The 56171-nt window shown below is 72.4% G+C and carries 52 protein-coding genes, 4 tRNA genes and 2 pseudogenes (2 of these 58 only partly in view); 27 read left to right on the top strand and 31 right to left on the bottom strand.

Going from position 1 to position 56171, the window contains the following annotated elements:
* The 3 genes from ACQEVB_RS38520 to ACQEVB_RS38530 all read left to right on the top strand — a co-directional run.
* Positions 1-357 carry the end of an electron transfer flavoprotein subunit alpha/FixB family protein gene (locus ACQEVB_RS38520; protein WP_432984087.1) on the top strand. It extends 591 nt beyond the left edge of the window, so 357 of the gene's 948 nt are visible here — the last part of the coding sequence; the start codon falls outside the window, past its left edge; it ends in the stop codon at positions 355-357.
* 94 nt (positions 358-451) lie between these two features.
* Positions 452-1363: a methylenetetrahydrofolate reductase gene (locus ACQEVB_RS38525; RefSeq protein WP_432984090.1), complete on the top strand. Its 912-nt coding sequence runs from the start codon at positions 452-454 to the stop codon at positions 1361-1363.
* Between the two features lie 12 nt (positions 1364-1375).
* Positions 1376-3073 carry a formate--tetrahydrofolate ligase gene (locus tag ACQEVB_RS38530; RefSeq protein ID WP_432984093.1) on the top strand — a complete coding sequence of 566 codons (1698 nt, stop codon included), beginning with the start codon at positions 1376-1378 and terminating at the stop codon, positions 3071-3073.
* Positions 3074-3083: 10 nt separating this feature from the next.
* Here ACQEVB_RS38530 and ACQEVB_RS38535 read toward each other — a convergent pair whose 3' ends face one another.
* A complete protein-coding gene (locus ACQEVB_RS38535; RefSeq protein ID WP_432984096.1) occupies positions 3084-3728 on the bottom strand; it encodes a DUF3043 domain-containing protein in 645 nt (214 codons plus the stop codon).
* Between the two features lie 61 nt (positions 3729-3789).
* Here ACQEVB_RS38535 and ACQEVB_RS38540 point away from each other — a divergent pair, with 61 nt between their 5' ends.
* The 3 genes from ACQEVB_RS38540 to ACQEVB_RS38550 all read left to right on the top strand — a co-directional run bounded on the left by ACQEVB_RS38540 (position 3790) and on the right by ACQEVB_RS38550 (position 6376).
* Positions 3790-4908, top strand: coding sequence for a glycerate kinase family protein (locus ACQEVB_RS38540; RefSeq protein WP_432984099.1), 1119 nt, complete (start codon positions 3790-3792; stop codon positions 4906-4908).
* 59 nt (positions 4909-4967) lie between these two features.
* On the top strand, positions 4968-5330 hold the full coding sequence (locus tag ACQEVB_RS38545) for a HesB/IscA family protein (protein ID WP_432984102.1): 363 nt from the start codon (positions 4968-4970) through the stop codon (positions 5328-5330).
* A 119-nt stretch (positions 5331-5449) separates the two neighbouring features.
* Positions 5450-6376 (top strand): carbohydrate kinase family protein, encoded by a 927-nt coding sequence (locus ACQEVB_RS38550; RefSeq protein WP_432985505.1) that lies wholly within the window; start codon positions 5450-5452, stop codon positions 6374-6376.
* Here the strand turns inward: ACQEVB_RS38550 and ACQEVB_RS38555 are convergent.
* On the bottom strand, positions 6328-7284 hold the full coding sequence (locus ACQEVB_RS38555; protein WP_432984105.1) for a helix-turn-helix transcriptional regulator: 957 nt from the start codon (positions 7282-7284) through the stop codon (positions 6328-6330). The two genes, ACQEVB_RS38550 and ACQEVB_RS38555, sit on opposite strands and share 49 nt — an antisense overlap.
* 69 nt (positions 7285-7353) lie before the next feature.
* Here ACQEVB_RS38555 and ACQEVB_RS38560 point away from each other — a divergent pair, with 69 nt between their 5' ends.
* Positions 7354-8040 (top strand): class I SAM-dependent methyltransferase, encoded by a 687-nt coding sequence (locus ACQEVB_RS38560; RefSeq protein WP_432984108.1) that lies wholly within the window; start codon positions 7354-7356, stop codon positions 8038-8040.
* A gap of 9 nt (positions 8041-8049) precedes the next feature.
* Here the strand turns inward: ACQEVB_RS38560 and ACQEVB_RS38565 are convergent, their stop codons facing one another.
* A complete protein-coding gene (locus ACQEVB_RS38565) occupies positions 8050-9732 on the bottom strand; it encodes an SAM-dependent methyltransferase (RefSeq protein ID WP_432984111.1) in 1683 nt (560 codons plus the stop codon).
* A 91-nt stretch (positions 9733-9823) separates the two neighbouring features.
* Positions 9824-11740, bottom strand: coding sequence for an asparagine synthase (glutamine-hydrolyzing) (gene asnB / locus ACQEVB_RS38570; RefSeq protein WP_432984114.1), 1917 nt, complete (start codon positions 11738-11740; stop codon positions 9824-9826).
* Positions 11741-11973: 233 nt separating this feature from the next.
* On the opposite strand from asnB, the gene ctaC reads away from it, so the two are divergent.
* From ctaC to ACQEVB_RS38585, 3 genes are all read left to right on the top strand, one after another.
* Positions 11974-12897, top strand: a complete 924-nt coding sequence (ctaC, locus tag ACQEVB_RS38575) for an aa3-type cytochrome oxidase subunit II (protein ID WP_432984117.1) — start codon at positions 11974-11976, stop codon at positions 12895-12897.
* Positions 12898-12906: 9 nt separating this feature from the next.
* A complete protein-coding gene (locus tag ACQEVB_RS38580; RefSeq protein WP_432984120.1) occupies positions 12907-13305 on the top strand; it encodes a cytochrome c oxidase subunit 4 in 399 nt (132 codons plus the stop codon).
* Between the two features lie 119 nt (positions 13306-13424).
* Positions 13425-14849, top strand: a complete 1425-nt coding sequence (locus ACQEVB_RS38585) for a purine-cytosine permease family protein (protein ID WP_432984123.1) — start codon at positions 13425-13427, stop codon at positions 14847-14849.
* Here the strand turns inward: ACQEVB_RS38585 and ACQEVB_RS38590 are convergent.
* The 6 genes and pseudogenes from ACQEVB_RS38590 to ACQEVB_RS38615 form a co-directional block, all read right to left on the bottom strand.
* Entirely contained in the window at positions 14832-15989 is a 1158-nt protein-coding gene (locus ACQEVB_RS38590) for an acyl-CoA dehydrogenase family protein (protein WP_432984126.1), read from the bottom strand. The two genes, ACQEVB_RS38585 and ACQEVB_RS38590, sit on opposite strands and share 18 nt — an antisense overlap.
* Positions 15990-16078: 89 nt before the next feature.
* Positions 16079-17725, bottom strand: coding sequence for a biotin/lipoyl-binding protein (locus ACQEVB_RS38595; protein WP_432984129.1), 1647 nt, complete (start codon positions 17723-17725; stop codon positions 16079-16081).
* A gap of 50 nt (positions 17726-17775) precedes the next feature.
* A complete protein-coding gene (locus ACQEVB_RS38600; protein WP_432984132.1) occupies positions 17776-18996 on the bottom strand; it encodes an ABC transporter permease in 1221 nt (406 codons plus the stop codon).
* Positions 18993-19847, bottom strand: a complete 855-nt coding sequence (locus ACQEVB_RS38605; RefSeq protein WP_432984135.1) for an ABC transporter ATP-binding protein — start codon at positions 19845-19847, stop codon at positions 18993-18995. The genes ACQEVB_RS38600 and ACQEVB_RS38605 overlap by 4 nt, the downstream gene beginning before the upstream one ends.
* Before the next feature lie 283 nt (positions 19848-20130).
* Positions 20131-20586, bottom strand: a complete 456-nt coding sequence (locus tag ACQEVB_RS38610) for a CoA transferase (protein ID WP_432984138.1) — start codon at positions 20584-20586, stop codon at positions 20131-20133.
* An 88-nt stretch (positions 20587-20674) separates the two neighbouring features.
* Positions 20675-21322, bottom strand: a pseudogene (locus tag ACQEVB_RS38615) (CaiB/BaiF CoA transferase family protein); the annotation flags it as partial.
* A 24-nt stretch (positions 21323-21346) separates the two neighbouring features.
* Between ACQEVB_RS38615 and ACQEVB_RS38620 the strand changes: the two are divergent.
* Entirely contained in the window at positions 21347-22150 is an 804-nt protein-coding gene (locus tag ACQEVB_RS38620; RefSeq protein ID WP_432984141.1) for an enoyl-CoA hydratase/isomerase family protein, read from the top strand.
* 14 nt (positions 22151-22164) lie between these two features.
* Positions 22165-22476 (top strand): hypothetical protein, encoded by a 312-nt coding sequence (locus ACQEVB_RS38625; RefSeq protein WP_432984144.1) that lies wholly within the window; start codon positions 22165-22167, stop codon positions 22474-22476.
* Positions 22477-22653: 177 nt separating this feature from the next.
* Here ACQEVB_RS38625 and ACQEVB_RS38630 read toward each other — a convergent pair whose 3' ends face one another.
* Positions 22654-23955, bottom strand: a complete 1302-nt coding sequence (locus tag ACQEVB_RS38630) for a DUF222 domain-containing protein (protein ID WP_432984147.1) — start codon at positions 23953-23955, stop codon at positions 22654-22656.
* 297 nt (positions 23956-24252) lie between these two features.
* On the opposite strand from ACQEVB_RS38630, the gene ACQEVB_RS38635 reads away from it, so the two are divergent.
* Genes ACQEVB_RS38635 through ACQEVB_RS38645 form a run of 3 tightly spaced genes read left to right on the top strand, consistent with a single transcriptional unit; the run spans position 24253 to position 26813 of the window.
* Positions 24253-25548: a sensor histidine kinase gene (locus ACQEVB_RS38635; protein ID WP_432984150.1), complete on the top strand. Its 1296-nt coding sequence runs from the start codon at positions 24253-24255 to the stop codon at positions 25546-25548.
* A gap of 7 nt (positions 25549-25555) precedes the next feature.
* On the top strand, positions 25556-26200 hold the full coding sequence (locus ACQEVB_RS38640) for a response regulator (protein ID WP_432984153.1): 645 nt from the start codon (positions 25556-25558) through the stop codon (positions 26198-26200).
* A 40-nt stretch (positions 26201-26240) separates the two neighbouring features.
* Positions 26241-26813, top strand: coding sequence for a DUF1707 SHOCT-like domain-containing protein (locus ACQEVB_RS38645; protein WP_432984156.1), 573 nt, complete (start codon positions 26241-26243; stop codon positions 26811-26813).
* On the opposite strand, the gene ACQEVB_RS38650 is transcribed toward ACQEVB_RS38645, so the two are convergent.
* Positions 26800-28578: an NHL domain-containing thioredoxin family protein gene (locus ACQEVB_RS38650; protein WP_432984159.1), complete on the bottom strand. Its 1779-nt coding sequence runs from the start codon at positions 28576-28578 to the stop codon at positions 26800-26802. The two genes, ACQEVB_RS38645 and ACQEVB_RS38650, sit on opposite strands and share 14 nt — an antisense overlap.
* A 75-nt stretch (positions 28579-28653) precedes the next feature.
* On the opposite strand from ACQEVB_RS38650, the gene ACQEVB_RS38655 reads away from it, so the two are divergent.
* Positions 28654-29430 carry an Fpg/Nei family DNA glycosylase gene (locus ACQEVB_RS38655; RefSeq protein WP_432984162.1) on the top strand — a complete coding sequence of 259 codons (777 nt, stop codon included), beginning with the start codon at positions 28654-28656 and terminating at the stop codon, positions 29428-29430.
* On the opposite strand, the gene ACQEVB_RS38660 is transcribed toward ACQEVB_RS38655, so the two are convergent.
* Genes ACQEVB_RS38660 through ACQEVB_RS38670 form a run of 3 tightly spaced genes read right to left on the bottom strand, consistent with a single transcriptional unit; the run spans position 29431 to position 32696 of the window.
* On the bottom strand, positions 29431-30174 hold the full coding sequence (locus tag ACQEVB_RS38660) for a phosphatase PAP2 family protein (RefSeq protein WP_432984165.1): 744 nt from the start codon (positions 30172-30174) through the stop codon (positions 29431-29433). It lies immediately after the preceding gene.
* Positions 30175-30190: 16 nt separating this feature from the next.
* Entirely contained in the window at positions 30191-31867 is a 1677-nt protein-coding gene (gene pgi, locus ACQEVB_RS38665; protein WP_432984168.1) for a glucose-6-phosphate isomerase, read from the bottom strand.
* A gap of 40 nt (positions 31868-31907) precedes the next feature.
* Positions 31908-32696 (bottom strand): ROK family protein, encoded by a 789-nt coding sequence (locus tag ACQEVB_RS38670; protein WP_432984171.1) that lies wholly within the window; start codon positions 32694-32696, stop codon positions 31908-31910.
* Between the two features lie 385 nt (positions 32697-33081).
* On the opposite strand from ACQEVB_RS38670, the gene ACQEVB_RS38675 reads away from it, so the two are divergent.
* Both ACQEVB_RS38675 and ACQEVB_RS38680 read left to right on the top strand, forming a co-directional pair.
* Positions 33082-33774: a DoxX family membrane protein gene (locus ACQEVB_RS38675; RefSeq protein ID WP_432984174.1), complete on the top strand. Its 693-nt coding sequence runs from the start codon at positions 33082-33084 to the stop codon at positions 33772-33774.
* 85 nt (positions 33775-33859) lie between these two features.
* Positions 33860-34897: a phosphotransferase family protein gene (locus ACQEVB_RS38680; RefSeq protein ID WP_432984177.1), complete on the top strand. Its 1038-nt coding sequence runs from the start codon at positions 33860-33862 to the stop codon at positions 34895-34897.
* A 40-nt stretch (positions 34898-34937) separates the two neighbouring features.
* Here the strand turns inward: ACQEVB_RS38680 and ACQEVB_RS38685 are convergent, their stop codons facing one another.
* On the bottom strand, positions 34938-36272 hold the full coding sequence (locus ACQEVB_RS38685; protein ID WP_432984180.1) for a cytochrome P450: 1335 nt from the start codon (positions 36270-36272) through the stop codon (positions 34938-34940).
* Between the two features lie 83 nt (positions 36273-36355).
* On the opposite strand from ACQEVB_RS38685, the gene ACQEVB_RS38690 reads away from it, so the two are divergent.
* Positions 36356-37297, top strand: coding sequence for a phosphotransferase family protein (locus ACQEVB_RS38690; protein ID WP_432984183.1), 942 nt, complete (start codon positions 36356-36358; stop codon positions 37295-37297).
* Entirely contained in the window at positions 37294-38154 is an 861-nt protein-coding gene (locus ACQEVB_RS38695) for a metallophosphoesterase family protein (protein ID WP_432984186.1), read from the top strand. Before ACQEVB_RS38690 ends, ACQEVB_RS38695 begins: the two co-directional genes overlap by 4 nt.
* On the opposite strand, the gene ACQEVB_RS38700 is transcribed toward ACQEVB_RS38695, so the two are convergent.
* The 6 genes from ACQEVB_RS38700 to ACQEVB_RS38725 form a co-directional block, all read right to left on the bottom strand.
* Complete coding sequence (locus ACQEVB_RS38700) at positions 38124-38384, bottom strand: type B 50S ribosomal protein L31 (RefSeq protein WP_432984189.1); 261 nt, start codon at positions 38382-38384, stop codon at positions 38124-38126. The genes ACQEVB_RS38695 and ACQEVB_RS38700 overlap by 31 nt on opposite strands.
* 27 nt (positions 38385-38411) lie before the next feature.
* Positions 38412-39182: a putative protein N(5)-glutamine methyltransferase gene (locus ACQEVB_RS38705; RefSeq protein WP_432984192.1), complete on the bottom strand. Its 771-nt coding sequence runs from the start codon at positions 39180-39182 to the stop codon at positions 38412-38414.
* A gap of 147 nt (positions 39183-39329) precedes the next feature.
* Positions 39330-39404 (bottom strand) — tRNA-Val (locus ACQEVB_RS38710).
* 1 nt (position 39405) lies between these two features.
* Positions 39406-39477: transfer RNA gene (locus ACQEVB_RS38715), tRNA-Cys, on the bottom strand.
* Positions 39478-39541: 64 nt separating this feature from the next.
* Positions 39542-39614 (bottom strand) — tRNA-Gly (locus ACQEVB_RS38720).
* 105 nt (positions 39615-39719) lie between these two features.
* Positions 39720-40148 carry an SsgA family sporulation/cell division regulator gene (locus ACQEVB_RS38725; RefSeq protein WP_432984195.1) on the bottom strand — a complete coding sequence of 143 codons (429 nt, stop codon included), beginning with the start codon at positions 40146-40148 and terminating at the stop codon, positions 39720-39722.
* 273 nt (positions 40149-40421) lie between these two features.
* Here ACQEVB_RS38725 and ACQEVB_RS38730 point away from each other — a divergent pair, with 273 nt between their 5' ends.
* Entirely contained in the window at positions 40422-40826 is a 405-nt protein-coding gene (locus ACQEVB_RS38730; protein ID WP_432984198.1) for a TIGR02611 family protein, read from the top strand.
* A gap of 21 nt (positions 40827-40847) precedes the next feature.
* A tRNA-Val gene (locus ACQEVB_RS38735) sits at positions 40848-40919 on the top strand.
* Between the two features lie 250 nt (positions 40920-41169).
* Here ACQEVB_RS38735 and ACQEVB_RS38740 read toward each other — a convergent pair.
* Both ACQEVB_RS38740 and ACQEVB_RS38745 read right to left on the bottom strand, forming a co-directional pair.
* Positions 41170-41766 (bottom strand): hypothetical protein, encoded by a 597-nt coding sequence (locus tag ACQEVB_RS38740; protein ID WP_432984201.1) that lies wholly within the window; start codon positions 41764-41766, stop codon positions 41170-41172.
* A gap of 116 nt (positions 41767-41882) precedes the next feature.
* Positions 41883-42779, bottom strand: a complete 897-nt coding sequence (locus tag ACQEVB_RS38745) for a CPBP family intramembrane glutamic endopeptidase (protein ID WP_432984204.1) — start codon at positions 42777-42779, stop codon at positions 41883-41885.
* Between the two features lie 111 nt (positions 42780-42890).
* Here ACQEVB_RS38745 and ACQEVB_RS38750 point away from each other — a divergent pair, with 111 nt between their 5' ends.
* Together ACQEVB_RS38750 and ACQEVB_RS38755 are read left to right on the top strand one after the other, a co-directional pair.
* Positions 42891-44081 carry a sensor histidine kinase gene (locus ACQEVB_RS38750; RefSeq protein ID WP_432984207.1) on the top strand — a complete coding sequence of 397 codons (1191 nt, stop codon included), beginning with the start codon at positions 42891-42893 and terminating at the stop codon, positions 44079-44081.
* A gap of 4 nt (positions 44082-44085) precedes the next feature.
* Positions 44086-44733, top strand: coding sequence for a response regulator (locus ACQEVB_RS38755; protein WP_432984210.1), 648 nt, complete (start codon positions 44086-44088; stop codon positions 44731-44733).
* A gap of 455 nt (positions 44734-45188) precedes the next feature.
* Here the strand turns inward: ACQEVB_RS38755 and ACQEVB_RS38760 are convergent.
* Positions 45189-45335: pseudogene (locus ACQEVB_RS38760) on the bottom strand (respiratory nitrate reductase subunit gamma); the annotation flags it as partial.
* 404 nt (positions 45336-45739) lie between these two features.
* Between ACQEVB_RS38760 and ACQEVB_RS38765 the strand changes: the two are divergent.
* Positions 45740-46201 (top strand): DUF1003 domain-containing protein, encoded by a 462-nt coding sequence (locus tag ACQEVB_RS38765; protein WP_432984213.1) that lies wholly within the window; start codon positions 45740-45742, stop codon positions 46199-46201.
* Positions 46202-46486: 285 nt separating this feature from the next.
* Here the strand turns inward: ACQEVB_RS38765 and sulP are convergent, their stop codons facing one another.
* Positions 46487-48214, bottom strand: a complete 1728-nt coding sequence (sulP, locus tag ACQEVB_RS38770) for a sulfate permease (RefSeq protein ID WP_432984216.1) — start codon at positions 48212-48214, stop codon at positions 46487-46489.
* 155 nt (positions 48215-48369) lie between these two features.
* A complete protein-coding gene (locus tag ACQEVB_RS38775; RefSeq protein ID WP_432984219.1) occupies positions 48370-49110 on the bottom strand; it encodes an STAS/SEC14 domain-containing protein in 741 nt (246 codons plus the stop codon).
* A gap of 629 nt (positions 49111-49739) precedes the next feature.
* On the opposite strand from ACQEVB_RS38775, the gene ACQEVB_RS38780 reads away from it, so the two are divergent.
* Together ACQEVB_RS38780 and ACQEVB_RS38785 are read left to right on the top strand one after the other, a co-directional pair.
* Positions 49740-49952, top strand: coding sequence for a hypothetical protein (locus tag ACQEVB_RS38780; RefSeq protein ID WP_432984222.1), 213 nt, complete (start codon positions 49740-49742; stop codon positions 49950-49952).
* Positions 49953-50030: 78 nt separating this feature from the next.
* Positions 50031-52424 (top strand): phosphoketolase family protein, encoded by a 2394-nt coding sequence (locus ACQEVB_RS38785; protein WP_432984226.1) that lies wholly within the window; start codon positions 50031-50033, stop codon positions 52422-52424.
* 21 nt (positions 52425-52445) lie between these two features.
* On the opposite strand, the gene ACQEVB_RS38790 is transcribed toward ACQEVB_RS38785, so the two are convergent.
* The 4 genes in view from ACQEVB_RS38790 to ACQEVB_RS38805 are tightly spaced (at most 14 nt apart) and all read right to left on the bottom strand, a layout consistent with a single transcriptional unit that may run on beyond the window.
* Complete coding sequence (locus tag ACQEVB_RS38790) at positions 52446-53954, bottom strand: NADH-quinone oxidoreductase subunit C (protein WP_432984229.1); 1509 nt, start codon at positions 53952-53954, stop codon at positions 52446-52448.
* Positions 53951-55465, bottom strand: a complete 1515-nt coding sequence (locus tag ACQEVB_RS38795; protein ID WP_432984232.1) for a proton-conducting transporter transmembrane domain-containing protein — start codon at positions 55463-55465, stop codon at positions 53951-53953. Before ACQEVB_RS38795 ends, ACQEVB_RS38790 begins: the two co-directional genes overlap by 4 nt.
* Positions 55465-56127, bottom strand: a complete 663-nt coding sequence (locus tag ACQEVB_RS38800; protein ID WP_432984235.1) for a hypothetical protein — start codon at positions 56125-56127, stop codon at positions 55465-55467. The genes ACQEVB_RS38795 and ACQEVB_RS38800 overlap by 1 nt, the downstream gene beginning before the upstream one ends.
* Positions 56128-56141: 14 nt before the next feature.
* Positions 56142-56171: the 3' end of a respiratory chain complex I subunit 1 family protein gene (locus ACQEVB_RS38805; RefSeq protein ID WP_432984238.1), read on the bottom strand. The gene runs 921 nt beyond the window's last position; the window shows 30 of its 951 coding nt (coding positions 922-951); the start codon falls outside the window, past its right edge; it ends in the stop codon at positions 56142-56144.

Genomic DNA, 56171 nt, shown 5'->3' on the forward strand with positions numbered 1-56171 from the left:
GTCGTCGGCGCCGGTCGTGGCGCCGGTGGACCCGACGGGTTCGATGCCGTCGCCGAGCTGGCCCAGTTGCTCGGCGGGGCGCTCGGCGTCTCCCGGGTCGTGACGAGCCTGGGCTGGCGCCCGCACCACGAGCAGATCGGGCAGACCGGCAGCCGGATCTCCCCGGACCTGTACATCCCCTGCGGCATCAGCGGCGCGATCCAGCACTGGGCGGGCTGCGCCAGCTCGAAGACGATCCTCGCGATCAACACCGACCCCGAGGCCCCGATGGTGACGAAGGCGACGTACGCGGTCGTCGGGGACATGCACGAGATCGTCCCGGCAGTGGTGGCCGAACTCCGCCGCCGCCACCCCTGACCCCACCCCCGTCGAGAACGAAGTTGTGGCGGTTCTTAATCGTTTCAATCGACCACAACTTCGTTCTCGACGCCGTACCCGGAGGGACCTTGCGATGCCCCCTGAGTCCGACGAGGCCGTCGGCGCGACGCTGCGCCGGCTCGTGCGTTCGTTCAGCGCGGAGATCACCCCGCGCGAGACCGCCAAGCTCCCGCCGCTCGGCGAGGTGCTGGGCGCCGGAACCGCCGTGTACCTGACGAACCTGGCGCGCGTGCCGTGGGAGCGGACGGTGGAGGCGGCGCGCTGGGTCGCGGACGCCGGGATGCGCCCGGTGCCGCACCTCGCCGCCCGCTACGTGCCCGACCGGGCCGCGCTGCAGCGGATGCTCGCCCCGCTGACCGCGCTCGGCGTGACCGATCTGCTGCTCGTCGCCGGCTCGACGGATCCCGCCGGGGAGTTCCACGAGGTCGCCCAGATCATCGCCTCCGGCTGCCTGGAGGAGGCGGGGATCGAGCGCATCGGCGTCGCCGGGCATCCCGAGGGCCATCCCGATGTCGCCGACGACGTGCTCGACGCCGCCCTGCTCACCAAGGCGGCGCTGGCCCGCGAGCACGGCCTCGCGGCTCACGTCGTCACCCAGTTCGGGTTCGCCGCGGAGCCCGTGGTGGCGTGGGAACGGCGGATCCGCGCCGCCGGCGTCGACCTGCCCGTCCACGTCGGGCTGCCGGGGCTGACCTCGCCGATGAAGCTGCTGAAGTTCGGCCTCTCGTGCGGGGTGGGGCCGTCGCTGTCGGTGCTGCGGCACCAGACCGGCGGCGTGTTCAAGCTCGCCACCTCGCCCGTCCACCACCCGGACGCGCTGCTGCTCGGCCTCGCCGAGGCCGTCACGGCCGACCCGGCGAGCCTGATCGAGAACGTGCACTTCTTCCCGTTCGGCGCGCTCGTCCCCACGGCCGCGTGGGCGTGGGAGATCCGCGAGGGGCGCTTCGCCATGCACGACCGGGCCCGCCTCAGCGTGCCCGCCTGAGGAGGGGGACCGATGACATTCCCGACCGACCTGCAGATCGCCCAGGCCGCAGCGCTCAAACCGCTCGACGAGGTCGCCGACCACATGGGCCTCGCCCCGCACCTGATCGAGGGCTACGGCGAGCACGTCGCCAAGATCAAGCTCTCGGCGATCGACGAGCTGGCCGACCGGCCGCGCGCCAAGTACGTCGTCGTCTCCGCGGTCACGCCGACCCCGCTCGGCGAGGGCAAGACGACCACCACCGTCGGGCTGGGGCAGGCCCTCAACCAGATCGGCAAGCGGGCGACGATCGCGCTGCGGCAGCCGTCGATGGGCCCGACGTTCGGCATCAAGGGCGGCGCGGCGGGCGGCGGCTACAGCCAGGTCGTGCCCATGGACGTGCTCAACCTGCACCTGACGGGCGACTTCCACGCCGTCACCGCCGCGCACAACATGCTCTCGGCCGTGCTGGACAACCACCTCTACCAGGGCAACGCGTCCGGCCTGGACCTGCACGCCATCACCTGGCGGCGCGTGCTCGACGTCAACGACCGGGCGCTGCGCAACATCGTCATCGGGCTGGGCAGCAAGCTGGACGGGGTGCCGCGCCAGACCGGCTTCGACATCACCGCGGCCAGCGAGGTCATGGCGATCTTCGCGCTGAGCCGCTCGCTGCAGGAGATGCGGGAGCGGTTCGGGCGGATCGTCGTCGGCTACACCGGCAGCGGGTCCCCGGTGACCGCCGAGGAGATCGGCGGCGCCGGCGCGATGGCGGCGATCATGCGCGACGCGCTGAAGCCGAACCTGCTGCAGACCCTGGAGAACACGCCCGTCCTCGTGCACGCCGGACCGTTCGGCAACATCGCGCACGGCAACTCGTCGATCGTCGCCGACCTGATCGGCATCCGCGGCGGCGACTTCCTCGTGACGGAGGCCGGGTTCGGCGCCGACATGGGCGCGGAGCGGTTCTTCAACATCAAGTGCCGGGCGTCGGGCCTGGTGCCCGACGCGGCCGTGGTCGTCGTGACGGTCCGGGCGCTCAAGGCGATGTCCGGCCGGCACACGATCGTCCCCGGCAAGCCGCTGCCGCCCGCGCTGCTGGAGGAGAACCCGGACGAGGTGCACCTCGGCGGCGCGAACCTGCGCAAGCAGATCGACAACATCCGCCTGCACGGGATCCCGCTGGTAGTGGCCATCAACGCCTTCCCCGGCGACCACCCGTCCGAGCACGCGGCGATCGCCGAGATCGCGGCGTCGGAAGGCGCGCGCTCGGCCGTCTGCACGCACTTCGCCGATGGCGGCGCCGGAGCGCGCGACCTCGCCGAGGCCGTCGTCGCGGCAGCCGACGAGCCGTCCGACTTCCGGTTCCTCTACCCCGACGAGGCGTCGCTCAAGGAGAAGATCGAGACGATCGCGACGAAGGTCTACGGCGCCGACGGCGTCGACTACGACCCGGCCGCGGCCGCCCAGCTCGCGACGTACGAGCGCAACGGGTTCGGCACCCTGCCCGTCTGCATCGCGAAGACGCACCTGTCGCTCTCGTCCGACCCGTCGCTCAAGGGCGCGCCGACGGGCTGGCGACTGCCGGTGCGCGAGGTGCGCGCGTCGGTCGGGGCCGGGTTCATCTACCCGATCTGCGGCGACATGCGCACGATGCCCGGCCTGAGCGCCACTCCCGCGGCCCACCTGATCGACATCGACGCGGACGGGAACGTGGTCAACCTGTCCTGATCGACGTCGCTCAGACCTGGGCGCCGCGCTTCACGCGCGGCTTCGGCACCCGAAGCCGGCGCAGCTGGCTCGCCCGGGTGAACGCGTACCAGCCGATGGAGAGGCCGCCGATCTGCTCGTCCGGGAACTTGGCCCGGACCTTGCGAGCGGTGGACATCCCCAGCAGCACGCCCTCGGTGATCATCACGAGGAGGGCGACCAGGCTGAACAGGCTCATGTACTGCTGCACGGCGATCACCGGGAACACCGCGGACAGCAGCACCAGCCCGGCGAGCGGCATGAACAGGCCCATGAGGTGCGGCCGGGAGTCCACGACGTCGCGGATGTAGGCCTTGACCGGGCCGCGGTCGCGCGGCAGCAGGACGCGGTCGTCGCCGGCGGCCATGCGGGCGCGGCGCTCGGCGGCGAGGCGGCGGCGCTCGTTCTTGTCGGGGCGGTTGGCCTTCGCGAGCTTCGCCGCCTCCCGCTGCGTCTTCGGCGGGGGCGGGGCGGGGCCCCGCCGCTTGGCCTGGACGTCGCGCCGCTTCGGGGTGGCACGGCCCTTGCCGGCCGTGCGCGACGGGTCGACCTGGGTGGCATCGGGCACCGCGGTGGCGGACTCGTCGGGCGTCGATGAGCCCGAATCTGCGGCGGTGGAGCGGCCCAGGAACCTCACCTCACTAGCCTACGGGAGACCGGGTCCACCGGAACGAACCGGGACGAAAGGGTGGCAGCGCATGCGCGTGGTCGTCGCACCGGACTCCTTCGGGGGCACGCTCAGTGCCACCGAGGCCGCCGCAGCGATAGCGGACGGGTGGCGCCGCGCCGCACCGGCCGACGAGCTGGAGCTGCTGCCGGTCGCCGACGGCGGCACCGGATTCGTCGCCGTCCTGCACGCCGTGCTCGGCGGAACGCTGCACACGCTGCAGGTCACCGGCCCGATGGGAGCGCCGGTGCTGGCCGAGTGGCTGCAGGTCGACGACGTCGCGTACGTCGAGTCGGCGGCGGCGTGCGGGCTGCACCTGGTGCCGCGCGCGGACCGCGTCCCCGCGACGGCGGCCGTGGTCACCAGCCGCGGGGTCGGAGAGCTGCTGGTCGACGCGGTCGCGGCGGGGGTCGCGCGGATCGTCGTCGGGCTGGGCGGCTCGGCCACCACCGACGGCGGGGCCGGGATGCTGGCCGCTCTGGGAGCCCGCGCGGTGGACGCCTCCGGTCGTGAGTTGCCGCACGGTGGCGGAGCGCTCGCCGCGGCCGTGCGGATCGACGGGCGCCCGGAGCTGGGCGGCGTGCGGCTGGTCGCCGCCGCCGACGTCGACAACCCGCTGCTGGGCCCGCACGGCGCCGCCGCGGTGTTCGGCCCGCAGAAGGGCGCCGACGCCGCGATGGTCGCCACGCTGGACGCGGCGCTGGCCCGGTTCGCCGACGTGCTGGCCGCGACGTTCCCGCCCGACGTGCGCGACGAGCCCGGCGCCGGCGCTGCGGGCGGCCTCGGTGCGGCGCTGCTGGCGCTGGGTGCCGAACGGGTGTCGGGGGCCGGGCTGGTGCGCGAGCTGGTTGGGCTCGACGCCGCGCTGGACCGGGCCGGCCTCGCGGTCACCGGGGAGGGCAGCTTCGACTGGCAGTCGCTCCGCGGCAAGCTCGTCACCACCGTCGCGCGGGGCGCGGCCGACCGGGGCGTGCCCTGCATCGTGCTGGCCGGGCAGGTGAGCGTCGGGCGCCGCGAGGCCGCGGCCGCGGGCGTGGAGGCCGCCTACGGGGTCGCCGACGACGCAGGCGGCGTGGAGGCGTCGCTGGCCGACCCGGCCGGCACCCTCTCCGCGCTCGCCGAGCGGGTCGCGCAGCGCTGGAGCCGCTGACGAAGGACTACACTGGTGATGCGGGAATGTCGCAAGAGTCGTTCGTTGTTGGGAGAGTCATGACCGTCGAGAACGCCACGTCCGTCGAGACCGAGACCCACGGCGTCGAGCTCACCGACGCTGCTGCCGTCAAGGCCCGCACCCTGCTGGAACAGGAGGGGCGTGACGACATGCACCTGCGCATCGCCGTGCAGCCCGGTGGCTGCGCAGGCCTGCGCTACCAGCTGTTCTTCGACGACCGCGAGCTCGACGGCGACCTCTACCGCGACTTCCACGGGCTGAAGGTCGGGGTCGACCGCATGAGCGCCCCGTACCTGCAGGGTGCCGTGATCGACTTCGTCGACACGATCGAGAAGCAGGGCTTCACGATCGACAACCCGAACGCGGGCGGCTCCTGCGCCTGCGGCGACTCGTTCAACTGACCTGACGTTCCCGCCGAGACCCTGGCCACACCGGTGGCCAGGGTCTCGTCGTCTCCCAGCCGGTAGGGTTGCGCTCCGTGTCCATCGCCGTGACCGGGTCCATCGCGACCGACCACCTCATGCACTTCCCGGGCAAGTTCCACGAGCTGCTGATGGTGGAGCAGCTCGACCGGATCTCCCTGTCGTTCCTCGTCGACGACCTCGTGATCCACAAGGGTGGTTCGGGCGCGAACATCGCGTTCGGTCTGGGGGTGCTGGGCAGGCGGCCGCTGCTGGTCGGCGCGGTCGGCGGCGACTTCGCCGAGTACCGCCTCTGGTTGGAGGAGCACGGCGTCGACTGCTCGCAGATCCACGTCGCACCGGACGTGCACACGGCCCGGTTCATCTGCACCACGGACGACGCGATGCGCCAGATCGGCTCGTTCTACACGGGCGCGATGGCCCGCTCCGCGGAGATCGACCTGGCCGGGCTGCCGGCGCTCGGGGTGGACCTGACGCTGATCGGCGCCAGTGACCCGGCGGCGATGGTGCAGTACACGAAGCAGTGCCTCGAGCTGGGCATGCCGTTCGCCGCGGACGTGTCGCAGCAGGTCACGCGCATGGACGGCGCCGACATCCGCACGCTCGTCGAGGGCGCCCGCTACCTGATGACCAACGACTACGAGTGGGAGCTCCTGCTCCAGAAGACCGGCTGGACGCCGGCACAGGTGGCGGAGAAGGTCGACATCCGCATCACCACCCTCGGTGAGAACGGCGTGCAGATCGTCGGCCGCGACGGCGAGCTGAAGGTCGGCGTGGTGCCGGAGACCGGCAAGGTCGACCCCACCGGCGTCGGTGACGCGTTCCGGGCCGGGTTCCTGGCGGGCACCGAGCAGGGCCTGTCGCTCGAGCGGTCCGCACAGCTGGGCTCGCTGATCGCCGTGCAGGTGCTGGAGTCGCACGGCGGGCAGGAATGGGTGTGGGACCGCGCAGCGGGTCTCGAGCGGCTCGGCGACGCCTACGGGCCGGACGCGGCCGCGGAGATCGCCGCCATCCTGCCCGCCTGACCACGCCGTCCGCGCCAGCTCGCGGGGCTCACCCCGTGGGCGCGGCGGAACACGCGCGCGAAGTAGCCGGGATCCGCGATGCCGACGGCGGCCGCGACGGCGCCGACCGGCTCATCGGTGGTCGCGAGCAGCCGGCGCGCCTCCAGCATCCGCCGTTCGGTGATCCACTCCAGCACCGTGCGGCCGGTGCGTTCCCGCACGCGAGTGGTGAGGTGCCCCGGTGACATGCCGACGGCGGCGGCCACGTCGCGCAGCGAGAGCGGCTCCGCGAACCGCCGCTCGATGACCGAGAACACCTCGCCGAGCAGCGGTTCCCGGTTGAGCTGCAGGTCGGCCAGCACGTCGCCGCCGTCCGCGCGGTCGCCGAGCCGGGCGACGTCGACCAGCAGCAGCGTGAGGTGCGCGGCCGCCGCGGCGTGGTGACCGCCGCGCCGCGCGCGCAGCTCCTCCTCCAGCGCGCTGATGCGGTCCGCCCAGCGCGGCCGGGCGGACTCGGGCACGACGAGCCGGGCGATGCCGCCGCGGTGCCCACCGACGAACGGGGCGAGCAGCGGGTGCGTGCCCCACGCCAGCGGCGAGGCGGCGGGCTGGGCGCCGAGCACGTCCGCGTCGAACATCACCGTCCAGCCGACGACGCCGCGCAGCCCGTGCTCCGGGAGACCGAGGGCGCGCGCCCCCACCAGGTCGCCGGGAGCGACGACGAGCAAATCGCCTGCGGTGCCGGGGGATCCCGGCTCGGCCTCGGCGATGTAGGTGAGGGCGAAGAAGTCGTGGGTGTGGTCGCCGTGCGGGATCGGGTGGTCGGCGCGGTCCATGCGCAGCACGACGACCCGCGGGCCGGCGGGGTCGGCGCGCAGTCCGTAGACCGGGACGCGCCGGACCGTGGTCGGCAGCCGCACGGTGTTCACCGGAACATCGTCCCATCATCGCCGCAGATCGAACACCTGCACAGCGTGCCGGCCTGCCAACCTGGTGACATGAGCGAAAGAACATCCCAGCACGGGCACGGCCACGGACATGGACACGGCCACCGGCCGTTCCTGCCGGCCATGGGGGAGCGCCGGTCGGTCCGCTTCTACGACGTGTTCGGCCTGCTCGTCGGGGGCCCGCGCATGTACCGCGCGGTGGCGGGCGCCACCCGTCTCGACGACACCCGCGCTCCGGTTGTCCTCGACGTGGGGTGCGGCACCGGGCAACTCCTGCGCCGGGTCGGTCGCGTGCACCCCGACGCGCAGCTCGTGGGCATCGACCCCGACGACCGCATGCTCGACGCGGCCCGACGCAGCGCCGCCCGCAGCCGCGTCCCGGCCATCCGCACGGCCCGCTGGGGGCGCGGCTACGCCCAGGACCTGCCTGCCGGTGACGGCACGGTCGATCGCGTGCTGTCGTCGGTGATGTTCCACCACCTCGACGCGGACGCCCGGGGCGAGATGCTCGCGGAGGTGCGCCGGGTGCTGCGCCCCGACGGTGCGCTGGTGCTGGCCGACTTCGACGGCTCCCCGGGCCGGATCCCGCTGACCCGCCGCATGCGGCACTCGCCCATGGCCGCTTTCGGCCCGGGCGAGGTCGCGGCGCTGCTCACCGCGGCCGGGTTCACCATCCGGTCCCGGGAGCACGTGCAGCTGCTGATCGCGGGTGTGGAGATCCTCTACGCGACCCCGTGAACCCGCTGGTCAGGGCTTCCGGCCCACTCCTCCGAACGCGTCCATCGGCCAGCCCGGTCCGCCGTCGGCGGCGTCCGGCCACCATTCGGTGATGCGGACCAGCCCCGGCTCGAGCAGCTCCAGGCCGGCGAAGCACTCCTGCAGGTCGGCGAGCGAGCTGAGCCGGTAGGGGACGCCCATCACGGTCTGCGTGACCGCCGCCTCGCGGACCGCGGCGCTGGTGTCGGTGCTGTCCCACAGCACGAGGTGGCTGCCGGCCGGGAGCGCCGCCACGACCGAGTGCACCGCGCGGTGCATGGCGGGCACGTCCGCGTGCCCGAGCACGCCCATGAACATCGCCGCGACGGGCTCCTCCAGGTCGAGCGTGGCGGCGGCGCGGGCGACCAGCGTGTCGGGGTCGCGGTAGTCGGCCTCCACGTACGTCACCGCGCCCCCGGCGGCCGCGCTGCCCAACCGGGCTCGCGAGTGGATGAGCACCTGCGGGTCGTTGTCGACGTAGACGACGCGGGCGTCGGGGCGGACGGACTGGGCGATCTCGTGCGTGTTGCGCCCTGCTGGCAGTCCGCTGCCGATGTCGAGGAACTGCCGGACCCCGCTCTCGGCCAGGTGGCGGACGGTGCGGACGAGGAACTCGCGCGAGGCGAGGACGAGGTCGCGCAGGAGCGGGTAGTCCGCGATCACCGCGTCCCCGACGGCGCGGTCGACGGCGAAGTGGTCCTTGCCGCCGAGCCAGTAGTTCCAGACACGGGCCGGGGCGGGCACGTCGGACCGCACCTGCACGGGCGGTGGCGGCCGGCCGTCCAACGCCCCGAACGACCAAGTCGACGTGGTCCGCCCGGCCGGCGTCTCCGGCTCGTGCACCGGCTCCGGGGCGTGCGTCGGCACCCAGTCGGCGGGCAGCCGGGCGACCCCGCCGTAGGCGTCGATGGGTCCGCCGGTGCCGTCCCACCGGGTGTCCTCGTCGGACGGGAGCCACTCGGTCACCGGGACGACCCCGGGCCCGATCATCTCCAGGCCGGCGAACAGCTTCTCGAGCTCACCCGCGGAGCCGAGGTCGTACCCGCCGGTGATGGCGTGGCGCCGGTCGAGGGCGGACTCGTCGGCCCCGCGGCCGGCGACGAGGTCCCAGATGACGAGGAAACTGCCCGGCACCAGTCCGGCCAGCACCTCGTGCACGATGTGCGCGGCCCGCCCGGGGGAGCGCACGTAGCCGAGCACACCGGTGAAGAGCACGGCGACCGGCTTCGCCAGGTCGAGGACGGTCCCGGCCGCGGACAGCACGGCCGACGGGTCGCGGAAGTCGGCGGCCCGGTACACCGAGACCCCCGCCTGCCCGTCCCTCGCAGGCAGCGCCGTGGCCCGCATCAGCACGAACGGGTCGTGGTCGAGGTGGACGACGGTCGCGTCCGGTGCCACGTCCCGCAGCGCGGCGCGCAGGTCGCGGTCGACGGGCAGCCCGGAGCCGACGTCGAGGAACTGCCGGATGCCCTCCTCGCGGGCCAGCTGCCGGACGACGCGCTCGCCGAACTGCAGCGTGGCCCGGACCAGGTGCGGCGCGCCGGGGAGGGACGCGCTGATGGCGTCGGCGTTGTGGCGGTCGGCCGCGTAGTGGTCCTTGCCGCCGAGCCAGTAGTTCCAGATCCGCGCGCGGTTCGGGAGATCGGCAGTTGCGTCGGGACCGGCGTCCGTCACCACTGACCCCCCGTCGGCTGCCCCGCCTGGACCGGGACCCTAAGGCATCCGGGCGCACCTGTGCGACGGCCGTCCGGCCGCACCGGACGGCTCAGATCCGTACGGGGTAGACGGGCTCGGGGATCTCGGGCCGGATGCGGTCCTCGACGAAGATGCCGTGCCACAGCAGGAAGATCAGCAGCGTCCAGATGCGCCGGCTGTGGTCGACGGGCCCGGCCCGGTGCGCCTCGATCAGCGCGCGCACCGCGCCGAGGTCGACCAGGTGGTCGGCCTGCGAGTCGCGCACGATGTCGAGCGCCCACGGGTACATCTCGTCGCGCAGCCAGTGCCGCAGCGGCACCGGGAAGCCCAGCTTGCGACGGTGCAGCACGTGCGCCGGCACGATCCCGTCCAGTGCCTGGCGCAGGGCGAGCTTCGTCGTCCCCTCGCCGATCTTGGACTCCAGCGCCAGGCCGGACGCGACGCCGTAGACCTCCGGGTCGAGGAACGGGACCCGCAGCTCCAGCGAGTTGGCCATCGTCACCTTGTCGGCCTTGACGAGGATGTCGCCGCGCAGCCAGGTGAACAGGTCGACGTGCTGCATCCGGGCGACCGGGTCCCAGCCCGCCGACTCCCGGTAGTACGCGGAGGTGACGTCGGTGTGCGAGCGGCGCGGGTCGTAGCGGCGCAGGACGGCGGCGAGCTGGTCGTCGCGGAAGATGCGGGCGTTGCCGTAGTAGCGCTGCTCCAGCGGCAGCGCGCCGCGGCGCAGCAGGTCCTTGCCGCGCATGCCCTCCGGCAGCCGGGTCGACGCGCGGCCGAGCAGCCGGCGCAGGACACCGGGCACCCGCTCGAACGGCGCGAGCGAGAGGGGTTCGCGGTAGATCGTGTAGCCGCCGAACAGCTCGTCGGCGCCCTCGCCGGAGAGCACGACCTTGACGTGCCGGCGGGCCTCGCGCGCGATGAACCACAGCGGCACCAGCGCCGGATCGGCCACCGGGTCGTCGAGGTACCAGACGATGAGGGGCAGCAGGTCCATCATCTCGTCGGGCTTCACGGTGCGCACGACGTGCCGCACCCCGATCGCGGCGGCGGACTCCGCGGCCACGTCGACCTCGGAGTAGCCCTCGCGCTCGAACCCGGTGGTGAACGTGATCAGGTTCGGGTTGTGCTCCTTGGCCAGCGCGGCGATCGCCGTGGAGTCGATGCCGCCGGACAGGAACGCCCCGACGGTGACGTCGGCGCGCATGTGCTTGGCGACCGAGTCGCGCAGGGCGGTCGCGATCCGGGCGGGCGCACCCGCGGCCGGCGCCGTGCCGGTGAAGGTCGGGTGGAAGTAGCGTTCCTGCTCCACCTCGCCGCCCGGGCGGACGGTGAAGTGGGTGCCCGACTCGATCCGCCGGATCGAGCGGTGCATGCTCGCCGGCTCCGGCACGTACTGCAGGGTCAGGTAGTGCTGCAGCGCGACCGGGTCCAGCGCGGTGGCGGCGGCATCGCCGGCCAGCCCGAGGGTCGGCGCGAGCTGGAGCAGGCACTTCTTCTCACTGGCGAACGCCGCGCCGGCCGTGCCGACCGCGTAGAACAGCGGCTTGATGCCGAACGGGTCGCGCGCACCGAACAGCACCTTCTCCTGCGCGTCCCAGATCAGGAACGCGAACATGCCGCGCAGCCGGGCCACCCCCGCCGGGCCCCAGTAGTGGTAGGCCGCGAGGATCGCCTCGCCGTCGCCCGCCGTCGCGAAGCTCGCGCCGTGCTCACGGGTGAGCTCCTCGCGCAGCTCGAGGTAGTTGTAGATCTCGCCGTTGAACACCATCGAGTAGCGGCCGTCGAGGTAGGACATCGGCTGGTGCGAGTGGTCGATGTCGATGAACGACAGCCGGTTGTGCCCGAACACCACGTCCGCGTCGTGCCAGGCCCGCCCGGGCTCGTCGGGCCCGCGGTGCCGCGCGCACCGCATCGCCTCGACGATCGCGTCGGTCCGGGAGGCCGCGTCGGCCTCCGCCGTCAACAGTCCGAGCAGTCCGCACACAGCGAGCCAGTATGCCGCCGGGCACCGCCGAGGCGGGCGGCGCCACCCGACCCTTCCGCGCGCGTGCGCCTCCGTTAGTCTCTACGCGAAGTCGAAGATGCCCGGTGACCGACCGGGTGATCGATCGTGCGACGACGGGTGGGAGGCGGCGGGCAGTGGGCCGAGCACAGCGAGACGGGCGTCGCGACACCGCGCGCCCACACGGCGACCTCGGTGCCCGCAGGGCGCTGAAGGTGGTTGCCCTCGCCGTCCTGAGCGTGCCGTTCCTGACCTCGTGCGGCATCGAGGACGTGATCCGCTTCGGCTGGCCCGGCGGCGTCACGCCGCAGGCCGAGCAGATGCGCCACCTGTGGACGTGGTCGGCCATCGCCGCCCTCGTCGTCGGTGCCGTGACCTGGGGCGCGATGTTCTGGGCGGTGATCTTCCACCGCAAGAAGAAGGGCGAGAGCGACGAGGTCGTCCCTCGCCAGACGCAGTACAACCTGCCGCTGGAGATCGTCTTCACGGTGATCCCCACGATCATCGTGGCGGTGCTGTTCGGCTTCACCGTGCTGGTGCAGAACTACGTCGAGAAGGACGCGCCGACCCAGCTCACCGTCGACGTCACGGCCAAGCAGTGGAACTGGGACTTCGCCTACCCGGGCAAGAAGACGCCCGACGGCAAGGACGTCGTCACGGTCGGCAGCACCGACACGATCCCGATCCTGGTGCTCCCCACCGAGCGCAGCATCACCTTCTACCAGCACTCGAACGACGTGATCCACTCGTTCTTCATCCCGGAGTTCCTCTTCAAGCGCGACGTCTTCCCGTTGCCGGAGAAGAACGACCAGGACCCGACGTGGGTGATCGACCGCGTCGAGCGTGAGGGCGCGTTCGTCGGCCGCTGCGCCGAGCTGTGCGGCAGCTACCACTCGCAGATGAACTTCGAGGTCCGCGCGCTGTCGCCGACCCGCTACGACCGCTGGATCCAGCTGCGCACCCAGGTGAACCCGGTGACGCAGGCGCCGTACACGGCGGGCGAGGCGCTCGCCGAGCTGGGCCGGCAGGACCCGTCGTGCGGCCAGCTGTGCGCACCCCTCGCCACCACGACCTACCCGTTCGCGAACGACCGCACCCAGCGTTCGGCCTCGTTGCCGCCGAACGCCGCTGGGAGCTGAGAGGCAGCCATGAGGGTCGAAGCCCGGATCTTCTTGATCTGCGCCGGATTCTTCTTCCTGTGCGGCATCGTCTACACCGTCCTCGCGCAGGAATCGGTGGGTGTCGCCGGGCTGTTCCTCACGGGCGGTCTGGCGCTGATCATCGGCACCTACTTCCAGTTCGTCGCCCGACGGCTGGAGGAGCGCCCGGAGGACAACCCCGAGGCCGAGGTGGCCGACGGCGCCGGCGACGTCGGGTTCTTCTCGCCCGGCAGCTACTGGCCGATCGGCCTGGCCGCGGCGGCCGCCCTGACCGGCATCTCGCTGGCGTTCTTCCAGGTGTGGCTGCTCGTGATCGGGCTGGTCCTCGTGCTGTTCGCCGTGGGCGGGCTGGTCTTCGAGTACCACATCCGCCCGTCGGATCACTGATCCGCATCCGCTGAGGGCGCCCGCGGCCGGGTGGCTGGCGCGCCGCCCCGCCACCCGTCATGATCCACGCACGTGGAGAGGGGCGGGACGTGGCCGATCAGGTGGCTGAAGAGTCTCGGTTGAGCGTCGAGACCAACGGCATCAACGTCATCACCGACGGGGAGCGGAAGGGCACGCCGCGCCAGCTGTTCTGGCCCTGGTTCGGGGCGAACGTCTCGGTGCTCGGGATCAGCTACGGCGCGTTCGTGCTGGCGTTCGGGGTCTCGTTCGTCCAGGCCGTGATCGTCGGCGTGATCGGCGTCGTGGTGTCGTTCGTGCTGTGCGGGATCGTCGGCGTGGCGGGGAAGCGCGGCTCGGCGCCGACGATGGTGCTGTCCCGCGCGGCGTTCGGCGTGCGCGGGAACGCGCTGCCCGCGCTGATCTCGTGGCTGCTCACGGTCGGCTGGGAGACCGTGCTGACGATCACCGCCACCCTCGCCACCGCCACGGTGCTGGGTCGCCTCGGTCTGGGTGGCGGCCCGGTGACGATGGTGATCGCGCTGCTCCTGGTGGCCGCGCTGGTGGTCGGGGCCGGGGTCCTCGGCTTCGACGTGATCATGCGGGCGCAGGCGGTGATCACCGTCGTCACGGGCGTGCTGACCGTCGTGTACGTGGTGCTGGTGGCCGGTCAGGTCGACGGTGCCGCGGTGGCGGCGCTGCCGGCCGGGCCGCCGTCGGCGGTGATCGGCGCGCTGGTGCTGGTGCTCACCGGCTTCGGCATGGGGTGGGTGAACCTCGCCGCCGACTACACCCGCTACCTGCCGCGGACGTCGTCGGAACGCGCGATCGTGGGCTGGACGACGTTCGGGGCGTCGATCGCGCCCGTCGCGCTGCTGGTCGTCGGGTTGCTGCTGGCCGGTTCGTCGCCGGAGCTGTCGACCGCGATCGCCGCCGACCCGGTCGGCGCACTGACCGCCGCCCTCCCGACGTGGTTTCTGATCCCGTTCGCCGTGACCGCGGTGCTGGGGCTGGTCGGTGGCGCGGTGCTGGACATCTACTCGTCCGGGCTCGCGCTGCTGTCCCTCGGACTGCCGGCGCCGCGGTGGGTCGCGGCGCTGATCGACGGCGTGCTGATGGTGATCGGCACCGTGTACGTCGTGTTCGTGGCTGGCGAGTTCCTGCCCCAGTTCACCGGCTTCCTCGTCACGCTGGGCGTACCGGTGGCGGCCTGGTGCGGTATCCTGATCGCCGACATCGCGCTGCGCCGCACGTACGCGGACGAGGACCTGTACCGCCCGGACGGTCGGTACGGTGCCGTCAACTGGCCCGCGGTGGTGCTGCTGGTCGCGGCCACCGCGGTCGGCTGGGGCCTGGTGACGAACGCGCAGGTCGCGTGGCTGACCTGGCAGGGTTACCTGCTCGACCTCGGCCTCGGCGGCCGCGAAGGCCCGTGGGCGTACGCGAACCTCGGCGTGCTGGTGGCGCTGGTCCTGTGCTTCCTGATCACGCTGCTGACCAGCGCGTCCACCGTCCGCAGGCAGGAGGTCTCACCCGCGCGCGGCTGACCCCAGCGCGTCCCGGGCGATGATCACCTGCTGGATCTGCGACGTGCCCTCGTAGATGCGGAAGAGGCGGGCGTCGCGGTAGCAGCGCTCCACCGCCACCCCGCGGATGTAGCCGGCGCCGCCGTGGATCTGCACGGCGCGGTCGGCCACCCGGCCCACCATCTCCGACGCGAAGTACTTCGCCGCCGACGGCCCCGCCACCTTGTCGCTGCCGTCGTCGTAGCGGCGCGCCACGTCGAGCACGAGGGCGCGGCCGGCGTAGTGGTCGGTCACCGAGTCCGCGATCAACCCCTGGATCAGCTGGAACGACGCGATCAGCTTGCCGCCCTGCGAGCGGGTCCTCGCGAACTCGACCGACTCGTGCACCAGCCGGTCCGCCATGCCCACGCACAGCGCCGCGATGTGCGCCCGCCCGTGCGCCAGGCACTTCGCGGCCGTGCGGAACCCGGTGTGCAGCCCCGCGTCGCCGCCGACCAGGTGATCCGCCGGCACCCGCACGTCGTCCAGGTAGAGGTCGGAGGTCCAGGTGCCCATCTGGCCCATCTTGTGGTCCCGCTTGCCGAACGACAGCCCCGGCGTACCCGCCGGCACCAGGAACGTCGAGATGCCACGGTTGCCGGGCGCGTCCGGGTCGGTGCGGGCGAACACCATGATCACGTCGGCGACCAGCGCGTTCGTGATGTAGCGCTTCGCGCCGTTGAGCACCCAGTCCGATCCATCCCGGCGCGCCGACGTCGTGAGCGTCGACGGGTCCGACCCTGCGTCGGCCTCGGTGAGCCCGAACGCCGCGGTCACCTCACCCGACGCCAAGCGCGGCAGCCAGCTCGCGCGCTGCTCGTCGGTGCCGCCGGTGATCAGCACCTGGCCGGCGATGCCGTTGTTGGGGCCGAACAGCGACCGCAGCGCCGGCGTCGTCCAGCCCAGCTCGAACGCGAGCTGCGCCTCCTCCACCATCGACAACCCGAGACCGCCGTAGGCCTCCGGGATCGCGAACCCGTACAGGCCCATCTCCTTGCACGCCGCGATGATCGACTCCGGGATGGCGTCCTCGGCGTCGATCTGCTCCTCCAGCGGCACGACGTCGTCGCGGACGAACTTCCGCACCGCGGCCAGCACGTCGTCGAGATCAGCGGGATCCACGGAACCTCCGGTCGGTGCGCAGCAGAGCCACTTCCACGCCAGAATCTCGCGTGAAAGTGGCTCCGCTGCAACCGGGTGGGGCGCTCGGGTCAGCCGCCGCCTCGGCCGCCGCCACGGTTCTCGCTGGTTCCACCGGTAGCCGCGACGTTGGCCTGCGGCAGCACCACGTCCTGGCCGTCCTGCAGACCCGACGTGATCTCGGTGAACTGGTCGCCCTGCAGGCCGGTGGTGACCGGCTGCGGCACCGGCTGCCCGTTCGGCCCGGGGATGCTCACCACGGTGCCGGTCGCTTCCTTCCGGATCGCGTTGGACGGGACGCGCAGCGCGTTCGGCACCGTCTTCGTGATCACGTCGGCCTGCGCGGTCTGGCCGTCCTTGAGCCGCGGATCGGTCTCGTTCAGCACGATCGTGGCGTAGTAGCTGACCACGCCGGAGATCGTGTCGGACGTCGGCGCCACCGACACCACCGTGCCCGGCTTCGTCAGCCCGTCCAGCGCGTCGATGCTGACCTCGACCTGCTGGTTCGCCGCCACCTGCGCGGCGTCGGACTCCTCGAACGGCACGACCAGCTGGAACGAGTCGATGTTCGTCAACGTGATGAACGCGCCGGCCGCCGTGCCCCCGGTCGTCCCCGTGGTGCCGGTGGTGCCGCCGGTCGCGTTGGGCACGCGTGCCGCCACGCCCGGTGCCTGCGGCGTGCCGCCCGTCGAGCCCTGGATGAACTCGCCCACCAGGCCGTTGATGCTCGACACCGTGCCGTCCGCCGGAGCCTTCAGCGTGGCGTTCGCCAGGTCGCGCTGCGCCCCGTCGACGGCGATCTGCGCGTCGCGGCGGACCGCCTCCTGCACCTTCGCGTCGGCGGAGTTGTCCCGGCCGGCGCTCTCCAGGGTGTTCTCCGCGGTGACGACCTGGGCCTGGGCGTTCGCGATGGAGATGCGGCCCTGGGTCGCGGCAGTGTCCTCGGTGTGCTTGGCCGCGTTGTACGCGGTCTCGGACGCGATCACCTGGCGCTGGGCGGCCTGCTTGCCCGCGCAGGTCTGGAAGCCGTCGTCATCGTCGTCGCCGGTCAGCGGGGTGCTGAAGGCGACCGGGCGGACCTCGGTGGTAGCCGGCTGTCCCATGCTGCTGTTGCCGATCAACCCGCCGGAGTTGCGGCTTGAGGTATTGCCGTCGGAGTTGTCGCTCTGCGCTGGCTTGGGCTTCGCAGCAGGGGAGGTCGTGCTAGGCGGATCGCACGGCGTCGTCCGCAGCACTTCCCGGTCGAAGTCCAGCTGCACCTTGGCGCGACGGGTGGCGTCGGCGTTGGCGGCGTTGACCGCGTTGACGTTGCTCTCCGTGGCGTGCAGGACGGCGTTGGCGGCATCCAGCGCGGCCTGGGCACCCTCGACCGTGTAGCTGCCGGTGATCTTGCCCAGAGCTGCGTTCTGCTGGTCGAGCTTCGCCTTGGCCGAGGCCAGCGCCTGCGAGAGGGCGGCGTCGTCGAGGCGGGCGAGCGGCTGCCCCTTGGTGACCTTGTCGCCCACCTTGACCATGATCTCGGCGATCTGGCCGCGGTCGGCGAAGCCCAGGTTCTGCTCGTTGATCGACACCAGCGTCCCGGAGGCCGAGACGGAGGTCGAGACGGGTCCGCGGTCCACCTTGACCGTCGGCGCCGGTGGGGCACCGCCGCCGCATGCCGTGACCAGCACGGCGACTGCCGCGAGGCCTACCCAGTGCAGGTGCCTCGTTCGAGCCATGGTGGATGCCTTTCCGTGGGTGGTGCCGAGGAGCGGGGACGCCGGGGTCGTCACTGGTACCTCAGCGCTTCGATCGGGCGCAGCCGGGCCGCGCGGTTGGCCGGGTAACCGCCCGCGACCAGCCCGATGATGATGCTGATCGTGAACGAGAGGATCACCGAGCCCGTGGACACCACCGGCGCCGGGAAGTCGGGAATCAGTGCCGGTAGGACGAAGCCGGCGGCCAGGGACAGCCCGATGCCGAGCAGGATGCCGATGATCCCGCCGATGCCGGTGAGCATCATCGACTCGATCAGGAACTGCTGCAGGATCGCCCGGCGCCGTGCCCCGATGGCCTTGCGGATGCCGATCTCCCGGGTCCGTTCCGTGACGGTGACCAGCATGATGTTGGCGACGCCGATGCTGCCGACCACCAGCGAGATGCCGGCGACGGCCGCGGTGAAGAGCGTGACGAACGACAGCACCTGCGACGACTGGTCGAGCAGGGCCTGCAGCTTGAGCACGTTGTAGTCGCGGTCCTCGGGGTCGCGGATCTTGTGCCGGTCGTCGAGGATGGCGTGGATCTGCTGCTCGGCCGCGTTGACCGCGGCCACCGACGTGGCGCGGATGGTCAGCGAGTTGACCTTGTCGCCGCCGCCGAGCAGGTAGCTGCGCGCCGCGCCGAGCGGCATGATCACCACGTCGTCGTCCTGGCCGTTGCCCTTGACCACGCCGATCACGCGGAACGACGTGCGCCCGACCCGGATCTCCTTGCCCATCGCCGCGGCCGCGTCGCCGTTGAACAGGCTCGCGACGATGTTGGGGCCGAGCACGGCGACCTTGGCCTTGGTGCGCACGTCCTGGTCGGTGAAGAAGGAGCCGATCACCATCTTGCGGTCGTTCACCACGAGGTAGTCCGCGGTGGTGCCGTTGATCGACCCGCGGACCTGGCTACCGCCGCTCAGCTGGACGTTGGCGCTGCCGCTCACGGTCGGGGTGACCGACAGGATGTCCGGCGCCTTCGTCCTGTTGTTCAGTGCGTCGACGTCGTTGTCGGTGAGGTCCTTCGGCTCGCCGTTGCCGCCCAGGCTGCCCTGGCTCTTGGTGACGTTGATCTGGTTGGCGAGCGGGCCGAACGCGTCGTTGATGAACGTCTGCAGGCCGTTGCCGAACGCGACCAGCAGGATCACCGCCGAGACGCCGATGATGATGCCGAGCATCGTCAGCACCGAACGCATGCGGTTGGACCGCAGACCGCGCAGCGCGATGCGGGCGGCCTCCCAGATGTTCATCGGTCGAGGTCCTTGCGCAGTACGGGTCGGGTCGGCTCGCCGGGATCGACCTCGTCGGCTGCAGCGACGGCGGTAGCGTCGGCAACGTCGAGGGCGTGCTTGGGAGCCGACGGGGGCAGCTCGGTGACGGCGGCGAACACCTCGGTGTGCCCGTCCTCCGGCACGACCTGGTCGCGCTTCTGCTCCTGGCGGACGTCGCTGATGATGTGCCCGTCCCGCAGCGTGATGACGCGCTTGGCGAACGCCGCGACCTCGGGCTCGTGCGTGATCAGCACGACCGTGCGACCCGAGTCGTTGAGCTCGACGAACAGGTTCATGATCTCGATCGTCGACGCGGTGTCGAGGTTTCCGGTGGGCTCGTCGGCGAGGATCATCGTCGGGTCCATGACCAGCGAGCGGGCCACGGCCACGCGCTGCTGCTGACCGCCCGAGAGCTCGTTGGGCATGTGGTACATGCGCTCGCCGAGCCCGACCCGCTGCAGTGCGCGCTCGGCGCGGGCCCGGCGGTCGGAGCCGCCCCCGTACACCATCGGCAGCTCGACGTTGCGGATCGCCGACGTGCGCGGGATCAGGTTGAACGACTGGAAGACGAACCCGATCTTCTTGTTGCGGATGTCGGCCAGCGCGTTCTCCCGCAGGCTGCCGACGTCGATCCCGTCGAGGCGGTAGACGCCCGTGGTGGGCATGTCGAGGCAGCCCAGGATGTTCATCATCGTGCTCTTGCCGGAGCCGGACGCGCCCATGATCGCGACGAGCTCGCCGTCCTCGATGCGGAGATTGGCGTTGTCGAGTGCACGCAGCTCGATGGCTCCGGTCTTGTAGACCTTCGAGACCCACTCCAGCTCGATCATCGTCCCCCTGCCATGCGGTCGACACCCCCGTGTCCGACCACTCGGTTGGCCCAACGAGAATATGTACTCGACGTGACGAGTCTTCCGGTCACCCGTACTGAGGGTTTCTCAGCATCCCATTTGTGCCGCAGACGGGTCCGACCTGCGAGAAGGCAGGAAATAAAACCGTTACCAGCGGCTCGCGCAACCTTCGCGGGCCTCGCGCGTCCGCGCGTGCGACTGGGCCCTTCGGGGAAGAGATTCGTACCCGATCCGGGTGTTGTCGGCAACGCAGCGGAATGGTTCAGCCGGCGATCACCCCGGCCGCGCGCAACGCGTCGATCTCCGTCGTCGGAATCCCCAGCTCCTCCAGGACGGCGACGGTGTGCGCGCCCAATGCGGGCACCGCGTCCATCCGCGGACCCCACGTCGTCGAGTCGATCGGGGGTCGCAGCGCCGGCACCGGCCCGCCCGGGGTGTCGACCTCGGCCCACCGGCCGCGCGCGGCCAGGTGCGGGTGCGCGAGCACGTCGGTGGCGGTGTTGTAGCGCGCGTTGCCGATCCCGGCCCGGTCGGCCGCGTCCTGGACGGTCGGCAGGTCGTGCTCGGCGCACCACGCCGCCACCGCCGCGTCGACCTCCGCACGGCGCGCGAGCCGGCCCTCCGTGCGCAGCAGGCCCGGGTCGTCGGCCAGGTCGGGACGGCCGATCAGGTCCCGGGCGAAGCGCTGCCACTCGGCGTCGTTCGTCGTGCCCAGCACCACGGTCTGCCCGTCCGCGGTCGGGTAGGGCCCCGTACGGCGCCACGGCCGGGGAGCCCATGCCGACCGGCACCTGCTCGACGCCGGTGTGCCGCGTCCAGTGCAGGGTGTAGCCCATCAGCTCGCTCATCACGTCGAGCATCGCGACGTGCGTGGCGGCCGCCGTGCCGCCGCCGCGGCGCTCCCACAGCGCCGCGAGCACCGCGATCGTCGTGTACAGCCCGGTGCTGATGTCGGCCATCGGCGGCCCCGCCTTCGCCGGCGCCCCCGCGGTACCCGTGATCGAGCAGGCCCCGGACTCGGCCTGCACGAGCAGGTCGTACGCGCGCTTGTGCGAGAGCGGCCCGCCCGGGCCGTACCCCGTGATCTCCGCCGACACCAGGTGCGGGTGCCGCTCCTGCAGCTGTGCCGGTGCGACGCCGATCCTTTCCGTGGCACCGGGCGCGAGGTTGGACACGAGCACGTCGGCCCGTGCGAGCAGGGCGTGCAGCAGCTCCCGGCCGCGGGGGTCCTTGAGGTCCAGCGCCACGGACTCCTTGCCGCGGTTGCACCACACGAAGTGCGCCGCCTGCCCCGCCACGACGTCGTCGTAGTGGCGGGCGAAGTCGCCGCCGCGCGGGTTCTCCACCTTGATCACCCGCGCGCCGAGGTCGGCCAGCGTGCGGGTCGCGAGCGGCGCAGACACGGCCTGCTCCACCGTCACGACGGTGATCCCCGCGAGTGGCCCTGGACCCATCCGGCCAGACTAGGGTCCGCTGACGTGCCCACCGACGAGATCTACGCGCCGTTCACCGCGCTGCGCATCGACCGCCCCGAGGACGGCATCCTGCGGATCGTCCTCGACGGCCCCAACCTCAACGCCGTCGGCGCCGACGCCCACCAGCAGCTCTGCGATGTCTGGCCGGTGATCGACCGGGACCCCACCGTGCGCGCGGTGCTCGTGCGCGGCGAGGGGCGCGCGTTCAGCGCAGGCGGCTCGTTCGACCTCGTCGAGAGCATGGTCGAGGACCCGACCGTCCGCACCCGGGTGCTGCGCGAGGCCCGTGACCTCGTCTACAACCTGGTCAACTGCACCACGCCCGTCGTCTCCGCGATCCACGGCCCGTGCGTGGGCGCCGGCCTCGCCGTCGCCCTGCTCGCCGACATCTCCGTCGCCGCCCGCACCGCGAAGATCGTCGACGGGCACACCCGCCTCGGCGTCGCCGCCGGCGACCACGCCGCCATCTGCTGGCCACTGCTGTGCGGCATGGCCAAGGCCAAGTACTACCTGCTCACCTGCGAGGCCATCAGCGGTGAGGAGGCCGAACGGATCGGACTGGTCTCGCTCGTCGTCGACGACGAGGAGGTGCAGGACCGGGCCATGACGGTGGCGCGGAAGCTCGCCGCCGGCGCACCGCAGGCCATCGCGTTCACGAAACTGGCTCTCAACAACTGGTACCGCAGCGCAGGCCCGACCTTCGACGCCTCCCTCGCACTGGAGTTCTACGGATTCGGCCACTCCGAGGTGCGCGAAGGGCTCGCCGCGCACCGGGAGAAGCGGGCCCCGGACTTCCGGCGCGGATGAGGCAGGACCGAGCTGTGCCCGACCGGCCCGAGATCGTCTGCATCTGCGGCTCCACCCGGTTCGTGGACCAGATGCATGCGGCGAACCGCGACCTCACCCTCGCCGGCGCCATCGTCGTCGCACCAGGCGTTTTCCTGCGCACCGAGAACCACGAGATCACCGAAGCGCAGAAGGCCGCGCTGGACGCCCTCCACCTGCGCAAGATCGACCTGGCCGACCGTGTCCTGGTCGTCAACCCCGGAGGGTACGTCGGCGAGTCCACGAGCAGGGAGATCGCGTACGCCCGAGCCACCGGCAAGCCGGTCACGTTCACCGATCCCGTCTGACGGGCAGGGTCTCATGGTGTGCGGGCAACGGGGTGAAGGATCGCCCCGATCACGCCGCCGAGGCCGCCCGGACGGCCTGGGCGACAAGACCGGTGCGCACGTGAGGTGAGCGTCGGTCTGTTCGGGATGCTCGGGTTCGCGGCCGACCGTGGTCGAAGGTGTGGTCGTCGTGTTCGTTCAGGGCGGGTCGGGGTCACTCCGGTAGTCGTAGGGCCGGGTGATGTGGCTGTGCCCGGTCGGGGTGATCCACTCCAGCCCGCCATCGGGCAGGGCGCGGACCTGCCAACCACCGCCGGCATGTTTCAGGTGGTGATGCCGCACGCAGTACCCGGCCAGGTTGGCCGCGCTGGTGGCCCCGCCGTCGGCGAAAGCCTGGATGTGGTCGAGTTCGCCGTTGACGACCTTGCGGCGGCAGCCGGGGAAGCGGCAGTACACATCCCGCGCCCGCACGAAATCGGCCAGCGCGGCGGGCGGGGTGTAGGTGCTGCGGCCGTGATCCAGCAGCGCCCCGGAGGCGGGGTCGAACAACAGCCGCCGCCAGGTCGCGGTGGCGGCGACCTCGCGGGCCATCTCGGCGGTGATCGGGCCGTACCCGAGCAGCTCGCACGGATCGTCGGTGAGCCCGAACAGGCTGGTCATCGGCATCAGCAGCTGCACCAGCGGTTTGCCCGGGTTCACCGGGGTCGGTAGCGCCAGGTCGGGGTTGGTGAGCCGGCCGGACAGCAGATCCGCGAGCAGGTCCGCGCGCCGCTCGTCCATGGTGCGGGGGTCGTCGGCGCCGCAGCCGCGGGCCAGGCGGGTCAACCACTCGTACGCCGCGACCGCGTCCGGGGCGGGCAGCAGCGCCCACAGCGACGCCATGCCGTCGGGTTCGGGGTTGACCGCGACCCGCCGATCCCGGCGCGCCTGTTCGTGGCGTTCCTGCGCGCCGGCCGGGTCGACGGCGATGATCGCCCGCTTGACGGCGGCCCGCAGCTGCGCCGCGGTCTGTTGCGGCGCCTTCGGCAGCACCCGGGCTTCCACGGCGGCGGCGTGGGCGTCGGACAGGTGGGCGGTGCCCTCGGTGATCACGGTGACCCGCCGCTGGTCGAGCAGCCCGGCTTCCCACGCGGCCAGGGTGTCCGGCAGCCGCGCGGTCAGCGTCTCGGCTTGGCGGGTGCGGAACGCCGCCGTGCCACCGGACAGGTGCAGGGCGGTGCCGACCTCATCAGCGGCCCAGTCGGTGACCGCCCCGGGTTCGGCCCGCCGCTCGGCCAGTTCGGCGATCAGCCGGGCTTGCCGGGCCTGCGCCCACGCGGCGAGGCGTTCGTAGCCGACCAGGGCGTCGATCAGGGCCGGGTCGTCGAGGGTGGAGGGGTCGGCGAAGTACTGGTCGAGTTCGAGCGCCAACCATCCCGACGGCTGCACCGCCGCCGGGGACGGGGAGCCGTCGAGCAGCAACGAGTCGGGTACCCCGACACACTCCTCGATGTCGACCATGTGTTCGATTCTAGCGCATGTCGGTGCTCGTGACCAGCGAAAACGGGAAGAATCAGGATCAGCGGCACCACGTGGGGTGACCACCCGAGCAGGGTGACCCGGGTGGTTCGTGGGCAAGCTGAGCCGCACCGCAGGCCCGTCAGGGCCGAGGAGCGGAAGCAGCGCGGCAGCAACCCTTATCCGGGCCGAATCTCCCGCAAAAGATCAAGGCCGGACACAGCGGTTCGGGTTGGCCCTACCCTGAGGAGGGGGCGGACCGGCTGGGTCCGAGCGCTCTGCACGCCGAGGCTGGGGGACATGACGGAGACGACTGCGGCGCTGCCGGCGCCCTCCACGTCCATCGCGGGGCGGGCGGGGCGGCGGTTGGGCTACCAGATCACCGGACTGTTCCTCGCGGTCCCCGCGTTCGCGCTGGCCATCGCCGGGTTCGCGGCCGGGGTCGGCACGGCGGTGGTGTGGGTCGGCATCCCGATCCTGTCGGCCGCGCTGGCGGTGAGCCGGTGGTTCGCCGACCTGGAGCGCCGCTCGACGGTGCTCGCGCTGGGGCGGCCGCTGCCGCCGCACCACTACCGGGTGCCGGAGGGTGGGCGGGTCCGGCGGATGTTCGCGTGGCTGGCCGATCCGCAGTCGTGGCGCGACCTGCTGCACGCGGTCGTCGCGTTCCCGGTGCGGATCGTGACGTTCGTGCTGGCCGTGACGTGGGTGGTCGGCGGTCTCGGTGGGGCGTTGGCGTTCACCTGGATGTGGTCGCTCCCCGTCGACGACGACGGGGGCGGGCTCTACTGGTTGCTGACCGGTGTCTACTCGCCGTTCTTCGAGCAGGTGCTCGACACCGTGCTCGGCGTCGTCATGCTGCTCACCGCGCCGTTCGTCCTTGCCCTGCTCACCAGCGTGCGGGCCGGGCTCGCCACGGCACTGCTCACCAACGAGAGCGCGGCCCTGCGGGCCCGTGCGGCGCAGCTGGAGTCCAGTCGGCGAGCTGCGGTGCAGGCGGAGGCGCAGACGTTGCGCCGGCTGGAGCGCGACATCCACGACGGCCCGCAGCAGCGTCTGGTGCGCCTCACGATGGACCTGGAGGCGGCCGCCCGCCGGCTCGACGACAACCCGGACAAGGCTCGCGTGCTGGTCGGGGAGGCGATCGACCACAGCCGTGAGGCGCTCACCGAGCTCCGCGCCCTCTCCCGCGGCATCGCGCCGCCGATCCTCGCCGATCGCGGTCTCGCCGCAGCGCTCGCTGCGGCGGCCGCGCGCAGCCCGGTCGAGGTGGCGCTGGAGATCGACCTGCCGGAGCGGATCCGGCTGGCGGAGGCGGTCGAGACGACCGCGTACTTCGTCGTCACCGAGGCGCTCACCAACGTGGCCAAGCACGCGCACGCCACCCTGGTCACCGTCGCGGTGCACGCCGACGGCGAGCGGCTGCTCGTCCAGGTGCGCGACGACGGCCGTGGCGGCGCCCACCTGGGCAAGGGGCACGGGCTCGCCGGTCTCGCCGACCGGCTGGCGACCACCGAGGGCGTGCTGGAGGTGCACAGCCCGATGGGCGGTCCGACCGTGCTGACCGCGGAGATCCCACTGCGGGGCCTGGGTGCATGATCGGTGGGTGCGCGTCGTACTCGCTGAGGACTCCCTGCTGCTGCGCGAAGGTCTCGTCCGGTTGCTGGACGAGGCGGGCGCCGAGGTCGTAGCCGCGGTGGGCGACGGCCCTTCGCTGGTCGCAGCGGGTGTCGAGCACAAGCCCGACGTCGCGGTGGTCGACGTGCGGATGCCGCCGTCGTTCACCGACGAGGGGCTGCGAGCGGCGCTGGAGCTGCGGTCGAAGGTGCCCGGTGTGGCGGTGCTCGTGCTCTCGCAGTACGTCGAGGAGGCCTACGCCGACGACCTGCTCTCGGCCGGCGGCGGCGTCGGCTACCTGCTGAAGGACCGGGTGAGCCGGCTCGACGACCTCTCCGACGCGCTGGAGCGCGTGGTCGCGGGCGGCACCGTGCTCGACCCCGAGGTGGTGTCGGCGCTGTTCTCCAAGCGCCGCCGGCGCGACCCGCTCGGTGAGCTGTCGCCGCGCGAGCGGGAGGTGCTGGGGCTCATGGCGGAGGGACGCACCAACACCGCGATCGGCCGGGAGCTCGTGGTGTCGCAGGGCGCGGTCGAGAAGCACATCTCGTCGATCTTCACGAAGCTCGACCTTCCGCCGTCCGCCGACGACCATCGGCGCGTGATGGCCGTGCTGGCCTGGTTGCGTCAAGGATGATGTCTTGTTGACGTCACGATGACGTCTTATGCTGTCGCGCATGGTTCAGACGGGGCAGGTCGAGCTGCGCATCTCCGACGCCGACCGCGATCGCGCGGCCGCCGTCCTCCACACCGCCGTCGGTGACGGCCGCATCACCTGGGCCGAGCACGCCGAACGCCTCGAAGGCGTCTACACCGCGCGCACGGCCCGTGAGCTGCAGCCGCTGCTGGCCGATCTGGCCCCGCAGGCCGCACCGCTGCCGGTCGTGGCGTCCGGCTCGGCCGAGCCGCTGCGCGTCACGTTCGCCAAGGTGCGCCGCCGTCCCGACCCGGCGGCCGGACCCGTGCTCGTCGACGCGTTCCTCGGCGCCGCCGAGATCGACCTGCGCGACCTCCCGCCCGGTGTGGTGGTCGACGTGCGGGCCAACTCGCTGTTCGGGAAGGTCGAGATCCGGGTCTCCCCAGGCACCCGCCTGCACGACTCCGGCACCGCCTACCTGGGCAAGCGCTCCGTCGTGGAGTGGGGGAGCTGGAAGCGCGCGTTCCGCCCCACGCCCGTCCGGCCGGACGGGCCCGTCGTGCGCGTGAGCGGCCACAGCATGTTCGGCCACGTGCGCGTCACGATCGGATAGCCCGCAGATCCAGGGCCAGCTCTGCCGGGCCGCCCGGTGTGACGCGGACCGGGATGCCCCAGTCCTGCTGGTAGCGGTGGCAGGCGGCGAACACGCCGTCGCCCTCGTCGCAGGCAGCCGCGGCGACGCTGACCGAGAGCACGCCGTCGGTGCCCGCGAGTTCCAGCTCGCGCTCGAGCCCCTGCGCGGTTCCGGCGCCGCGGACCAGCAGCTCCGGGGGATCGGCGGCGACGGTGAGCTGCGTCGGGTCGCCGAAGCGGGTGTCGAGGTGCTGGCCGGTCGGCGGGGTGAACGCCACGCGCAGCGTCACCGCGCCCGCGGCAAGGTCCGTGCGCGGGCGGCGGACTGCGTGTGCCGCGCCGTCGACGCGCGCCCCGGCCGGGATCGGCACACGCACCAACCGGTGCGCCGCCGACTCGACGACGATCAGGGAATCCCCGTCGACCAGCAGGTCGCTCGGCTCGGCCAGCCCCTCTGCCAGCGTCGACACGGTCGAGGTGCGCGGGTCGTAGCGGCGGACCGCGCCGTTGTAGGTGTCGGCGACGGCGACCGAGCCGTCGGGCAGCACGGTGATCCCGAGCGGGTGCTGCAACAGCGCGTCCGCCGCTGGGCCGTCACGGTGGCCGAAGTCGAACAGGCCCTGGCCGGTGGCCGTCGTGACCAGGTCACGGGTCACCCGGCGCACCGCCGAGGTCTCCGCGTCGGCGACCCACAGCACGTCACCGTCTGCGTCGATCCCAGCGGCCAGTCCGGACGGCTGCGCGAAGAACGCGTCGGCCGGCGGGCCGTCCCGTAGCCCCTCGTTGGTGGTGCCGGCGAGGACGGTCGCCGTTCCGGTGTCGGGGTCCACGGTCCAGATCTGGTGGTTGCCCGCCATCTCGACGGCGATCCGGCCGTCCCACCACGCGACGTCCCACGGCGTGGAGAGCTGGTCGTCGGTGTGCCCGGGCTCGACGCGGTCCCGGAGCTGCTGCCCCGTACCGGCCAGCAGCTCGACGTGCCCGTCCGTGAGCCGGACCCGGCGCAGTGCGTGGTTCACCGAGTCGGCCACCACGACGTCCCCGTCGGGCAGGAGGGCCAGGCCCTGCGGCTCGTTGAACTGCGGGGCGGTGCCGTCGCGCAGGCCGCGCTCGCCGGTGCCGATCCGCCGCACCTCCGTCTCCAGGTCGTCCTGCAGCTCGACGAGCTGGTGGTGCGCCGTGTCGGAGACCAGGTACGTGCCGCCGGGCAGCGCGATCACCTTGCCCGGGAAGCGCAGCGCCGTCGCCGGCTCGGGCGGGGCGACGTACGGGCCGTCACCCCGACGCAAGTGGTCACGGTGCTGCTCGATCAACTCCTCGACCAGCACCGCGATGCCGTGTGCGTGGCCCTCGCCGGACAGGTGCGCCACCACGTACCCCTGCGGGTCGACGACGACGAGCGTCGGCCACGCCCGCGCCGCGTACGCGTCCCAGGTCAGCAGGTCGGGATCGTCCAGCACGGCGTGACCGACGCCGTACCGCTCCACCGCGGCCTCGACGGCGGCCGGCTCGCCCTCGTGCGCGAACTTGGGGGAGTGCACCCCGATCGTCACGAGCACGTCCGCGTAGCGCTCCTCCAGCTCGCGCAGCTCGTCGAGCACGTGCAGGCAGTTCACGCAGCAGAAGGTCCAGAAGTCCAGCAGCACGATCTTGCCGCGCAGTGCGGCCAGGGACAGCTCGACGCCGCCGGTGTTCAGCCAGCGGCGCCCGCGCAGCTCGGGGGCGCGGACGCGGGAGGTCGTCACCTGACGATCAACCGTGGGTGCCCCGCGGGTGTTCCGCGACGGGCGGCCGGGCCCCCGTCGGGTGAGGATGGCCGGGTGCCCGAACTGCCCGAGGTCGAACGCGCCCGCCGCACCCTCGAGGAGGCCCTCGACCGCACGATCGTCGACGTCGACGACACCGACGAGTGGGTGTGCCGCCCGCACCGCCCCGGCGACATCGCGGCCGCCCTGCGGGGCGGCCGGCTGGTGGCCGCGCACCGGCTGGGCAAGACGATGTGGTGCGAGACGGCCGATGCCCGCGGCGAGCCCGGCCCGCACCTCGGCGTGCACCTGGGCATGGGCGGGCGGATCGTCGTGGTCGACGACGCGGCCGACGATCCGCCCCGCCGGCCGCAGTGGAACCGGTTCACCATGACCTTCGCCGACGGCGGCCAGCTCCGCCTGCACGACACGCGCCGGTTGGGCCGCGTCCGGCTCGAACCCGACCTGGACGCCATCGGCCCGGACGCCGAGCGGATCCGGCCCGCGGAGTTCCGGGAGCGGGTCGCGCGGAGCCGTTCGGCGGTGAAGGCGCGGCTGCTGGACCAGTCGGTGCTCTCCGGCGTGGGCAACCTCCTGGCCGACGAGACGCTGTGGCAGGCGCGTCTCGCCCCGTCGGCGCCCGCCGACCGGCTGTCCCGCGCCGAGCTCGACCGGTTGCACACGGCGTTGCGGACGAGCCTGCGCAACGCCATCAGGAAGGGCGGCGTCCACACCGGTGAGGTGATCGAGAGCCGCCGCGCCGGCGCCACCTGCCCGCGGTGCGGCACCCCCATGGCGCACGGCAAGGTGGGTGGCCGCACCACGTGGTGGTGCCCGCGGGAACAGGCCTGATCAGCGCCCGTCCGAGCCCGACACCTGAGCCGGATCGGCGCCGACGCTGCGCCCCAGCCACCACCGCCACAGCAGTGCGCACAGCGTCAGCCAGGCTGCGCCGACGGCCCAGCCGGCCACGACGTCGGAGAACCAGTGCACGCCCAGGTAGATGCGCGTGGCGCCGACGAGCCCCACCCAGGCGACGGCGGCGAGCACGGCGAGCACGCGCGTCGCGGTCGACCGCCCGGCCCACGACAGCAGGACCAGCGCACCGATCACGATCATGGACATCGTGGCGTGCCCGGACGGCAGCGACTCGTTGGTCTCCACGACCAGCCGCGTCGCGACAGGCGGCCGCGGCCGGTCGAAGACGATCTTCAGCCCACGGAACAGGAGGCTCGCGCTCGCCGTCGTCAGCACGAGGAAGGCGGCGTCGATCGGCCGGCCGCGCGCCCACAGCGCCGCGGCGACGGCGGCGGCGAGCACCGCCATGGCGACCGTGCTGCCGACCGTCGTGATCAGGATCGCGGCGGTGGTGAGCCCCGGGGTGCGGGTCGCGATCGCGTCCTGCAGCGCCGCCGTGTCGGCCTCGGCGGGGCCCACCCCCACGAACGCCGCCCACACCGCCAGCCCGGCGAGCAGCACCAACCCCGCGACGCAGACCCCGACCAGCCACGCCCGCATCGGGGAGACCCGCGCCGGCCCGTCGAGGTCGGGTTCGAGGTCCGACTCGCCGATCTCGACGGGTTCGTCGTCGGGCATGGCGTCCTTCCGTCGGTCAGCGGCCCCGCCACTCCCGGTACCGCGCGACCAGCGCGGCGGTCGAGGCGTCGAGGCCGTCGGTGTCGGGGGTGGCGGCGGTCAGCACCGGGCCCAGCTGCTTGGCGAGCACCTTGCCCAGCTCCACGCCCCACTGGTCGAACGAGTCGATGCCCCAGATCGTCCCCTCGACGAACGTGACGTGCTCGTAGAACGCGATCAGCTGGCCCAGCACCGACGGCGTCAGCTTGCGCGCCATGATCGTCGACGACGGGCGGTTGCCGGGCATCACCTTGTGCGGCACCACCTCGGCCGGGGTGCCCTCCGCGGCGATCTCCTCGGCGGTCTTGCCGAACGCCAGCGCCGAGCTCTGGGCGAACAGGTTCGCGGTGAACAGGTCGTGCATGTCCGTCTCGGCATCGACCGGGACGACGTGGACGGGCTCGCCGAACCCGATGAAGTCCGCCGGCACGAGCCGCGTGCCCTGATGCAGCAGCTGGTAGAACGCGTGCTGGCCGTTGGTGCCCGGCTCGCCCCAGAAGATCTCGCCCGTGGTCGTGGTGACGGGGGTGCCGTCGCCCTTGGTCGACTTGCCGTTGGACTCCATCGTGAGCTGCTGCAGGTAGGCCGGCAGCCGGTGCAGGTACTGGCTGTAGGGCAGCACGGCGTGGGTCTGCACGTCGAAGAAGTTGGCGTACCAGATGTTCAGCAGCCCGGCGATGACCGGCAGGTTCTGCTCCAGCGGTGTGGTGCGGAAGTGCCGGTCGATGGCGTTCATGCCGGCCAGGAAGTCGGCGAAGTGCTCCTTGCCGATCGCGACCATCAGCGACAGGCCGATCGCCGAGTCGACGGAGTAGCGGCCACCGACCCAGTCCCAGAACCCGAACATGTTCGCCGCGTCGATGCCGAACGCCGACACGGCGTCGGCGTTGGTCGAGACGGCCACGAAGTGCTTCGCGACGGCCTTCTCGTCACCCAGGGCGTCGACGAGCCAGGTGCGCGCCACCTTGGCGTTGGTCAGCGTCTCCAGCGTCGTGAACGTCTTCGACGAGACGATGACGAGCGTGCTGGCCGGGTCCAGGTCGTGCAGCGCCTCCGTCACGTCGGTGGGGTCGATGTTGGAGACGAACCGCATGGTGAGGTCGCGGTTCGCGTAGGCCTTCAGTGCCTCGTACGCCATCACCGGGCCGAGGTCGGAGCCGCCGATGCCGATGTTGACGACGGCCCGGATCCGCTCGCCGGTGTGCCCGGTCCAGGCCCCGGAGCGGACGGCGTCGGTGAACTCGCCCATGCGGCCGAGCACGGCGTGCACGTCGGTCGGCACGTCCTGCCCGTCGACGGCGAGCGCCAGGTCGCGCGGCGCCCGCAGCGCCGTGTGCAGCACCGCGCGGTCCTCGCTGGTGTTGATGTGCAGCCCGGCGAACATGGCCTCGATCCGCTCGGGCAGGTGCGCCGCGTGCGCGAGCGAGATCAGCAGCGGCAGGGTGTCACGCGTGATGCGGTGCTTGGAGTAGTCCAGGACGAGGTCGGCGCCGGTCGCGGTGAGCGCCTCGGCACGACCCGGATCGCCGGCGAACAGGTCGCGCAGATGCAGGTCACCGACGGCGGCGTGGTGCTCGGCCAGCGCCGCCCATTCCGGGGTGGCGGAGATGTCGGGGCTGATCGCGGGAATGGCGGGAGTGGACACGGCCCACATCCTGCCGCTGCACGCCGATCACCGCAGCCACCGGCTCCGATCAGGTGGACACGGGCGCCGGTGTCGTCGGTGCGGGTGCCGCGTCGGGCAGCCGCTCCCACAGCGCGATGCCGCCCAGCAGCCCGGACACGTTGGGCACGACGGAGCGGTTGGGGCCCAGCTTGTCGGGGTCGAGCTTCTTGGCGTTGCCGCCCCCGATGTAGACGTGGTCGGGCAGCACCATCGCCTCGAACGCGTCGAGCGCGTCGAGCACCCGCTCGCGCCACTTCTCCTTGCCGACCTTGTGCCGCTCGTTGTCGCCGCAGGCCACCTCGATGGACAGGCCGTCGCCGAACCGGCCGTGCGACAGCTCCATGTGCGGCAGCAGCACCCCGTCGAAGAACACCGCGCAGCCCACCCCTGTGCCCAACGTGATGACGAGCTCCATGCCGGTGCCGGTGATGACGGCGCAGCCCTGGACATCGGCGTCGTTGGCGACGCGGACGGGCTTGCCGAACCGCTCGGCGAGCGCCCCGGCGAGGTCGTAGCCGATCCACAGCTCGCGCAGCAGCGGGTCGAACGGCTCACCCGGCGCCGGGCGCAGGAACGCGGTGACGTCGCGGACCTTGCCCTGCCGGATGGCGCCCGGGTACCCGACGGACACCCGGTCGTAGTCGTGCCCGACCGCGCCGGCCAGCGCCGTCAGCTCGTCGAGCAGCACGGCCGGCGTGCACGGGTAGGGCGTGTCCCGGCGGACGCGTTCGGTGAGCATCTCCCCGTCGGGAGCGAGCACCGAGGCCTTCAGGCCCGATCCGCCCACGTCGATGGCCAGCGTCAGCGGTCCTGCCATGTGCCCCTCCCCGCCCGTCCGATGTGCGCGCACGACGGTAGCCGGTCGCCGTTCCGGATGCAGGGGACGTCCGCACGGATACGGGTTGCTCTGTGGGCGGTCGCTCCGCAGGGGATCACAGGTCGTGATCTTCACGGCACGGTGCGTGCACGAGCAAGCGGACGCCGAGCGGCCGGTCGCGTCGGGTGACCGGCCATGCACGTGCAGTTGCACGTCCGAATGGCCGCGCAGTTCCAGCTGGTCGCAGTCCGGCGTTCGGTGGTCGCGTGCTGCGCTGACCGGACGTGCTGATGCCGCTCCATCGGGTTAGCTGTTGTCACTCGACGCGGTGGAGTGATCACGCACAGCTCTCCGCAGACCCGAGACGAGCGGAGGAAATCACCCGATGAACCGACCCCTGACCGCGCCGGCGAGTGACATCGCGCTGGTGATCGCCCGCGTCATCTTCGCCGTCGTCATGTTCGCCCACGGGTACCAGAAGGTGTTCATCAATGGACTGGGCCAGACCACGGAGGGCTTCGAGCGCATGGCCATCCCGGTGGCCATCGTCTCGGCGTCGTTCGTCGCCGTCATGGAGGTCGTGGGCGCGCTGCTCGTCCTCATCGGCTCGCTCACCACGATCGTCTGCAGCCTCTACCTCGTCGAGTTCGTCGGCGCGATCGTGTTCGTGCACGCCAAGAACGGGCTCTTCGTCAAGGAGGGCGGCGCCGAGTACGTGCTGGTCATCTGCGCGTTCGCGCTGGTCCTCGCCGCAGCGGGGCCAGGGCGCTACAGCCTCGACCGCTGGATGCGCCTCCGCCAGGCGCAGCGCGACCGCGAGCTGGCCCACCTGACCAGCGCACCTGTCGTCCTGGCCGATCCGCGCGCGGCGCTGACCGAGCCCGTCACCGCGGCCGCCCTGCGCGAAGCCGCCCCGGTCACCTACCGGTTCGCCGCCGCCCAGCAGCCGGTGGTGCTGCCGGCCCCGTCCGCCCCGGGCCCGAACGAGGAGGCGCCGTCCGTCCCGGCGCCCAACTCGTCGGAGCACTCCGGGCCGTTGCCGGTCCGCCGCTCGCGGGCCGCGCACGCCTCCCGCTGAACCACCCCCGCTGCGGGAGGCACAACCGGCGGGCCCCGGTCATCGCGACCAGGGCCCGCCGGCGTGCGATGTTTGAATGAACGGCATGAGCGACGCAGCGGTCCCGGCCGAGGCACTGACGGCCTGGCTCGCCGTCGCAGTCCCCGACATCCCGGTGGACGGCCCGGTCACCGTCGAGCGGATCTCCGGCGGCCACTCCAACCTCACCTACCGGATCGTCGACGCCGCCGGCGGCAGCTGGGCCCTGCGGCGGCCGCCGACCGCGATGGTCCTGGCCACCGCGCACGACATGAGCCGGGAGTGGCGGTTCATCAGCGCGCTCGCCGGCACGCCCGTGCCCGTCGCGCCGCCGGTCGCCTACTGCAGCGACCCCGCGGTGATCGGTGCCGAGTTCTACCTCATGGGCTTCGTCGACGGCGCCGTCCTCGGGGACGAGGCCTCCGGCCGGCTCCTGCCCGAGCCGGCCCGGGCCGCCGCCGCGCACTCGCTCGTCGACGTGCTCGCCGACCTGCACGCCGTCGACCCGGACGCCGTCGGGCTGGGTGACCTGCGACGGTCCGGCTCCTACCTCGAACGGCAGCTGCGCCGCTGGCACCGGCAGGTGCACGAGTCGAGCGTGGCCGACCTCGACGTCGTGGACGCCGCGCACGAGCGGCTGGTGGCCAGGGCCGCCGAGCTGCCCCCGTCCGACGTGCGGATCGCGCACGGCGACTACCGGCTCGGCAACGTCGCCGTCGGGCCGGACGGTGCCGTGCGGGCCGTCTTCGACTGGGAGCTCGCCACGCTCGGCGACCCGCTCGCCGATCTCGGCTGGTTGATCGCGTCGTGGGGTCGGCCGGGTGACCGCGTCGCCCCGATGCTCGCGGGTCCGAGCCTCGCCGACGGCTTCCCCGAGCGGGACGAGCTCGTCGAGCGCTACGCCCGACGATCCGGCCGCGACGTCTCCGACCTCGCGTTCTACGTCGCCTTCGCCCGCTGGCGCTCTGCGTGCATCGGCGCCGGCGTCTACAGCCGCTACGTCGGCGGTGCCATGGGCGGGGCCAGCGAGGCCGACGGCGGCGCCGCCCGCCTCGCGTCCATCCAGGTGCAGGCCCAAGCGGCCCTGGACGCGCTGACGGAGTAGAGCCGCCGGCGAGCTGCGTGGGACTCGGTCGGGCGCCGGCTCAGGCCGGCTGTTCCACCTGGTCGTCGGCCTTCTCCAGCCGCACGGGCATGGCGTCGAAGCCGCGCAGCGTGCGGGTGGGGCGGCGGTGCGGCGGGGCGGTGAGCGCGAGGTCGGGGAAGCGCTCGAACAGCGCGCGCAGCCCGACCTCGGCCTCCATCCGCGCGAGGCCGGCGCCGAGGCAGTAGTGCACGCCGGACGAGAACGCGACGTGGTCGCCGGCGTTCTTCCGCGTGACGTCGAACCGGGCGGGGTCGGCGAAGACCTTCGGATCGCGGTTGGCCGCGGCGAGCACGGTCACCACGATCTTGCCGGCCGGCACCTGCTCCCCGGCGACCTCGGTGTCGCGGTGCGCGACGCGCGCGGTGCGCTGCACCGGCGACTCGAGCCGCAGCGCCTCGTCGACGGCGGTGGTCCACTGCGCTTCGCCGGACTGCAGCAGCTCGAGCTGGTCGGGGTGGTCGGTGAGCAGTGCGACGGCGTTGCCGATGAGGTTCACGGTGGTCTCGAAACCGGCGGCGAGCAGCAGGATCGAGATGGACGCCAGCTCGTCGTCGGTGAGCACGTCGGCCTCGTCGCGGGCGGTGACGAGGTCGGAGAGGATGTTCTGGCCGGGGTTGCGGCGGATCTCGGCGAAGTGACCGCGCATCCAGTCGTCGAGGGCCTGCAGGTCCTTCTCCGACTGCACGAAGTCGCGGTAGTCGAGGCCCGCGTCGAGCGACATGGCGCCGCCGGCGCCCCACTCGAGGAACTGGCGGCGCATCGACACCGGCGCGCCCAGCATCTCGGCGATCACGGTGGCGGGCAGGAGGCTCGCGTAGTCGTCGATGAGGTCGATCGGGCCCTGCTTGGCCGCCATCCCGTCGAGCAGCTCGGTGGCGATCTCCTCGGTGCGGGTGCGCAGCTTCGCGATCGCCCGTGCCGTGAACGCCCTGGTCACGAGTTTGCGGAACCGGGTGTGGTCCGGTGCGTCGACGGCGAGCATCGACGGCGGCTCGATCGGACCGATGGGTCCGGGCCCGGCGAAGCGGTCGAGCACCCGCAGCGCCCGCGGCGTGGGCCCGCTCGGGCCGCCGACCACGCCGAAGTCCGGGCTGCGCAGCACGGCGGTGCACAGGTCGTGGTCGTGGGCGAGCACGACGATGCCGTTGGGGACGAGGCGGCCCTTGGCCCGCAACGTCTCGAACGCTTCGTACGGGTCTTCGATGAGGGCGCGCTCCATCATCAGGCGGGCGCCGAGATCGCCGGCCTTCACGCCCCGGTTCATCGCGACCTTGATGAGCCCGTGCCGCAGCCCCCAGCGCACCCGCCGGCGCAGCCCGTCCGTGATCGGCATCGCTGTCCCCTCCCCGCCAATAACTTACTGATGGTAACCCGAAATGGGCGGCGGCTGAGCGATCTCTCAGCGATGCTCGACGGATGCCCGAGGACGACTGGACCAGTGCGGGCTGGTGGGCGGCGGCCACCGCGTGGCTCGACGCCATGCTCGCAACTGCCGGTCTGCGTCGCTGCGGCGAGGTGACCCAGCCGCGCGTGCGCCGCTGGGGCACGGTGCTCACCGCGCCGACCAGCGGGGGACGCGTATGGCTCAAGGCCACCGGGCCGCAGGGCCGGTACGAGCCCGCGCTGCACGCCGGCATCGCCGCGACCGCACCCCGGTACGTGCCCGACGTGCTCGGTCTCGATGCGGAACGTGGCTGGCTCCTGCTGCGCGACCACGCCCCCGACCTGGGCGAACCAGGTGACCTCCTGCCCACGGCGGTGCTCGTCCGCTACGCCCGGTTGCAGCGCGCCCTCGGCCCGCAGGCGGACGCGCTGGTGGCGGCCGGCGTGCCGGACATGCGGCCCGCGGTGCTGCCGCAGCGTTTCGACGAGGCGGTCGCTGCCGTCGCCGGGTTCGTCGAGCGGCACGGCAGGGACGGCGATCGCGCCGTCGTCGACGCGGTGCGAGTGCTGCGGCCGACGGTCGTGGAGTGGTCCGAGCAGCTGGCCGCCTCGCCGGTGCCGGCCTCGGTCGACCACGGTGACCTGCACGCCCGCAACGTGCTCGTCGGTGGGGGAGCGGTGCGGTTCCTGGACTGGGGTGACGCCGCGGTCGCGCACCCGTTCGCGAGCCTGCTCGTGCCGTCGAGGGTCGCCGGTGCGCAGGCGCCGCGGCTGCTGCGTGCCTACCTCGCCGCGTTCGCCGACCTCGCGTCGATCGATCGGCTGACGGCCGATGCCGGGCTGGCCATCCAGCTCGCCCGGATCTCCCGGGTGCTCACCTGGGTGCGCGCGGTCGGCGTCGACGGCGCCGATCCCCGCTTCGCCCGTGCCCCGCTGGACGCGCTCGCCGAGCTCTCGGGTACGACTGGGGGGTGAGCACGCCGCGCCTGCTGGCCGTCAGCGACCTGCACGTGCGGTACGAGGAGAACCGCACCGTGCTCGACGGCCTGCGGCCGACCTCCGACGACGACTGGCTCATCGTCGCGGGCGATGTCGCCGACCGGGTCGAGGAGATCGTCGCGACGCTCGACCTGCTGCGCCGGCGGTTCGCGAAGGTCGTCTGGGTGCCCGGCAACCACGACCTCTGGACCCACGCCAAGGACGCGTCCCAGCTCCGCGGGGTGGCCCGCTACCAGCACCTCGTCAACGCCTGCCGCGCGCTCGGGGTGCTCACCCCGGAGGACCCGTACCCGGTGTGGGAGGGGCCCGGCGGGCCGGTCGTCGTCGCGCCGATGTTCCTGCTCTACGACTACTCGTTCCTCCCCGCGGGCACGCGCACGTCGGAGGAGGGGCTGGCCGTGGCGCGCGCCGCCAACGTCGTGTGCACCGACGAGTACCTGCTGCACCCCGACCCGTACCCGTCGCGGACGGCGTGGTGCCACGCGCGCCTCGCGGAGACCGAGCAGCGGCTCGCCGCGATCGATCCGCAGCTGCCGACCGTGCTGGTCAACCACTGGCCGCTGACCCGGCTGCCTACCAGGGTGCTGCGTTACCCGGAGTTCGCGCTGTGGTGCGGCACGGACCGCACGGCCGACTGGCACGTGCGGTTCCGCGCCGCCGCCGTCGTCTACGGCCACCTGCACATCCCGCGGGTGACGGTGGAGGACGGCGTGCGGTTCGTCGAGTCGTCGCTCGGCTACCCGCGGGAGTGGAAGGCGCGTGGCGCCCGGCTCGGCCTGGACGTCACGCGCCTGCTGCCCCGTCAGATCCTGCCGGCGCCGCGGGTGCCGTAGCGCCGACGGAACTTCTCAACCTGACCGGCCGAGTCGAGCACGCGCGCACCGCCCGTCCAGAACGGGTGGGAGTAGCGCGAGATGTCGAGCTTGATCAGCGGGTAGGTGTTGCCGTCCTCCCACTGGATGCTCTCGCGGGAGGTCGCGGTGGAGCGGGTCAGGAACGCGTCACCGGTGCTGCTGTCCTGGTAGACCACGGGCCGGTACTCGGGGTGGATGCCGTTGCGCATGCCCCCTAAACGACAACGATTGTCGTTTCATTCCGCGAGCCTGCCGGCGACGACCAAGGTCCCCGACTCCTCGTCCAGCTGGTGCTCGGGCTGCAGGCCGGCGGCGGACACGGCGTCGATCGCAGCGTCGAACTGCCGCTCGTCCGCCTCGGCCAGCACGTGCCCGCCCGGCGTGAGCCAGCGCGGAGCCGCCGTCATCAGGCGCCGCAGCACGTCCAACCCGTCGGGGCCGCCGTCGAAGGCGATGCGCGGCTCGTGGTCGCGCGCCTCCGCCGGCATCCGCGGGATCGCTCCCGTCGGCACGTACGGCACGTTCGCGACCAGCACGTCCACCCTGCCGGCCAGCTCCGCCGGCAAGGGGGCGTCGAAGTCGCCGAGGTGGACGGTGCCGATGCCGGCGAGGTTGCGCCGCGCGCACGCCACCGCGGCCGGGTCGATGTCGGCTGCGTGCAGCTCGACACCGGGACGCGCGGCAGCGATCGACGCACCGATCGCCCCGTTGCCGCAGCAGAGGTCGACGACGACCGCGTCCGGCCGGCAGCGCGCCACCGCCGCCGTGACCAGCAGCTCGGTGCGCCGGCGCGGCACGAACACCCCGGGATCGACGGCGAGGACGTTCCCGCAGAACTCCACCCACCCCAGCACGTGCTCCAGCGGATCCCCGCCGATCCGGCGCTCGAGCATCCACTCCACCTCGGCCGCCGAGTCGGCGGTCGCGATGATCAGGTCGGCCTCCTCCTCGGCGAACACGCAGCCCGCGGCGCGCAGGCGCGCGACGATCTCGTCCTGGGCGAGCAAGGGGGTGGGACCTCCGACCTCCGATGGATGCGTGACGGAGCGTATCCGCAGCGTGGCCGTCTCGCGACGGTGTATCGGAAGGTCCGGCCGCCTGGTGCGAGCGGAAACGAATCAGGCCCCGTCCGCGGTGGCGGACGGGGCCTGAGCTGGTGCGCGATACTGGGATTGAACCAGTGACCTCTTCCGTGTCAGGGAAGCGCTCTCCCGCTGAGCTAATCGCGCGAGGCGGAGGCGGGAATCGAACCCGCGTGCAGGGCTTTGCAGGCCCTTGCCTAAACCACTCGGCCACTCCGCCGAACCCTCGGGATCAACCGGGGAATTCGATCTCAGGAGGTCCGACGAGACCCGATGTTCCTCCGAGCGGACGACGGGACTCGAACCCGCGACCCTCACCTTGGCAAGGTGATGCGCTACCAGCTGCGCTACGTCCGCAAGTGCGGCGTTTCCGCCGCGTTTGATGTGGATGACACTACCGTAGGCCTCAACGGGGTTCCACACCGCCCCCCGCACCGCCTGTGCAGGTGCTGTGACCTGCGATTAGTCGCGCGCCGGATCGTTGAGGAGGTCCGAGAGCGCGAGATCGAAGTCGAGCCAGCTGTACTCCGACTCCGGCGGCACCGCCTCGTAGGTGCGGCGCAGGAAGTCGCCCAGCGTCTGCGCGCAGGTGGTGAACACCGCGTGCCCCGACGGGGACGACAGCTCCAGCTGCACCTTGCCCGAGTTGCCCGCGACCGGCTGCACCCGGACGTCGCCCGTACCGGCCAACCCGACGAGACCCTCCTGGAGCAGGTCCCGCGCGAACACCCAGTCGACCGCCGTCCCGTTGCCGGTGCGGAAGGACGCCTGCACCGCGTAGGGGTCGCGGCTGTGGTAGGTCAGGTCGACCTTGACGGGCACGACCGGCGCATCGGGAGCGATCAGCTCGAACACCGCCGGTGAGCAGATGACCGTGTGCTCGTCGCGCATCCTTCGTCCTCTTTCGCCAGTCCCCGCTTGGTCTGTCACCGGAGAAACGATCGCGGCGCGTAGGCGTGACGGGTGCGATGCGAGTCGCCCGACGAATTTCTTCCCATCACCCTGACGGGTCAGCGTGGCGGCCCTCGCGCGGCGCAACACGCGGCCGACCCGGTGAACATGATCGACACACGCGTCACCCAGAAGCCGGCACTACTCTGAACCGGTCGCGCCTCGGTGACGGATCCGTAGGATCGGAAGGACCAGCGTCACCGAGGAGGTTCCGTGGGCGAGCAGGCCCCGACCGGCTTCCGGGCCCGCCTTGAGCATCGACGGGGCCTGCGCCTGGCGTGGCGCGTCGCGGTCGCCGTCGTCGGCCTCGCCGTCATGGCGCTCGGGATCGTCCTCATCCCGTACCCCGGCCCCGGCTGGCTCGTCGTGTTCGCCGGCCTCGCGATCCTCGCCAGCGAGTTCGAGTGGGCGAAGCAGGTACTGCACTACGCGCGCGGGAAGTACGACGCCTGGACCGACTGGCTCGGCCGCCAGAGCCTCCCCGTCAAGGTGCTCGTACTGGCCGCCACCGCCCTCGTCGTCGTCGCCACCCTCTGGCTGCTCAACGCCTTCTGGATGGTGGCGGGCTGGGTCGGGCTCTCGGAGTGGACCTGGTTGCGCAGCCCGTTGCTGGGGTGAGGTAAGGTTCCTCTCCGCAGGGGGCGATTAGCTCAGGGGGAGAGCGCTTCGTTCACACCGAAGAGGTCACTGGTTCGATCCCAGTATCGCCCACAGGCGAACGGCCTGGTCAGAGGCTCTTTCGAGAGCTTCCGGCCAGGCCGTTCGATCGTTTCCGCCCCAGTGAGGCATCAGATCGGCATCACGCGGGAGTGAGCAGCCCTCCGGCGTCGTGCGGGTCGTCGTCCAGGGCCAGGAGGATGCGCGTCGGGTCGTCCGTGCGGCGGGTGTAGGAGTCCCACCCCGGCAGCGGCACCGAGCGACGGCCAGCGTCCGACCTCGGGAACGGCTTCAACGAGATGTGTCAGGCCACCTCGATCACCGTGCGCCGCACATGGACTACTCGACGGTCCAGATCCAGGACGTCCTCACCTACTCCGATCGCTTCACCCCAGCGCAGTCCGGCGCCCGCAGCGATCGCCACCACCGCACGATGCTGGACGGGAACGACGGGACGCAGCCGGTTCCGCAGGACTGAGCGCGAGATCACCTGGTCGTCGGTGTCGGACCGGCGACGGCGGGGCACGCGTACGCCGTCGCTCGGGTTGTGCGAGATCAGGCGGTCGCGCACAGCCGAGCGCAGGACGCCGCTGGTGAGCCGGCGGCCTCCAAGATGACCGTCCCGTTCTTCGGGCAGAACTTCAACGTGATCACCGATACCGCGATGCTGCGCCATGCCCTGCCCGACGGCGCCGATGCCAACAGCAGCACCGCTGCGCCGCCCAGCAGCCGCCGGCGGCGACTCCACCAGCGGCAGCGCTGATGACGCGGGTACCGGCGACACGGGCAACCGTGGCACGAATGACGTGGGCGCCGCGGACGCCGTGCCGGCCGGCGAGCAGAACGAGAGGTAAATCCGGTGACACAGCGCACGGTCACGCTCGATCCGGTGCGGCTGCACGGGCCTACCGATCGTGACCGTGCGCTGCTGGCGACCCTGCACCAACGGCCCGGCCCCGGCGCTCAGCTCGGTCCTCCGTAGTTGCCGGTGGGTCGGCTTCTCCCGGTGATCATTCGCTACGCAGAGCGTGCGTGCTGGTGGTCGGCGACCCGGGTCGGTAGTGCCGGGAGCCCGAGGCGGCCGCGGGTGGCGACGACGAGTACCACCGCCAGTGTCCAGACGGCGAGCAGCGGCGCCCACGAGGACTGCCAGGGCAGTGTCGGGAAGAAGGCGCCCATGACGACGGTCGCGGTGGTGTTGACGGTGGCGTGGAACATGATCACCAGTGGGAGGCTGTTGCCGGCCCGGTTGTAGAGCCAGGTGATCACGATGCTGATCCCGAGCGTGAGCAGCGCGAACTGCCCGACGGTCGCCAGGACGGGCCCGTCGCCGCCCCAGGTGGTGAGGAAGAGCGGCAGGTGCCAGGCGCCCCAGATGGTCCCGAGCAGCAGCGTCGCCGTGAGGGGGTGCATGCGCTGCTGGAGGCGGTGCAGGGCGAAGTCGCGCCAGCCCGGCTCTTCGGCGAGGCCGCTCGTGAGGATCTGCAGCGCGAGCATCAGCAGGTAGGCGGGCACGAACGCCAGGCCGGGGAGCTCGAACGCGGCAGGCCCGCCGGGCAGCGCCAGCTGCGCGAGCACCAGCGAGACCGGGACGGCCAGCAGCGCGAACGCGTACCAGCGGGCCCCGACGCGGAACGACAGGAGCCGGGCCCGCCAGCGGCGCAGGCCGGCGCGGCCCTCGGTGACGGCCGTGACGACGAACGCGGCGGTCAGCGGCCCGAGGTACGCGCCCGGCATGATCCCGAGCAGCTGCGTGTTGCCGAGCAGCTCCGGGAACCGAAAGGGCAGCACGCCGAACCCGTCGGCGGACAGGACGTACGGGGTCCAGCCGAGCCAGCTGACACCGCACGCGAGCAGGAAGAACGTGATCAGCGGGTGCTGCGCGATGCGCGTCCGCCAGTGGGATCCGGTCATGGCGGCGACGCTAGGGACGGGATCGGCCGGGACCCATCCGGAGCGCTGGTGGATCGATGGTGGAGCAGGCTCCACTGCGCAGCGCGGGGTGCGGGCGGGAGACTGGCCGGCGTGCTGCGACTTCGATGGTGGCCACCGGCGCGCTACCTCGTGGTCGGCGCCGGGACCGGCATCGCGTCGATCGTGGCCGTGGTGCTGCTGTTCGCCGGTGCCCTCCTCGGGCTGGCGCCGGCCGGTATCGGGCTGGTCCAGCGGCTCGCCGCGGTGGAGCGGACGCGCGCCGGGCGGCTGCTGGGTGCCGCGGTGCCGCAGCTGCCGGCGGCGCCCGACGGCGGTCCGGTCGCGGTGCTCGCGAGCCCAGCGTTCCGGCGCGACCTACGCGCGGTCGCTGTGCACGCCGCGGTCGGCACGCTCGCCGGATCCGTCGCGGTCGGCGCACCGCTCGGGCTGCTGCAGAACGTGGCCGTCGCGCTCGCCTGGCCGCTGCTCCCCGGCGCCACCACGTCCCTCGACGTGCCCGTGGACTCGCCGTCGGCGGCCGTGCTCGCCGTGCTGACCGGCCTCGGCTACGCGGCGATCGGGATCGTGGTGGTGCCGCCGCTCGGCCGCTGGTACGCGCGCAGCAGTGCGCGGCGGCTCGCCCCGCCCGAACCGACGCTCGTCGAGCGGCTCGCCGAGGTCACCGCCACCCGCGCAGCGGCGCTGGAGGCCCACGGCACGGAACTGCGCCGGATCGAGCGCGACCTGCACGACGGCACGCAGAACCGGCTCGTGGCCGTCGTGATGCACCTGGGCATCCTCGAGCGGGCGCTGGAGCGCGACCCGGCCGGCGCGCTCCCGCTCGTGCAGACCGCCCAGGACGCCGCGACCGGCGCGCTGGCGGAGCTGCGGGAGGTGGTGCGGCACATCTACCCGCCCGTGCTCGCCGACCGGGGGCTGGCCGGGGCGGTGGCCGCGCTCGTCACGCGGTGCCCGGTCCCGGCCCGGCTGGAGGACGCGTCGCTGGATCGTGCCCCTGCCGCCGTCGAGGCGGCCGCGTACTTCGCCGTCGCCGAAGCCCTCTCCAACGTGGCCAAGCACAGCGGGGCCGAGCACGTGCTCGTGCGGATGTGGACGGCCGACGCCACCTTGCACGTCGAGGTGCGCGACGACGGCCGGGGCGGCGCCGAGGCCGCCGAACGGCAGGGGAGTGGATTGACCGGGATCCGGCGCCGCGTCGCCGCTTTCGACGGCACGACCGAGCTGATCAGCCCGCCCGGCGGCCCCACCGTGCTGCGCATCGCGCTGCCCACGCGAGGATGACGGCGTGCGCATCGTCATCGCCGAGGACGACGCGCTGCTGCGCGAAGGGCTGGCGCTCCTGCTGCGGGCCGAAGGGCTCGATGTCGCCGCGGCCGTCGACAACCCGGAGGACCTGCTTGCTGCCATCGAGACCGAGCGGCCGGACGTCGCGGTCGTGGACGTGCGCATGCCGCCGACCTTCCGCGACGAGGGGCTGCGGGCCGCTGTCGACGCGCGGCGCCGGCACCCCGGGCTCGGCGTGCTCGTCCTCTCCGCGCACGTCGAGGAGAGCTACGCGAGCGAGCTCCTCGCCGGCGGCACGACCGGCGGGATCGGCTACCTCCTGAAGGAACGGGTCGGCCGGGTCGCCGACTTCCTCGACGCGCTGCGGCGGGTCGCCGCCGGCGGCACCGCGCTGGATCCCGAGGTCGTCGCCCAGCTCATCGTGCGCCGCCGCGCCGACGATCCCCTATACGGTCTCACCCCGCGCGAGCGCGAGGTCCTCGCCCTCATGGCGGAGGGCCACTCGAACACCACGATCGGCCGCCACCTCGTCGTCACCGACGGCGCCGTGCACAAGCACATCGGCAACATCTTCGCCAAGCTGGGACTGGCGGCCGACGACACCGCCGATCGGCGGGTGGCCGCGGTGCTGACCTACCTGCGGAGCTAGGGACTGTCCTGACGGCGGCGGCGACCGTTCCCAGACCGCCCTCGCCGCAACCCTTCCCGTCGCGCTCTCCCGCGGGCTCACTACATCCCGGTCGCGCGGTAGCGGTCGGGCAACCGGTGGATCGACCCAATGCCCGCCTCTCCGATGAGGCCGTCTGAACAGTGAACCGCCCCGGGTCCGTTGGAGGCTCTGGTCCCACGAGAGGGTGGGTCGGTGCCTGCTCCCCGGATGTACCCCGACGAGTTGCCTGAGGGTCCGCGGCGGCTGGTGCGGGAGGCAATGGCTCCAGGAGCCGGCGTTGTCGTCGAATTCGGCGGTCAAGCAGATCGGTCCGCGGGTCGCGATCGTGCCCGACACCTTCCGTACTTGATGCAAGCAGAACCGTATCGACGCTGGCCACGACCCGGGCACCACCGGCTCGGACGCGGCCCTGATCAGGGAGCCCCCGGCTCAGGTCAGGATGTCCGCTCCCACCCGCGCCGGGCCGGCCGCGACGGTGCGCCGCCGGCCCGCGACCGGTAGACGATGTAGGGCCGGAAGAGGTAGCCCAGCGGCGCGGTGAAGGCGTGCACGAGGCGGGTGAAGGGCCAGATGGTGAACAGGGTGCTCCGATCTGCGACCAGCGGTCAGGGTCAACCCGTCGTCGTCCCGACGGGAGTACCGTGGGCGTTCACGGGCCGCCCGACCGAACTGCTCTCGCCCGGATGGCCGCCGGCGTCCGCGGCGTCGTCGACGTCCGCGTGGTCACGAGCGTCTGAGCACCGGCGATCCCGAGCCCCCACCCGTGTCGAGCGACTCCAGCGCGGGCTTGGAACCGGGTGGCGGCGTCGCTGCGGGAGGGCCGGACGCCGCCCATCCCGCCGACATCGGGCCACTGGGCAGTACCGGCCGGGCTCATCGGCACCTGATGCACGACCGCTGCGTCGACGCACGATGCATCGACCCGGTCCGCGACCGCGCCCTACGGGAGCGGCGGGCTCATCCCATCCCCGCGAGGAGGCCACCGATGGTTGTGCCCGTCCCCACGGCGACCGTGGCGCCCGACATCGCCGATCCGCCGGTTCGCCACCCGGTCGTGACGGCGCAGACCGCCCATCGGACCGCCCGTCTCCAGCTGCGGCTCGCCGACGCGATCACGGCCTTCGCGGGTTCGATGGCGTTCGTGTGGCTGCACGTGGCGGCGTTCGCCACGTGGATGCTGGTGGTGGAGAGCTCACCGTGGCCGACGCTGACGCTCGTGGTGTCGCTCGAGGCGATCTTCCTGTCCACGTTCGTCATGATCGGCCAGAACCGCCAGGCCGCGTTCCAGCAGGCGAAGGCCGACCACGACTTCGTCGAGCAGGAGATGGAGCTCAAGACGAACACGCAGATCACCCGGGCCATCCACGAGCTGACCGCGGAGTTGCACCGCCGGCTGCTGGTGGAGGTGCCGGACCGGCAGCAGGGTAGCCGTGGCCCGACGACCTGAGGATCGGGTGCCGGAGGCCGCCTGGCCGCAGCCCTGCTCGCCGGCACTGCCGCGTTCGATCCGGGACCTTCCGCGTGGCCGGTACGCAGAGGCCACTGCGGGAGGGCGAACTGGACCGCGCCCGGGCCCGGGGTGTCGCACACGCGACGAGCCTCGCGCAAGCCCGGGAGCTCGGCGATCGTGCTGCGCCGGTCGCCGTCGGAGAGCCCGTGGAACGCGGTGTGGTCGTTCGTGATCGCGCCGGCCCGGCAGCCGACCCGTGATCCGTGAAGGACCCGACCGAGTTCAGGTCGGGCGGGGTGTCGCGGTCTCGGCGGCGCGGAAGGCGTCGACCGCGGTGGGCAGTGTCGCGAACACGTGCTCGGTCCCGATCCGGTCGATGAGCCCGGCGCGCGCGAGGTCTTCCAGTACCTCGTGCTTGGTGCGGGCCAGTGCGAGCACCGTCCCGCGCCGGTCGAGCTCGTCACACAGGCCGGTCAGGGAGTCGGCGGCGGTCACGTCGACCTCGACGACGGCCTCCATGTTGAGCAGCAGCCACCGCGGGTCCGCGGCCGAGTCGAGTGCGCTGACGGCACGTGCACGGAAGTCGTCGGCGTTGGCGAAGAACAACGGCGCGTCGTAGCGGAACACGACCAGCCCAGGCACGGTCGTGGCGCCGGGGTAGTCGTCGACGTCGTGCATGCCGGCCACGCCGGCGACGAAACCGAGCACGGCCGAGTGCGGGCGCGACACCCGCCGCAGGACGTCCAGGACGGACAGGCCGATCGCGGCCAGGACGCCGTAGAGGACCCCGAGGGACAGGACGGCGATGGTGGTGGCGAGGGCGAGCGCCAGCTCCGAGCGGCGGAACCGGCCGAACCTGCGGAACTCGCCGACCTCGACCAGGCGCGCCGCGGCGGCCACGACGAGGGAGCCGAGCGCAGCGGTGGGGAAGTCGGCCAGGACGGGGCCGCCGACCAGCAGGACAACGATCAGGACCGTGACGGTCACGAGCGACGTCAGCTGGGTGCGACCGCCGACGGACTCGGCGATCACGGTGCGGCTACCGCTGCTGCTGACCGGGAACCCGTGCATCACACCCGCTGCGATGTTCGCCGCACCGAGCGCGAGCATCTCCCGGTTCGCATCGATGCCGTGGTCGCCCCGAGCGGCGAACGCGCGCGCGGTGAGGACGTTGTCGGAGTAACCGACCATGGCGACGCCGAGCGCGGGCAGGAGCAGGGCCGCGAGGTCCGTCACGCCCACCGCGGCGAGGCCCGGCGTAGGCAGGCCGACGGGGACGTCGCCGACGACGGCGATCCCGATGCCGTCCAGCGAGAGGGTCGTCGTCGCGAGCGTGGCCGCCAGTACGGCGATGAGCGGTCCCGGCAGCCGGGCTGACACCAGTCGGGTGGCCCCGAGGAGCGCGAGGACACCGGCTGCGAGGGCGACGGTCGGCAGGTGGGCCTGTTCGAGCCGGCCGGCGAAGGACCCAACCTGAGCAACGACCGTGTCGCCCGTCACCGGCACACCGGTGGTGCGGCCGAGCTGTCCGGCGATCATGACCAGCGCGATGCCCGCCATGTAGCCGACGAGCACGGGCTTGGACAGGGCGTCGGCGAGGAAGCCGAGCCGGGCGATCCGGCCGAGCAGGCAGATGCCGCCGACCAGCAGGGCGAGCGCGGCCGCGAGCACCGTGTACCGGCCACCGTCGCCGAGGGCGAGTGGCGTGATCGCCGTGGCGGTCAGGAGAGCGGTCGTCGACTCCGGTCCCACCGACAACAACCGCGACGATCCGAGCACGGCGTAGATCGTCAGCGCCCCGACCGACGCCCACAGCCCCGTGATCGCCGGCAGGCCCGCGACCTGTGCATAGGCGAGAACCTGGGGCACCAGATACGCGGCGACCGTGATCCCGGCGAGCAGGTCACCGGTGAGCAGCGAGCGGTCCCTGCGGCGGAGTGCGCGCAACCCGGGGCGCAGAGCAGGCGCCGAACCGCGGAGCACGCGCATGAGCACACCACTGGCGCGCATCGAACCTCCCTCGCAGACAGCGCCATGATCCGCGGGAGCAGCGGCACGACCCCAGTGCCGAGCGCCACGCCCGCACGGGTCGCAGGTCCCGGCTACGCCCTGCTGACCGCCGAGACACCCGCGGGAGATGCCGCGGAAGCGGGGTCACCTCGACGTCAAGCCTTCCCGCCGGCCCAGGCGACAGCGGCGTCGATGTCGGAGAAGGGGAACCGTCGTACCTCGGCGTGCAGCACCCGGCCGGCGACCGCGGCGCCGATGCCGGCCGCCGTCCCGTCGACGGCGAGCGCGACCTTCTCGATCCGCCGGTGATGGGCGAGGACGAACCGCAGGTGGCGCGTCAGCCCGCCGACGTTCTCCCAGCCGGGCACCGTCGGCGCGTGCACGACCAGCCCGTGCAGGGTGGGGTGTTCGGCGAGCCAGCCGTCGACGACCGTGGCCAGCGACTCGACGTCCGCGACGCCGATCGGCCCGCTCGCCTCGACGACGACGACTCCGGCGTCGGGCAGCACCCGATGGGTCAAGGACGCCCCGGCCGGGGCTTCGAGTAGCCACTGCACCGCTTGCTCGCGGTCGGCGAGGGGGAAGACCCGCACAGGGAACGGCATGAGGAACGCCATGAACGGGGTGACCTCGCGGACCCACGCGACGTCGGTGACCAGGGCGCACGCCGCCCACACACCCAGGGCCCGGAGGCCGAGGTTGATGTCCTCGAACGCGGCGGACGGGGTGATGCCGTCGTAGCTCTCCACCTCGACGAGGGCCCGCAGCGTGCGACCGTCCCGCAGCGCGTCGTCGACCAGGGGGAGGACGACGGTGTCGTAGTCCTCCCGGGTCAGCTTGCCGGCGCAGCGGACGCCGGTGATGCCGTCGGGCAGCCCGCTCATGATCTCGATCATGGGTCTCCTCCTCGCGGTGTCGGTGTCGTCGACGCTCTGCGACGACGTTGTCGGCCACCACGGTCGAACGTCCCGGCCCCGGTGCCGAACGGTCCGGTTCGCGGTCAGCCGGCGGAACCCGCGTACGCGCCCTGCACGATCGTGCTCACCTCGTCGCGCGGCATCGCTGCGGCGTCGACGGGGAAGTTTCCCTGGCCGCGGGCCGTCGGAAGATCCCGAGAGACCAGCACGTGCCAGGTCGGCCGGTCCGCCACCTCTCGGGCTCGGAGGCCGCGGTGTCGACCACCACCGGCAGCGCGACGTCGGGTGCGGCGTCCGGACCGGCGAGCGCGTCGAGCACCCGGCGGCGGCCCCACCCAGCTGTCGGACCGGTCGTTCCGTGCGCTGCGACGCGCGGAACGTCAGCGGACCACCTCGCCGGGTGCGGAAGGCCACATGGGACGCACAACGACCCGACCCCGCGGCAGCGCCTCGCGTCGCGTGGGGCTGTCCGCGGGAATGTGGGGACTTTGGTCCCTCGACGCCCGGTGGGGCACCGACCAGCATGGGTGGCGCTTCGAGAATCACCGTCGGGTGGGGCGAGAAACGAATGGACGGCGCGGAGGAAGGTGAGCCGTGCAGGTGGCGAGGTGGCCGAGATCGACCGCGCGGGGTGCTGGCCATGCTGGCTGGCGCGCCGGTCGGACGGCAGCACGCTTGCCGAACTGGTCGCCGTCCTGACCAGTCCGTGGGTCGCCGGACGCGACGGGCACGTCGTCTCGATTCCCCCGCAGATGCCCAGCGGGCGCTGTCTGCTGTCGGCGGTCGAGGCGGTGCCCGGTCCGCTGCCGGCGTCCGTCTAGGCGGCACACCAGATCCGGTGCGCGGCCGCCGCTGTCGCGTCCGCCCGCGGCACCCTCCCAGCCCCTGGAGAACCTCGTATGACGATCACCGCTGGTGCCGGTCCCTTCCCCGCCCCCGGTACGGAGGACGTCGGACTCGACCGCGTCGACGCGTGGTGGCGCGCGGCGAACTACCTGGCCGTCGGGCAGATCTACCTGCTGGACAACCCGCTGTTGACCCAACCCCTGGCGCCGGAGCACATCAAGCCGCGACTGCTCGGGCACTGGGGCACCACGCCGGGTCTGACCTTCGTGTGGGCGCACCTCAATCGCGTGCTCCGTGCACGCCAACAGGACGCGTTGTTCGTCACCGGGCCGGGACACGGGGGTCCTGCGGTCGTCGCCACGGCCTGGCTGGAGGGCACGTACTCCGAACGGTTCCCCGAGGTTTCCCGCGACGGGTCAGGGATGCGCCGGCTGTTCCGCCAGTTCTCCTTCCCGGGCGGGATCCCGAGCCACGCCGCGCCGGAGACGCCCGGTTCGATCCATGAGGGAGGGGAGCTGGGCTACTCCCTCGCGCACGCGTACGGCGCCGCCCTGGACAACCCGGATCTGCTCGTGGCGTGCGTGATCGGTGACGGGGAGGCGGAGACGGGCCCGCTGGCCACCTCCTGGCACGCCAACAAGTTCCTCGACCCGGTCAGCGACGGCACCGTCCTGCCGATCCTGCACCTCAACGGCTACAAGATCGCCAACCCGACCGTGCTCTCGCGCATACCCGAGCGCGAGCTGATCGCGTTGTTGGAGGGGTACGGGCACGAGCCGTTCATCGTCGACATCGCCGCGGACGACGACCCGATGGCGGTCCACGCGCGCATGGCCGCGACGATGGACCGGATCCTCGACACCATTGCGGACATCCGCGAACGCGCGGCCGGCGGTCGGCTCGACGGGCGGGCGCGGTGGCCCGTCCTGGTGCTGCGCAGCCCCAAGGGCTGGACCGGCCCCGCCGTCGTCGACGGCGTTCCGGTAGAGGGCACGTGGCGGGCCCACCAGGCGCCGCTGGCCAGGGTCAGGGAGGACCCGGCGCACTTGGCGCAGCTGGAGCAGTGGCTGCGGTCCTACCGCCCCGAGGAGCTCTTCGACGCCGAGGGTGCGCCGGTGGCAGACCTCGACGCCGTCGTACCGGTGGGCGACAGGCGGATGAGCGCCTCTCCGCACGCCAACGGCGGCGAGCTGCTCGAACCGCTGCGCCTCCCGGACTTCCGGGAGCATGCGGTCGCGGTGTCCCGACCCGGTGGTGCGACGGCCGAGGCGACCCGGGTGCTCGGCACGTGGGTGCGCGAGGTGGTGCGGGTCAACCCGACGAACTTCCGCCTCGTCGGGCCGGACGAGGTCGCGTCCAACCGGCTGCAGGCCGTCTTCGACGTGACCGAGCGCCTGTTCACCGGCGAGCTGTTGCCGACCGACGAGCACCTCAGCCCGCACGGACGCGTCCTGGAGGTGCTGTCGGAACACCTGTGCGAGGGCTGGCTCGAGGGTTACCTGCTGACTGGCCGCCACGGCATCTTCACCTGCTACGAGGCGTTCATCCACATCGTCGACTCGATGGTCAACCAGCACGCCAAGTGGATCAAGGTGAGCCGGGCGATCCCGTGGCGGCGCCCGATCGCGTCGCTGAACTACCTGTTGACCTCGCACGTGTGGCGCCAGGACCACAACGGCTTCTCCCATCAGGACCCGGGCTTCATCGACCACGTGGTGAACAAGAAGTCCGAGATCGTCCGCGTCTACCTGCCGCCGGACGCCAACACGCTGCTGGCGGTGATGGACGGGTGCCTGCGGGGGCGGGACCTGATCAACGTCGTCGTCGCCGGCAAGCAGGACGCGCCCCAGTGGCTCGGTCCCGACGAGGCGGTTGCGCATGTACAGCGGGGGATCGGCATCTGGGACTGGGCCAGCAACGACGCCGGCGAGGATCCCGACGTCGTACTGGCGTGCTGCGGTGACGTGCCGACGCTGGAGGCGCTGGCCGCCGTCACGCTCCTGCGCCGGTACCTCCCGCAGCTGCGGGTGCGGCTGGTCAACGTCGTGGACCTGATGTGCCTGCAGGACCCGCGGGAACACCCCCACGGGCTGCCGGACCGGGAGTACGACCTCCTTTTCCCGCCCGGCTGCCCGGTGATCTTCGCCTTCCACGGGTACCCGTGGTTGATCCACCGCCTCACCTACCGCCGGGCCAACCACGACCACCTGCACGTGCGCGGCTACAAGGAGGAGGGCACCACGACCACGCCGTTCGACATGCTGATGCTGAACGACCTGGACCGGTTCCACCTCGTCGCCGACGTGATCGACCGGGTACCCGGCCTGGGCGCCCGGCGCGCCGCGCTCCGCCAGCACATGCTCGACGAGCGGCTGCGGTGCCGCGACCACACGCGCCGGACCGGCGAGGACGCCCCGGACGTGCGCGACTGGGTCTGGCCGGGCTGAGGTGCTGATGGTCGGTTCGGATCAGAGGTCGTTGCCGGCGTAGGAGAGGTTGAAGCTCTTGTTGACCAGCGGGAAGTCGGGAACGATCGTGTCGGCCAGTGCGACCGGCAGCGCGGGCCAGTTGAAGAAGCTGGGATCGACGATCTTCACCCGGGTCAGCGTGGCGTCCGGGCCCAGCTCGACGCGGTGCACGATCGTGCCGCGCCATCCCTCCACGATCCCTACTCCCGATCGCGTCCCGGTCAGCGGCGGGGACGCCGCGTCGGGCTCTTCCCCGGGGGCGGTGGCGAGTGCGGTGATGACCGCGACGGAGTGGTGGAACTCCTGCGCGCGGATGCGGAATCGGGCCAGCACGTCGCCATCGGGATCGTCGAGGACGGGGCGCGGGAGCGGGCCGGGCAGCGACGGGTGGTCGTAGCGGGCGTCGACGCGCAGGCCGCTGGCTCGGGCGACGTAGCCGAGGGCTCCGATGTCGGTGGCCTGGGCGGCGGTGATGACGGCGGTGCCGGCGAAGCGGTCGCGTATCACGCTGTGGCCCAGCGCGAGGCCGACGATCTCGGCGACGTCATCGGCGATCGCACCGAGCACGTCCGGGTTGGGCAGAGTGCGCAGTATCGTCCTGGTGGGCTGGATGGCACCGCGCAGGAGCCGGTGCCCGGTGACCTGGTCGTTGAGCCGCAGCAGTTGTTCGCGGACCCGCCCGGCGTGGCTGTTGAGCACGCTGTGGGCGACGTCGTTGCACAGGGCGCCGATGTCGGTGACGTGGTTGTAGAGCCGTTCCAGTTCGAGCAGGACCGCGCGGCGGCGGTGCACCTCGTCGGTGACGGTGATGTCGAGTGCGTCCTCGACGGCGGCGCAGAACGCGAGGGTGTGCCCGACGGAGGTGTCGCCGCTGATGCGTTCGGCGAGGTCGATGCCTTGGCTGGGGGTGCGGCCCTGGAAGAGCTTCTCGATGCCGCGGTGCACGAACCACAGCCGGGCCTTCAGGTTGAGGATGGTCTCGCCGACCACGGAGAACCGGAAGTGTCCCGGTTCGATCATGCCGGCGTGCACGGGGCCGACCGGGATCTCGTAGACCCCGGGGCCTTCCACGGTGCGGAACGGGTAGGGGCCGTCGACGTCGGCGAAGGCGGGTGGTTCGCCGGAGTCGGACAGCATCGGGTACCACCCTCGGGGCCAGTGGAAGTGCCGGACGAGTCGCCGCGGCAGGGGGTGGTCGACCGGTGTGATGCCGAACAGGTCGCGCATCTCGCGTTCGAACCGGCCGGCGGGGAAGGACATGCCGGCCAGGCTGGGCACGCGCGGCCGGTCAGGGTCGAGCGGGACGTGCAGCTCGGCGCGGCGCGCCGGATCGATCGTGGTGGCGGCGCGGGTGAACAAGTACACCGCACGGAGCCCGCCGCCGGTCGGGCGGTCGTCGTGCCCGGCGACCAGCGCGAGGCGGAAGCCGTCGGCCAGCAGCGCGCGGGCCTGGTCGGGGAGCTCGTAGGCCACGATCGTGGACGCGCTCGTGGCTGGGATGGAGGTCATGGCGTTCCCGTCAGGGTGTGGGTCGCTGCGTCGAGCAGGACCGACAGCGGTCCGGTGGTGACCCCCAGCGTCGCGGCGGCGAGCAGCCCGCCGAGCAGGGCGGCTGTGGTAGACCGCGGCAGGGTCCGTGTCACGGTGTCCCCGCCCGGCGCCGAGCCGGGCTGCTCGGCCGGCTCGCCGAGCAGCATCCGGCTGGTGTGGTTGATCAGTGCCGCAGCGATGACGACGACGAGGACCAGCGCCGCGGCGGTGGCCACGGCGAGCGCTGCCGAGCCGCTGAAGCCGGCGCGGGCGATGCCGAGCTCGCTGGCGAAGAGGCTGAACGGGGGCATGCCGAGCAGCGCCAGCACGCCGACGCCGAGGCAGCCGGCGAGCACCGGCCGGTCGGTGGCCAGCCCGCGCACCTCGTCGATGCGGCTGGTTCCGGAGGTCTGCAGCAGGTGTCCGGCGCCGAGGAACAGCACGCTCTTGACCAGCCCGTGCCCCAGGACGTGCAGCAGCACCGCGGCGGTCGCGGCGGGTCCGCCCACGGCTGCGCCGAGTGCGAGCAGGCCCATGTGCTCGATGCTGGAGTAGGCCAGCATCCGTTTGTAGTCGCGCTGGGCCAGCAGCAGCGACGCGGCCACCCCCAGCGAGGTGAGCGCGGCGGCGATCAGCAGCATGCGGGTGAACGCGGGCCCGATCGCGATGTCGGCGATCACCTTGGTCCGCAGGATCGCGTAGAACGCGACCGACAGCAGCACCCCGGACATGAGCGCGGAGACCGGGGCCGGGGCCTGGCTGTGTGCGTCGGGCAGCCAGGCGTGCAGCGGCGCCAGCCCGGCTTTGGCGCCGAACCCGACGATCAGCAGGACCACTGCGAGCCGGGTGACGCCGGGGTCGAGCTCCGGCGCCGCGACGACCAGCGCGGCCCAGTCCAGTCCGGCGCCGGCTCCTGTCTGCTGCCCGGCGTAGTTGAGCAGCACGAGCCCGAGCAGGGCCAGCGCGATCCCGGCGGAGCAGATCACCACGTACTTCCACGCCGCCTCGACCGCAGCCCGGGTGCGGCGCAGCCCCACGAGGAACGCGGTCACGATCGTGGTCGCCTCGATCGCCACCCAGAGCACACCGAGGTCGGCGGCGAGCACGGCCGTCGCCATCGCGGCCAGGAACAGCTGCGCCAGCACGCCGTACCGGGCCGTGGTGCGCCCGCTGGCCCGCCCGGCGGCGATCTCGGCGGCGAGGTGGGCGGGGGTCGCGATGGCGGCGAGCAGCGCGACCGCGGCGATCACGATCAGCATGAAGGTCGAAAGCGCATCGACCCGCAGCAACCCGCCGACGCTGACGGCCGATCCGCCGCTGATCACCCGCGCTGCCAGGACCACCGCCACGACCAGTGAGGTCGCCGCCGACGCGACGCCGAGCCACGGCAGGCCCAGCGGCGCTGCGGCACGCCGGTGCCCCGCGACGGCGTGCACGAGTGCGCCCGTCGCGGGGACGGCGACGGGGAGGACGGCGAGCAGGGTGGTCATCAGTCGTGCAGCTCCCGCAACTCGTCCAGATCGGTGTTGCCGAACGCCGCGCGCATGCGCCCGGTCAGCACCTGCAGCACCAGCACCGCGAGCAGCACGTCCATCGCCACTCCCACCTCGACGACCAGCCCGATCCCCGCGGTGGTGAGGAACCCGACGGCGGTGATGCCGTTGTCCATCAGCAGGAACCCGACCAGCTGCGACACCGCGCGGCGGCGGGTGACCAGCACGAAGAACCCGATCAGCACGACCGCCATCCCGATCGGGACGGCCTGGGTCGCCGGCGACGGCGCGAGCTGCACGAGCGGCTGGGACACCGCCAGCGCGAGCAGCGTCAGCACTGCCGCGGCCAGCAACGACGCGGCGACGTTGACCAGCGGCCGGACCTCCCGGGAATCCGCGGCTGTTCCGACCAGTGCCCGGCGCAGCACCGCCGGCAGCACGCCGGCCCGTAGCACCAGCACCCCGACCGCCACGCCGCCCAGCTCCGGGTCACCTTCGTGCACGGCCATGACGGCGACGAGGCCCGCGAGAGCGACGCCTTGCGCGGCGAACACGCGGATGATCACGGAAAGCTCGCGGCGCCACAGCACGAGTACCGCGGTGAGCAGTAGCGCGCCCGTGGCGAGGTTGAGCAACTGTACGTACCCGGCGGCGTGCATCTTCGGCGTCCTCCTCAGGCCAACAGGTAGGCGGCGGTGACGGC

Origin of the sequence: Pseudonocardia sp. CA-107938, from assembly GCF_050936315.1 — a bacterium.
Taxonomy (GTDB): domain Bacteria; phylum Actinomycetota; class Actinomycetes; order Mycobacteriales; family Pseudonocardiaceae; genus Pseudonocardia.

Coding starts and splice junctions, on each gene's coding strand:
- ACQEVB_RS38545 (WP_432984102.1), top strand. CDS start 4,968: ATGACCGTCGAGAACGCCACGTCCGTCGAGACCGAGACCCACGGCGTC.
- ACQEVB_RS38775 (WP_432984219.1), bottom strand. CDS start 49,110: ATGATCGAGATCATGAGCGGGCTGCCCGACGGCATCACCGGCGTCCGC.
- sulP (WP_432984216.1), bottom strand. CDS start 48,214: ATGCGCGCCAGTGGTGTGCTCATGCGCGTGCTCCGCGGTTCGGCGCCT.
- ACQEVB_RS38595 (WP_432984129.1), bottom strand. CDS start 17,725: ATGGCTCGAACGAGGCACCTGCACTGGGTAGGCCTCGCGGCAGTCGCC.
- ACQEVB_RS38680 (WP_432984177.1), top strand. CDS start 33,860: ATGAGCGACGCAGCGGTCCCGGCCGAGGCACTGACGGCCTGGCTCGCC.
- ACQEVB_RS38675 (WP_432984174.1), top strand. CDS start 33,082: ATGAACCGACCCCTGACCGCGCCGGCGAGTGACATCGCGCTGGTGATC.
- ACQEVB_RS38660 (WP_432984165.1), bottom strand. CDS start 30,174: ATGCCCGACGACGAACCCGTCGAGATCGGCGAGTCGGACCTCGAACCC.
- ACQEVB_RS38790 (WP_432984229.1), bottom strand. CDS start 53,954: ATGACCTCCATCCCAGCCACGAGCGCGTCCACGATCGTGGCCTACGAG.
- pgi (WP_432984168.1), bottom strand. CDS start 31,867: ATGTGGGCCGTGTCCACTCCCGCCATTCCCGCGATCAGCCCCGACATC.
- ACQEVB_RS38670 (WP_432984171.1), bottom strand. CDS start 32,696: ATGGCAGGACCGCTGACGCTGGCCATCGACGTGGGCGGATCGGGCCTG.
- ACQEVB_RS38645 (WP_432984156.1), top strand. CDS start 26,241: ATGGTTCAGACGGGGCAGGTCGAGCTGCGCATCTCCGACGCCGACCGC.
- ACQEVB_RS38580 (WP_432984120.1), top strand. CDS start 12,907: ATGAGGGTCGAAGCCCGGATCTTCTTGATCTGCGCCGGATTCTTCTTC.
- ACQEVB_RS38785 (WP_432984226.1), top strand. CDS start 50,031: ATGACGATCACCGCTGGTGCCGGTCCCTTCCCCGCCCCCGGTACGGAG.
- ACQEVB_RS38745 (WP_432984204.1), bottom strand. CDS start 42,779: ATGACCGGATCCCACTGGCGGACGCGCATCGCGCAGCACCCGCTGATC.
- ACQEVB_RS38690 (WP_432984183.1), top strand. CDS start 36,356: ATGCCCGAGGACGACTGGACCAGTGCGGGCTGGTGGGCGGCGGCCACC.
- ACQEVB_RS38530 (WP_432984093.1), top strand. CDS start 1,376: ATGACATTCCCGACCGACCTGCAGATCGCCCAGGCCGCAGCGCTCAAA.
- ACQEVB_RS38525 (WP_432984090.1), top strand. CDS start 452: ATGCCCCCTGAGTCCGACGAGGCCGTCGGCGCGACGCTGCGCCGGCTC.
- ACQEVB_RS38550 (WP_432985505.1), top strand. CDS start 5,450: ATGCACTTCCCGGGCAAGTTCCACGAGCTGCTGATGGTGGAGCAGCTC.
- ACQEVB_RS38560 (WP_432984108.1), top strand. CDS start 7,354: ATGAGCGAAAGAACATCCCAGCACGGGCACGGCCACGGACATGGACAC.
- ACQEVB_RS38635 (WP_432984150.1), top strand. CDS start 24,253: ATGACGGAGACGACTGCGGCGCTGCCGGCGCCCTCCACGTCCATCGCG.
- ACQEVB_RS38725 (WP_432984195.1), bottom strand. CDS start 40,148: ATGCGCGACGAGCACACGGTCATCTGCTCACCGGCGGTGTTCGAGCTG.
- ACQEVB_RS38800 (WP_432984235.1), bottom strand. CDS start 56,127: ATGCACGCCGCCGGGTACGTACAGTTGCTCAACCTCGCCACGGGCGCG.
- ACQEVB_RS38630 (WP_432984147.1), bottom strand. CDS start 23,955: ATGGTCGACATCGAGGAGTGTGTCGGGGTACCCGACTCGTTGCTGCTC.
- ACQEVB_RS38685 (WP_432984180.1), bottom strand. CDS start 36,272: ATGCCGATCACGGACGGGCTGCGCCGGCGGGTGCGCTGGGGGCTGCGG.
- ACQEVB_RS38605 (WP_432984135.1), bottom strand. CDS start 19,847: ATGATCGAGCTGGAGTGGGTCTCGAAGGTCTACAAGACCGGAGCCATC.
- ACQEVB_RS38600 (WP_432984132.1), bottom strand. CDS start 18,996: ATGAACATCTGGGAGGCCGCCCGCATCGCGCTGCGCGGTCTGCGGTCC.
- ACQEVB_RS38700 (WP_432984189.1), bottom strand. CDS start 38,384: ATGCGCAACGGCATCCACCCCGAGTACCGGCCCGTGGTCTACCAGGAC.
- ACQEVB_RS38795 (WP_432984232.1), bottom strand. CDS start 55,465: ATGACCACCCTGCTCGCCGTCCTCCCCGTCGCCGTCCCCGCGACGGGC.
- ACQEVB_RS38540 (WP_432984099.1), top strand. CDS start 3,790: ATGCGCGTGGTCGTCGCACCGGACTCCTTCGGGGGCACGCTCAGTGCC.
- ACQEVB_RS38765 (WP_432984213.1), top strand. CDS start 45,740: ATGGTTGTGCCCGTCCCCACGGCGACCGTGGCGCCCGACATCGCCGAT.